The organism is Pseudoponticoccus marisrubri (assembly GCF_001482405.1).
Taxonomy (GTDB): domain Bacteria; phylum Pseudomonadota; class Alphaproteobacteria; order Rhodobacterales; family Rhodobacteraceae; genus Pseudoponticoccus; species Pseudoponticoccus marisrubri.
Genome location: NZ_LPXO01000005.1, coordinates 168,344 through 225,524, shown reverse-complemented (window position 1 = coordinate 225,524; position 57,181 = coordinate 168,344). Strand labels below are relative to the sequence as shown.

The following is a 57,181-nucleotide window of genomic DNA, read 5'->3' as shown; positions in this document are numbered from 1 at the left end:
GTGCGCGACGGCGCGGGCGGGCTGGTGCATCACCAGTTCTTCACCCGGCTGCTCAGCGACCTGACCGGTGTGCAGGCGCGCGGCGGCTGCGCCTGCGCGGGGCCCTACGGTCACCGGCTGCTGGGTCTGGGCCAGGCCGAATCGGAGGCCACGATCGCGGCGTTGGAGAACGGTGAAGAGACCGCAAAACCCGGCTGGGTGCGGCTGAACCTGTCGGCGCTGATGACGGATGCCAAAGCAGATTTGATCATCGAGGCGGTGGACAATCTGGCGCGGATCGCCCCAGACTATGTGGATGACTATCGCGTAGACGCCAGTACCGCCCGGTTCCGCGCCCATCATCTGCCGAAGGATTCGCTCGCCTCATGACCGAAACCCGGATCAGCCCGATTGCCAACCCGTCTTTCCGCACGCTGTTTGCCGGGCAGGTCTTCTCGCTTCTGGCGATCGGCCTGATGACGGTGGCCATGTCGCTGGCCGCCTACCGGATCGGCGGCGCGGAGGCGGCCGGGCAGATCCTGGGGTTCCTGCTGGCGGTCAAGATGGTGGCTTACGTGGCCATCGCCCCGCTGGCCGAGGCGCTGTTTGCCGGCCGCCCGCGCAAGCGGGTGATGATCGGGCTGGATGTCGGGCGCATGCTGCTGCTGCTGCCCATGGCCTATGCCGACCAGACTTGGCAGATCGCGGCGCTGGCGCTGGTCTTCTTCGCGGTCTCCTCCGGTTTCACGCCGCTGTTCCAGTCGGTGATCCCCGATGTTCTGCCCGAAGAACGCGTCTACAGCCGGGCGCTGGTCTGGTCGCGCATCGCCTACACGCTGGAATCCGTGCTGAGCCCGGTGATCGCCGCCATGGTGCTGCAGCTGGTGGCCGCGCAATACCTCTTCTGGGTCGCCGCGCTGGCCTTCACCGGCTCGATCCTCGCGCTGACGATCACGCGCTTTCCGCCGGACGCGCGGGACCGTGGCAAGGGCCCGTTCCTCGCACGCGCGCTCAACGGGCTGCGGATCTATCGCCACACGCCGCGGCTGCGCGGGCTGTTCCTGCTGAACCTCGCCCTCTCGCTCAGCATGGGCTGGGTGCTGGTCAACTCGGTCGTCGTGGCCAGCACGCGGCTGGGCGATGCCGAGCGGCATTTCCCGATCCTGATGGCCTTCTACGGGCTGGGCGCGGCGATCGGCGCGGTGGCGGTGCCCCGCGTGGTCGAGGCGCTGGACGAGCGGCGCGCCATGGTCACCGGCGCGCTGATGCATGCTGCGCTCGGCCTGCTGATCGTGCTGCCGCTGGGCTATGCCGGGCACATGGCGCTCTGGACCGGGTTCGGGCTGGCCGCCTCGCTGGTGCTGACCCCCGGGGGGCTGGTCATCGCGCGCTCGGCCCGGGCGGCGGACCGGCCGGCGGTCTTTGCCGCGCAGTTCTCGCTGTCGCATGCGGGCTGGCTGCTGGCCTATCCGCTGGCGGGCGAGCTGGGCGCGCGCGCCGGGCTGGAGCCCGCGCTGCTGGTCCTGTCGGGCCTGACCGTCGGCACCGCCCTGCTGGCAACGCGGGTCTGGCCCGCCACCGACCCCGTGCGGCGCGAACATGACCACCCCGAGCTGCCGGCCGATCACCCGCATCTGCGCGAGGCGCCGGCCCACGGGCCACGGCACCGCCACGCGCACGCCTTCCATATCGACGATCTCCACCCGGACTGGTCGGGCAGCCGACCGGCCTGACCGAGGCACGGGTGGACAGGACATCTACAGGAAAGACGCATATGACACATGACCCCATCACCCCGATCGACGGCCAGGGCCTGCCCGCGCTGGAGGCCCGGCTGCACGAGGACCTGAAATTCCTCTGCTGGCCCGGCAAGGACTGGGTGCCGCGCCGGGACGGGGTCAGCGACGTGGTCATCATCGGCGGCGGCATGTGCGGCATGGTGGCGTGGATGGCGCTCAAGACCGGTGGCATGCACAACATGCGCGTGCTCGACCGCGCCCCGGCGGGGCGCGAGGGGCCATGGCTGACCTATGCCCGCATGGAGACGCTGCGCTCGCCCAAGGAGCTGACCGGCCCGGCCTATGGCCATGGCGCGCTGAGTTTCCAGGCGTGGTACCGCGCGCAGTTCGGCACCGAGGCCTGGGAGGCGCTGGACAAGATCCCGCGCCCGATGTGGATGGAGTACCTGCAATGGTATCGGACCACGCTGGAGATCCCGATCGAGAACGGCGTCTCGGTCGACCGAGTGGAGCCCGAGGGCGACCTGCTGCGCCTGCACCTGTCGGGCGCCGCGGAAAGCTCGATCCTGTGCCGCAAGCTGGTCTTTGCCACGGGCCGCGACGGCACCGGGCAGCCCAACATCCCCGGCTTCGTCTCCGGGCTGGACCGTCGCTTCTGGGCGCATAGCGCCGACGAGATCGACTTTGCCGCGCTCAAGGACAAGCGCGTCGCGGTAGTGGGCGTCGGCGCCTCGGCCGTGGACAATGCCGCCGAGGCGCTGGAACATGGCGCGGCCGAGGTGCGCCACCTGATCCGCCGCAAGCAGATGCCCACGATCAACAAGATGATGGGGATCGGCAGCTTCGGCTTCACCGCCGGCTATGCCAGCCTGCCCGATGAATGGCGCTGGCGCTTCATGCAGTATTCCTTTGCGACCCAGACGCCGCCGCCGCATGGCTCGACCAACCGTGTCAGCCGGCATCCCAACGCCTATTTCCATTTCGGCAAGGCGGTCGAGAGCACGGTCGAGCGCGACGCCGCGGTCGAGATCGGCTTTGCCGACGGCACCTCCTACGAGGCGGATTTCGTCATCCTTGGCACCGGCTTCACCATCGACCCGCTGTCGCGGACCGAGTTCGGCGAGGCGGCCGGCAACATCCTGCTGTGGGAGGACGTCTATACGCCGCCCGCGGACGAGCCGTCGCGCGACCTGGGCCGCTTCCCCTACCTGAACGATGATTTCACCTTCCGCGAGAAGGTGCCCGGCACGGCGCCGTGGCTGGCCAATGTCTACTGCTTCAACTACGGCGCCTCGGCGAGCCTGGGCAAGGTCAGCGGCGACATTCCCGGCATCTCGGAAGGCGCCGGCTGGCTGGCGCGCGAACTGGCCGCCAAGCTCTATGCCGAGGATGTCGACCTGCACTGGCAGGCGATGCTGAACTACGACAAGCCCGAGCTCGACGGCAGCGAATGGACGCCGAGCGTGCTCGAGACCGAGGACAGGAAGGGGAAAGTGGCCTGATGGCACTGGAGACGACCGCATTGCGCGCCGCCTGGCTGGAGCCCGGCACGCCGACCGCCGCCGCCGTCGAGGGGCGCGCCACCATCTTCGAGATGACGCAGGCCGCCGAAGAGGCCGTGCTGCGCCCGCAGGATGCCGGCCCGTGGAGCCACGCGCTGCGCGCGGCACTGGCTGCCCGGATCGCACGGCTGAACGACGAGACCGCGCTGGCCGAGCGCTATGCCGAGGGCGCGGGCGAGTATGCCGCGCTGGCCGACCCCGCGCAGGACGGCACGGCACACGGCCTGGCCGCCGTGACGGGGTTCATGGACAAGGTCGCGGCCAAGACCCGCGAGGTCGGCGCCGAGGACATTGCCGGGCTGCAGGCCGCCGGCGTGGCCGATGCCGATATCGTCCGGCTGGCCGAGCTGAACGCCTTTCTCGCCTACCAGCTGCGGGTCGTGGCCGGGCTGCGGCTGATGCAGGGGACAGGCGCATGAGCAAGGTCGTCACCAAGTTCACCCGCACCGTGCCGCATTGGCAGCCCCGCGTGACGCCCGTCGACCTGGCCGAGGCCACGCAGGAGCAGCTGGACGCGCTCAAGGTCACGCCGTCGAACACCAAGGTGTCGGACTACGTTCTGACGCTGGCCCATGACGTCGAGAGCCTCAAGGTCCGCTCGCCCCTGTTCAACGCCATCATGTACGACAAGGGCGGGATGAGCCGCGCGGAACGCGAGCTGGGCGCGCTGGGGGCCTCGATGGTCAACCACTGCATCTATTGCGCCGCCGTGCACGCCATGCGCCACGCGCAGCTGGAGAAATCGACCGAGGTCACCGACAACCTGTTCCGCGACGGGGCCAAGGCCGATCTGGGCCCGCGCGACCGGTCGATCTTCGATTTCGCCGTCGCCCTGTCCGAGACGCCCTCGCAGGCCGGGCCGGAACACATGGAGGCGCTGAAGGCCGCCGGGCTGGACGAGGCCGAGATCCTCGACCTGATCCTGTCGGCATCGCTGTTTGGATGGGCAAACCGGCTGATGCATGTGCTCGGAGACCCCGTCAGGCTTGCGGAACCGGCCAAATAGGGGCAGACTTCCTGTATAGCGGATGAAATTCCGTTATTACGATGTAATCAAAGGTTGTGACGACAAGGGAAAGGAACGACGTGGGGAAGACGGTAGGACTGGCAGGCGCGGGCTCGATCGCGTTCGGAACGGCGGCGGTGCTGGCCGAGGCGGGCCATGACCCGATGCTCTGGTCGCCCTCGGGCGCGGGCACGGCCGAGCTGGCGCAGGGCGCGCCGCTCACCGCCACCGGCGCGGTCGAGACAGTGCTGACCCCGCGCATCGCCGACAGCGCACAGGCCCTCGCGCAGGAAAACGAGGTGCTGATCATCGCCCTGCCCGGCTATGGCCACAAGGCGGTGCTGGACGCGCTGGCCCCGCATCTCGAGCCGCGCCATCACGTCATCATCTCGTCGCACGCCTCGCTGGGCGCGGTCTACCTGATGCAGCTTTTGGCGGCACGCGGCGTCAGCGTTCCGATCACCGCCTGGGGCACCACGATCTGCACCGGGCGGCGGCAATCGGGCACCGAGGTCAAGGTCAACACGGTGCGCAGCCGCGTGGACCTGTGCACAGTGCCCGAGGAAAGCTCGGGCACTGCGCTGGTCCTCTGCCAGGAGCTGTTCGGCGACCGCTTCCAGCCGCGCGACGGGCTGCTGGCGATCTCGCTGTCCAACCTCAACCCGCAGAACCACATGGGCATCGCGCTTGGTAACATCACCCGGATGGAACGGGGCGAGACCTGGAGCCAGGGCCAGAACGTGACCCCCACCGTGGGCCGCCTGCTCGAGGCGCTGGACGCCGAGCGGCTGGAGATCGCGCAGGCGCTGGGGCTGGAGGTCAAGACGATCTTCGAGCATTTCCACCTGTCCTTCCACGTGCCCATCGCCTCGATTTCCGAGATGAACCAGCAGATGCACGCGCAGGGCAATGGCGGCACCGGCCCGGCCACCGCCGACAGCCGCTATGTCACCGAGGACGTGCCCTACGGGCTGGTGCTGACCGCGGCGCTTGGCCGGTTGACCGGTCACCCCGCGCCGCTGCACGAGGCCGGCATCCGCATCTTCTCGGCCATGTACGGGCGCGATTTCGAGGCCGAGAACCAGATCCTCGCGGCGCTGGATCTCGACCGCTACAGCCTTGACGATCTCAAGCGCGCCGCCCGCACCGGGCTCTTGCGCCAGCCCGAACGGGCCTGAGCGCCATGACGCGACAATAACCACCAAGAAACCAACCACCAAATCAACAGGGAGACCAACCATGTCCAAACTGATCTACAACCGTCGCCGGTTCCTCGGCACCGCCGCCGCCACGGGTGCGGCGCTGGCCTCGCCGGCCTATCTGCGCCGCGCCATGGCGCAGGGCAGCGGCGAGGTGAACATCTGGACCTACAACGATTTCGTGCCCGAAAGCTTCAAGGAGCAGTTCGAGTCCGAGACCGGCATCAAGGTCAATGTCCGCCTCGTCGACGACCAGGGCAAGCAGTTCAACCTGCTGGCCGCCGAGCAGCCCAACCCCACCGTCGACATCATGACCGTGGCCGGTCACCGCTTCCTGCAGTTCATCGACAGCGAGCTGCTGGCGCCGCTGGACACCGACCGGCTGTCCAACTGGGGCAACATCAACCCGACCTTCTCGGAATCCGACTGGGCCACGATCAACGGCAACAAGTGGGGCGCGCCGATCCTGTCGGGCATGGAGGTGCTGTCCTACAACACCGATTACGTGACCGAGGAAGAGGCCCTGACCTGGGACACGCTGTTCAGCGAGAAGTACAGCGGCCAGACCGCCTACATCATCCAGGACATGATGAGCATCGTCATGCTGATGATGGGCTATGACGGCAACATGGTCGCCTACATGGACGATCCCGAAAAGGCCGCCCAGATCGTCGAAGAGGCCAAGCAGTTCCTGATCGAGCACAAGCCGCTGGTGCGCAAGTACTATGACGGCGGCGCCGAGTTCCAGCAGATGATGGTCAACCAGGACATCGTGCTGGGCCATTCCTGGAACGGCCCCGCCGCGGCGCTGATCAATGACGGCTTCCCGCTGGGCATGACCATCCCGCGCGAGGGCTCCTACGGCTTTGTCTACACCTACAACATCGCCAACAACGCGCCCAACGTGGACAATGCCTATACCTTCCTCGACGCGATCCTCGCCTCGCCCGAGATCGGCGCGTCGATGACCAAGGCATCGGGCTTCATCTCGACCTACAAGGGCGCCGATCAGTACCTGACCGAGCTCGAGAAGAAGTCGACCTCGTTCCCCGAGGAGCAGCTGGCCAACCTGCAATTCTTCCGCGCCGAGGCCAACGACATGAAATACAGCCTCCTCGACCCGGCGGTCGAAGCCATCAAGGCCGCCTGAGACCACACCACTCACGGAACCCGTTCCCGTCCCGCGCCCGTCGCGCGGGGCGGGGACCCTGCCGATCTGAAAGAGACCGCATGACCTATGACGCATCCGCCGAGCGGGAGGGACGGCCCGGGGCCAGACCGGCCGCCGATCCGACCTTCTGGGGCCGGTTGACGGGCTGGGGGCCGTATCATGTCCTGATGCGGATCGCGACCGCCTCGCCCCGCCGCCAGTTCGCGATCCTCGCCGCCTTCCCGATCCTCTGGGTGCTGACCCAGCACCTGGGCCCGATGCTGCAGATGCTTCGCGTGTCGCTGACCGACGCCTACCCGGTCGCCCCCGGGGTCGAGCAGAGCTTCACCCTTGAAAACTATGCCCGGTTCTTCGGCGACAGCATCTTCTGGATGCCGTTCTTCCGGACCCTGACCTTTGCCGCGGTCTTCACCTTCTGCACGCTGGTGATCACCTACCCGGTGGCCTATTTCCTGGCGCGCCATGTCAGCCGCCGCAACCAGATGCTGTTCCTGCTGCTGCTGCTGATCCCGTTCTGGGTGGGCGAAATCGTGCGCACCTATGCGATCATGATCCTGCTGGGCAATACCGGCGCGGTGAACATGGTGCTGCGCTTCTTCGGCCTGATCGACCGGCCGATCCCCTTCATGTATACCAGCTTTTCCATGGGCGTCGGCATCGTCTACCTGACCGCCCTCTACATGCTGCTGCCGCTCTATTCCGCGCTCGAGAAACTGCCCAAGAGCATGAACGAGGCCGCCGCCGACCTGGGCGCCGGTGCCTGGACCCGGTTCCGGCGCATCTCGCTACCCATGACGATCGAGGGGATTTCCTCGGGCTGCACGCTGGTCTTCCTGATCTCGACGGGCTTCTACGCCACGCCGATCCTGCTGGGCGGGCCCTCCACCACCGTCTTTGCCGAAACCATTGCAGGCTTTTTCCACGTGGCCGGGGATGAATGGCCCACCGGCGCGGCCTTTGCCACGATCATGTTCGCCGCCGCCCTGGTCATCACCGCCGCCTTCCAGAGGCTGATGAACGCCCTGCGCAAGGGAGACCGGACATGAACAACCGTCCCGAACTGTTCCGCGGCAACCGGATCTTCCTTGCCTGCATCTACTGGGCCTTCGTGCTCTACGTCTTCGTGCCGCTGATCCTGATGGTCCTGATGGGCTTCAAGGACAGCAAGTTCATCGGCTTCCCGATCCGCTCCTGGACGCTGGACTGGTATACCGGGGTCTTCGCCGATGCCGAGGTGATCTCGACCTTCGGCTATTCCGTGGCCATCGCGGTGCTCTCGACGCTGATCTCGATCTTCGTGGGCACCTGGATCGCGGTGCTGCTGGAGGGGCGCAAGTTCACGGGCCGCGGCGTGACCTTCGGCCTGACCGTACTGCCGGCGCTGGTGCCGGGCATCATCTCGGCCATCGCCTTCCGCATCTATGCCCGCTACCTCGGAATCGAGCCCGGCATGGGCGCGATCATCTGGGCCCACGCGGTGCACAACGTGCCCTTCGTGGTGCTGGTGGTCATGGCACGCCTGTCCACCCTGCCGAAAAGCCAGATCGAGGCCGCCCGCGACCTGGGCGCCGACCCGCTGGTCGCCTTCATGCGGATCACCCTGCCCTATCTCGTGCCGGCCATCCTGGGTGCGTCGATCTTCTGCCTGCTGCTGTCCTTCGACGATTTCGTGCGCTCCTTCTTCCTGGGCGGTTACGATCCCACGCTGCCGGTTCTGATCTTCGCCAAGCTGCGCTCGGGCATGAGCCCGGAAATCAACGCCATTGCCACCGTGGCGCTGGTCCTGACCGCCGCCATCGGCATCTGGGCCGAGCGCTTCACGCGCCGCATGAACAAGGAAAACTGAGCCATGACCGACCAGACACCGCTTGTCCGCATCGAGGGTCTGTCCAAGCATTTCGGAGAGACCGTCGCCCTGCAGGACCTGACGCTGGACATCGCGCAGGGCGAGTTCGTGACCTTCCTCGGCCCCTCGGGTTGCGGCAAGTCCACCACGCTGCGCATCCTGGGCGGGTTCGAACGCCCCACCAAGGGGCGCGTGATCCTCGACGGCGAGGACGTGACCGGCCAGCCGCCCGAACGGCGCAATGTCAACATGGTCTTCCAGGACTACGCGCTGTTCCCGCACATGACCGTGGCGCAGAACATCGCCTTCGGGCTGGAGCTGAAGGGCATGGGCAAGGCGGACATCAAGCGCCGCTCGGACGAGATCATGTCTTTCCTCGAGCTGGACGCCTTCGGGTCGCGCTACCCGCTGCAGCTTTCGGGCGGCCAGCGCCAGCGCGTGGCGCTGGCCCGCGCATTGGCGCCCGATCCGGCGCTGCTGCTGCTGGACGAGCCGCTGGGCGCGCTGGATGCCAAGCTGCGCGGCCAGGTCCAGCAAGAGCTCAAGTCGATCCAGCGCCGCACGCACAAGACCTTCTTCTTCGTCACCCATGACCAGGAAGAGGCGCTGACCATGTCCGACCGGATCGTGGTGATGAACAAGGGCCGGGTCGAGCAGGACGGCACGCCGGAAGAGCTCTATTTCCGCCCCGCCAGCCGCTTCGTGGCCGAGTTCATCGGCGAGACCAACCTGCTGTCGGGCCATGTGCGCGGCACCGAGGGCGACAAGGTCGTCATGGACTGGGAAGGCACCACGCTGAAGGGCAAGGCCCCGGCCCGCGTCCCCGGCGAGGGCCAGCCGATCACCGCCTCGGTCCGGCTGGAAAAGCTGGGCTTCCATGCCGAGCGCCCGCAGACGGCCAATGCCGTGCAGGGGCGCGTCGTCTCCAAGACCTTCCTCGGCTCGCGCATGTCGATGCAGATCGCCGTGGGCGACAAGGGCGACGCGCTGCTCAAGGCCTATGTCGATGCCGAGACCGGCCAGTCCGTGGGCAACGACCCGGTCTGGATCGGCTGGGAGGCCGACAACATGGCGGTGCTGAACGACTGATGTGGACGCGCCCGGACCCGCGCGGTCCGGGCGCATCTCAGCCGCGGGTCAGGCGCGCCACGAGGAACGGTGTCAGGTACATCGGGATCTGGTAGCAGCCGACAAAGACCATGAGCGGCGCGAACACCTCGGGCGGCACGGCGGTCAGGAACAGCGCGAGGTTGCGGTTGCCGGCGGCAATCGCGGTGGTCGCGGCCTCGCCGGCCGGCAGGGCGCGCCGCGTTGCCAGCCACGCGCCGAGGCTCTGGAACAGGTAGAGCCCGACGGCAAACAGGAAGGTCCGCGCCAGCAAACCCGGCGTATGGATCAGCCCGGGGCCGATTTCCGACATCAACCCGATCACCACCAGCGCCATGGCCAGCGCCATCGCCCCGTCCAGCGCGGGCCGCGTCTGCGGCGCGGCCAGCCGCGGCACGGCCCGGCGGAGCAGCGCCGCCAGCCCGCCGGCCAGCAGCACAATGACCAGCAGGCGTCCCACCGCGCCCAGCAGCGCGGCGGGGTCGGGAAAGATCGGCAGCAGCGCAAAGACCGGCGCCGCGGTCAGCGGCAGCAGCGCGGTGCCCAGCGACAATTGCCGCAGCGAGGCGCCCACATCCGCGCCCGACATCGCGGCCAGCCCCGGCGAGCCGGTGATCGGCGAGGCGGCCATCGCCAGCACCGCGGCCACGGCCAGCGGGTGGCCCATCCATCCCAGCGCCCAGAGCAGCCCACCCACGCTCAGCGGCAGCAGGCATTGCAGCGTGACCGCCGCCAGCAGCGTGCGGGGCAGCGCATCGCGGCGCGGCATGGCGGCCAGCGGCCCCTCGCGCAACGCGGCCAAGCAGAGCATCACCGCGATGAAGGGCACGATGGCCGGCGCCATGACGCGGGCCAGCTGCGGCAGCGCGATACCCACCAGCAGCCCGGCCACCAGCAACCAGCGCCCCCATGCGGACAGGGCGGCAAAGAGGCTCAAATCGTGGTGGCCGCCCGCGCGGCGTGATCGTAGCTGCCCGAGATCGCCCGCAGCAGGGCCGCCAGCCGCGACATCTCTTCGGGGCGGAATCCCAGCTCCTGCGCAAGATCGACCAGCAGCGCCTCGCGCACCTCGCGGTAGCGGTCGCAGAGCGCCCGGCCCGCCTCGGTGATGCCCACGACCTTTTCCTTGCCCTTGCGCGCCGTGCGCACCAGCCCGCGTTCGGACAGCTTGCGCAGCGCGTAGGTGATCAGGTGCGTATCCTCGATATGCAGCACCAGCCGGATATCGGCCAGCGTCTTCTCGCGGTCGCGGTGGTTGACCTGGTGCAGGATCAGCACCTCCAGCGGCGCCATGCCCGGCGCGCCGGCCGCGTCCATGCAGCGCGTGATCCAGCGGTGAAAGGCATGGTTGGTCATGGTCAGGGCGTATTCGACCTCGGACAGCTCGGGCAGGCGCGACTGCGCCAGGTGAGACGAGCTGACGATGGGGCCGATTCCGGTCTGGTCGGGGTTGGTCATCGGGACATCATGGTCGAGGGCAGCCACAGCGCGATCCCGGGGAAGACCGACAGGATCGCCGTGGCCAGCACCAGCAGGAGGAAGAAGGGGATGGCATAGCGCGCGACGGCAAAGATGTCGCGCCCGGTGATGGTCTGGATCACGAACAGGTTGAAGCCGACCGGCGGGGTGATCTGGCTCATCTCGACGACGAGGACAAGGAAGATGCCGAACCAGATCGGGTCGATCCCCGCCGCCGTCACCATGGGCAGGAAGATCGACACGGTCAGCACCACGATCGAGATCCCGTCGAGGAACATGCCCATCACGATGAAGAACACGGTCAGCATGGCCAGAAGCTGGTATTGCGACAGGCCCATCTCGCCGATCATGCGGGCCAGTTCGCGCGGGATGCCGGTATAGCCCATTGCCACGGTCAGGAAGGATGCGCCGGCCAGGATGAAGGCGATCATGCAGGTGGTCACCGTGGCCGCGCGCAGGCTGTCGGCCAGCCCCGCCCAGGACAGTGCGCCGGTGGCGCCGGCAAGGATGAGCGCGCCGGTGACGCCGATCACCGCCGCCTCGGTCGGGCTGGCGATGCCAAGATAGATCGAGCCGATCACCGCCACGATAAGCCCCACCACCGGGAGCAGCCGCGACATGGCGCGCAGTGCCTCGCGCCGGTCGGTGGGCGGCTCGGCCTCGGGCATGCGCTCGGCATTCATGAGCGACCAGATCATGATCCAGCCGATGAACAGCGCCGCCAGCAGCGCGCCCGGCAGCACGCCGGCCAGGAAGAGCCGCGCGATCGACTGCTCGGTCGCGGCGCCATAGACGATCAGGATGATCGAGGGCGGGATCAGGAAGCCGAAGGTGCCCGCACCGGCCAGGCTGCCGATGGCCATGCGCTCGTCATAGCCGCGCGCCTTCAGCTCGGGCAGAGACATACGCCCGATCGTGGCCGTGGTGGCCGCCGACGAGCCCGAGACCGCCGCGAACAGCCCGCAGGCCAGCACGTTGACATGCAAGAGCTTGCCGGGCAGCCGCGCGGTGAAGGGCGCCAGCCCCGAGAACATGTCCGAGGACAGGCGCGAGCGGACGAGGATCTCGCCCATCCAGATGAACATGGGCAGCGCGGTCAGGCCCCAGACCGACAGCCCGCCCCAGACCTTGGTGGCAAAGACCAGCTCCGCCGGGGCCGGTGCGGCGAGGATCATCGCCACCAGCCCCACGGCGATCAGGGCGAACCCCACCCAGAGTCCCAGCGCCAGCGCGCCGAACAGGACCACCAGCAGGATCGGTGCAAGCGTCGCGATCTCCATCAGTCCCCCCGCTCGGTGCGTGTCTCGGCCGCGTCGAAGCCGGGCTGACCGCCCGTGGCCAGCGTGACGGCGGAATCGACCAGCGCCACGGTGAACAGCGCCAGCCCCGCGGTCATCACCCCCTGCGGGATGGCCAGCGGGATCGGGATCATCCCGTAGCTGACGGAATCGAAGGCGATGCTGTCGGCCACCTGCAGCCCGCTCGACCAGGTGGCGAAGACGGCAAGGCCGGCGGCGCCAAGGCAGACCAGCGCGCCCAGCCAGCGCGCCACCGCCTCGGGCAGCGAGCGGATCAGCAGCTTGACCCGCACGTGGCTGCCCGCCTGAAGCGTCCCGGCCAGGCCCAGGAAGACCGCGCCGGTGAACAGGAAAGCGCCGAACTCGGCCAGCGACGGGATGGTCAGCCCGGGCGGCGGCAGCTCCAGCAGCCGTGCGACGCGATCGGTCAGCCGGCCGAGGATCTGGGCCAGCACCAGCACCGCGATCAGCGCGAAAGTGATCGCGGCCAGCCACAGCGCGGCCGCGTAGAGACGGTCGAGGAGACGGCGCATCGGCGATCCCTTCCTGCGAGAAAAGCGCGGCGGGGCCCGAAGGCCCCGCGACGGATCACATGTCGGACATCTTGGCCTCGTAGGCGTCGACGACCTGCTGGCCCTCGTCACCGGCCTCGTCCAGCCATTCGGCGGTCATCGTCTCGCCGATCTCGGCCAGCTCGCCCGACAGCGTCTCGGACGGGTCCGAGATGGTCATGCCGTTCTCTTCGAGCGTCGCCATCTTCGCGGCGGTCTCGGCGGCCGACATCTCCCAGCCGCGGGTCTCGGCCTCGGCGGCGGCGCTCATGATCGCCTCGCGCGTGGCCTCGTCCAGCCCGTCAAGCGCGCGGCTGTTCACGATGACCATGTTCTTGGGCAGCCAGGCCTGCGTGTCGGTGTAATGCGAGGTGAAATCCCAGGCCTGGCTCGACACGCCGGTCGAGGGCGAGGTGATCATCGCGTCGACCCGGCCGGTGCTGAAGGCGGTGGGGATGTCGCCTGTCTCGATCTGGGTCGGCACCGCGCCCATCAGCTGGGCCAGCCGCTCGGTCGCGGCGTTGTAGGCGCGGAACGACGCGCCCTCGAGATCCGCGGCGCTCTCGATCGGCTCCTGCGTGTAGATGCTCTGGCCCGGCCACGGCACGGCAAAGAGCAGCGTCAGCCCCTGCGCGGCGAGCTTCTCCTCGACCATGGGGCGCGAGGCCTCCCACAGGGCGCGGCCCTCCTCGTAGCTGGAGGCGAGGAAGGGGATCGAGTCGACGGCAAAGATCGGGTCCTCGTTGGCCAGGCGGCTCATCAGCACCTCGCCCATGGGCGCAAGGCCGCGGCGGACCGAATCCTTGATCTCGGGATGCGCATAGAGCGAGCCCGCGGAATGCACGGTGATCTCGAGATCCGTCGCTTCCTCGATATCGGCGACGAATTCCATGATGTTCTGGGTGTGGAACACGCTGTCGCCATAGGGCGTGGGCATGTCCCAGCTTTGCGCGGCAACCGGCAGCGCTAGGGCCGATGTGGCAAGCGCGGCCGCAAGGCCGCGAAAGGCGGTGAAGGTCATGATCGTCTCCCTGTCATGCGGGCGGCTTATCTGTGCGACCGGACCCGCCACCCTTGGGCCCGGCAGGGTCGAGGTTGACGAGACGCCGACAATTTGTCAACGTTTCGTCGTCAAATGATGGGTGAAGGTGCAGGACATGCAAAACGCGCAGGCAGGCCGCTGGGATTTCTGGATCGACCGCGGCGGAACCTTCACCGACGTGATCGGGCGTGCCCCCGACGGCACGCTCGAGGCGATGAAGCTGCTCTCGGAGAATCCCGGCGCCTATGACGATGCCGCGATCGAGGGGATCCGCCGGTTCCTGGACGTGGCGCCCGGTGCCATCCCGCCCGAGCGGGTGGGCACGGTGCGCATGGGCACGACCGTCGCCACAAACGCGCTGCTCGAACGCAAGGGCGACCGCACCCTGCTGCTGATCACCCGCGGCTTTCGCGACGCGCTGCGCATCGGCTACCAGGCGCGGCCCGACATCTTCGCCAAGGAGATCCTCCTGCCCGAGCTGCTCTATGACCGGGTCGAGGAGGTGGACGAACGCGTCCGAGCCGATGGCACGGTCGAGACGGCGCTGGATCTCGACGGGGCGCGCAAGGCCATGCAGGCGGCGCGCGCCGACGGGATCGAGGCGGTGGCGATCGTGCTGATGCATGCCTGGACCGCGCCCGACCATGAACGCGCCCTGGCCGACGCCGCGCGCGAGGCAGGCTTTGCGCAGGTCTCGGTCAGCCACGAGGTATCGCCACTCATCAAGCTGGTCGGGCGCGGCGACACCACCGTGGTGGATGCCTACCTGACGCCGATCCTGTCGCGCTACGTGGAACGCGTGGCCGGCGCGCTTGGCGCCACCCCGCCCGACCGCGACGGGCCGACGCTGCAATTCATGATGTCCTCGGGCGGGCTGACCGCGGCGGACCGATTCAAGGGGCGCGACGCGATCCTGTCCGGCCCGGCGGGCGGCGTGGTGGGCATGGCGCGCACCGGGCAGATCGCCGGCGAGGACCGGGTGATCGGTTTCGACATGGGCGGCACCTCGACCGACGTGGCGCATTTCGACGGCGAGTTCGAACGCGCCTTCGATACCGAGGTGGCCGGCGTGCGGATGCGCGCGCCCATGCTTCAGGTGCATACCGTGGCGGCCGGGGGCGGCTCGATCCTGCATGCCGATGCCGGGCGCTTCCGCGTCGGCCCCGACAGCGCCGGCGCCGATCCGGGCCCGGCTTGCTATCGCCGGGGCGGCCCGCTGACCGTGACCGACGCCAACGTCATGCTGGGCAAGCTGAACCCCGATTTCTTCCCCGCGATCTTCGGCCCCGAGCAGGACCAGCCGCTGGACCGCGACGCCGTGGCCGAGGCCTTCGGCCAGATCGCCGAGCGCGACGGCAAGACCCCCGAAGAGGTGGCCGAGGGGTTCCTGCGCATCGCGGTCGAGAACATGGCCAACGCGATCAAGAAGATCAGCGTGCAGCGCGGCTATGACGTGACCCGCTACCTGCTCAACGCCTTCGGCGGCGCGGGCGGGCAGCATGCCTGCCTCGTGGCCGATGCGCTGGGGATGACCAAAGTGCTGGTGCACCCGCTTTCGGGGCTGCTCTCGGCCTACGGGATCGGGCTGGCCCGCGTGACCGAGGCGCGCCAGCGCGGCATGGAAACCGACCTGACCGAGGACACCGTGGCCGAGGTCGACACCGCGCTGGACGCGCTGCGCTCCGACGTGGCGGCGGCGCTGGCGGCACAGGGCGTGCCCGATGCGGGCACCGAAATGGTGCCCCGCCTGCACCTGCGCTATGCCGGGACCGATACCGCCCTGCCCGTCCGCTGGCAGGCCGACGTGGCCCGCGCCCGCGCCGATTTCGAGACCGCCCACAAGGCCGAGTTCGGCTTCACCGACCCCGAGGCGCGGCTGGTGATCGAGGCGGTCGAGATCGAGGGCCGCGCCGCCGAGGCCGCCGCCGATCCCGAGGATGCGCGCGAGACCACCGACGGCACGCCCGAGGCCGAGGCCACCGTGCCGCTCTTCTCGGGCGGCACCACCCATGACGCGGCGGTGCTGCGCCGCGAGGCCATCGCGCCGGGCCAGAGCGTCAGCGGTCCCGCCCTGATCATCGAGCCCAACCAGACCATCGTGGTCGAGCCGGGCTGGCAGGCGCAGGTCACCGCGCGGGACCATGTCCTGATGACCCGCGCCGAGGCCGCGAACCGCGCCGGCGCCATCGGGACCGAGGCCGACCCGGTGCTGCTGGAAGTGTTCAACAACCTCTTCATGAACATCGCCGAGCAGATGGGCGTGGCACTGCAGAAGACCTCGCGCTCGGTCAACATCAAGGAACGGCTGGACTTTTCCTGTGCCGTCTTCGATGCCGAGGGCGCGCTGGTCGCCAATGCGCCGCATATGCCGGTGCATCTGGGATCGATGGATCGCAGCGTCGAGACGATCATCCGCCAGAACGCGGGCCGGGTGCAGCCGGGCGATGTGTTCGCGCTTAACGCACCCTACAATGGCGGCACCCACCTGCCCGACATCACCGTGGTCACGCCGGTCTTCGATGCGGCCGAGACCGAGATCCTGTTCTGGGTCGCCTCGCGCGGGCACCATGCCGATGTCGGCGGAGTCGCGCCGGGTTCGATGACCCCGCGCGCCACCCGCGTGGACGAGGAAGGTGTGCTCTTCGACAATGTGCACCTGGTCGCCGACGGCCGCTTCCGCGAGGAGGAGATCCGCCGCGTTCTGACCGACCACCCCTACCCCGCGCGCAACCCCGACCAGAACATCGCCGATCTCAAGGCACAGGTCGCCGCGAATGCCCGCGGCATGGCCGAGCTGCGCGCCATGATCGATCAGTTCGGGCTGGAGGTGGTGCAGGCCTATATGGGTCACGTGCAGGACAATGCCGCCGCCGAGGTGGCGCGCGTGATCGGCCGGCTGTCGGATGGCGAATATGCCTATCCCACCGATACCGGCCAGACCATCCGCGTGAAGATCACCGTCGACCGCGACAAGGGCGAGGCGGTGGTGGATTTCACCGGCACCTCCGAGTCGCAGGAGAACAATTTCAACGCGCCCGAACCGGTGACCCGGGCCGCGGTGCTCTATGTCTTCCGCGTCATGGTCGAGGCGCCGATCCCGATGAATGCGGGCTGCCTGCGCCCGGTCAAGATCGTGATCCCCGACGGCTCGATGCTGGCGCCGCGCTACCCGGCCGCCGTGGTGGCCGGCAATGTCGAGACCAGCCAGCACGTCACCAATGCGCTGTTCGGCGCGCTGGGGGCGATCGCCAACAGCCAGGGTACGATGAACAACCTGACCTTCGGCAATGACACGCATCAATATTACGAGACGCTGTGCTCGGGCAGCCCGGCCGGGCGGCGCAACGATGGCAGCGGCTTTGCCGGGACCTCGGCAGTGCATGTGCACATGACGAATTCGCGCCTGACCGACCCCGAGGTGCTGGAATCGCGCTATCCCGTCCTGCTGGAAAGCTTCTCGGTCGATGCGGGCTCGGGCGGGGCGGGCGCCTATCCGGCCGGTGATGGCACCACGCGGCGCATCCGCTTTCTTGAACCGATGGAGCTGGCGATCCTGTCCTCGCATCGCGAACGCGCGCCGCAGGGGCTGGAGGGCGGCGGGGCGGGCCGCGTCGGGCGGACCGAGATCCATCGCACCGACGGCACGGTCGAGGAGCTGCGCGCCGCCGATCAGGCGCAGGTCGACACGGGCGATGCGGTGGTCGTGGTGACGCCCACGGCGGGCGGCTACGGCAAGCCCTGAGCGGGCGCGCTCAGGCCAGCCCGGCCTCGACCGGCAGGCAGACGCCGGTGATGCCGGCAGCCAGCGGCGAGGCCAGGAAGCAGGCGGCATGGGCCACGTCCGTCTCGGTCGCCAGCCGCCCCAGCGCGGTCTGGCCCTGCAGGGCGGTGATTGCTTGCTCGGCCGGCGTGCCGCCCGCCGCGGCGCGGCTCTCGATCCGGCCACGCAGCGCGTCGGTCAGGATAGGTCCCGGGGCCAGCGCGTTCACGCGCACCCCGTCGCGGCCCATGTCCAGCGCCGCGGCGCGGGCGAGCCCCAGGACGGCGTGCTTCGTCGCGGTATAGAGCGCCTGGTCGGGATGGGCGGTATAGCCATTGATCGAGGCCATCAGCACCGCCGAGCCCTGCGATGCTTTCAGGTAGGGCGCGGCGCATTTCAGGCTCAGCGCCACGCCGCGCACGTTCAGGGCAAAGACCGCGTCCCATTCGCCCATCTCAAGTGCCGCGATCCGGCGCCAGGGCGGGACCCGTCCGGCATTGGCCACCAGGATGTCCAGCCGGCCCAGCCGGTCAAGCGCCGCGGCCAGCTCGGCCTCGGCCCCCGGCGCGGTCAGGTCGAGGGCGATGCCCTGCCAGTCGCCGGGCAGCGCGGCCGCCTCCAGCGCCTCGGGCAGGTCCAGCACGCAGATCGCGGCGCCGGCCTGTGCCAGCGTGTCGGCAATCGCCCGGCCCAGCCCGCGCGTGCCCCCGGTGACCAGGGCCATGCGGCCCGTCAGGTCGATCATCTGCACCCCCCGCGTTGCTATGGCAGCGCACGCCCCGGACAGGGCGCGCGCAACGTGATCATTCGATGACGATCAGCTCCTGGAAGCCCGAGGTCAACGCCTCGCCGCCGCCCGGGCGGGCGACGATGCAATCCTCGACCCGCGCGCTGAAATCCATGTCGCGGAAGATCGACGGCTCGATGGTGAAGACCATGCCCTCGCGCACCTCGGTCGTGTCGCCCTTGGTCAGGAAGGGCGGCTCGTGCACGTCCCAGCCGATGCCATGGCCCAGCCGGTGGCGGAAATCCTTGCCATAGCCGGCCTCTTCCAGCACGTCGCGGGCGGCCTTGTCGACCTGCTCGCAGGTGACCTCGCCCGCCTTCAGCGCGGCGATGCCCGCGGCCTGGCTTTCCATGACCAGCTTGTGCACCAGACGCTGCTCCTCGGTCGGTGCGCCGAAGGCGATGGTGCGGCCGAAGTCATAGCACATGCCGTCCAGCACCGCGCCGAAGTCGAAATTGACCGAGACCGGCTTGTCGAGCTTGCGCGGCCAGGTGCCCAGCTTGTCACCGAAGCGCAGCGCGTGATCGGGCCCGGAATTGTAGAGCGAGGTGGTGAAGGACGGACCCAGCGAGCCATGGGCGCGCATCTGGTAGTCGATTTCCGAGCTGATCTCGAGCTCGGTCATGCCGAACTTGAGGTTCTTCACCGTGGCGGCAAAGGCCTTTTCGGTGATCTCGCCGGCACGGCGCAGCAGGTCGATCTCGTCCTGGTCCTTGATGACACGAATGGGGCGCAACAGCTTGGTGCCATTGGCGAAACGCACGCCGGGCAGCAGCTTCTGCAGCTCCATCAGCGCCTCGGCCTCGCCATCCTCGGAAACGGCCACCGTGGCGCCCTCGCCGATGCCCAGGTCCTTGAGGATGCCGCTCACCATCTCGACCGGGTCATCCCAGTCGCCCAGCACGCGGGTGTCCACGCCCTCGATCGCGCCGGCGCTGCCGAACTCGGCGGTCATGCGCGGCAGGGTCAGGACCGGCTGGCGGCCCGGGGCGATCCACATGCCTTCCAGCCAGTGACCGGGATGCAGGTTGCGGCCATAGTTGGGGATGTCGCGGTGGATGCCGGTGAGATAGTCCAGATCGGTGCCGATCGGGAAGAATACCAGGTCTGCCTGTCCGTCGATGCTGTTGCAAAACCGGGTCATCCGGTCCGAGTAGCTGGCCAAGGGGGCTCTCCTTCTTTGGTCATCGTTTCGGCGTGGTGGCAGGCGGCCTGCCGACCATCACCCATGTCACGCAAGCCGGGCCGTTCGGTCCGGCAGAGCTCGGTCGCCATGGGGCAGCGCGGGTGGAAGGCGCAGCCCGAAGGCGGGTCGAGCGGTGAGGGAATGTCGCCCTTGATCGGCGCATAGACGGCGCGGCGGCGGTCCAGCCGCGGCACGCCGGCGATCAGGGCGCGGGTATAGGGATGGGCGGGCGTGTCGAAGATCCGGTCCACGGGGCCCATCTCGACCACGCGGCCAAGATACATCACCATCACCCGGTCCGAGATATGCTCGACCACGCCAAGGTCATGGCTGATGAAGAGGTAGGTCAGGCCCAGCTCGTCGCGCAGGTCCATGAACAGGTTCACGATCTGCGCCTGGATCGAGACATCGAGCGCGCTGACCGCTTCGTCGCAGACCAGGATCTCGGGCTTGACGGCCAGCGCCCGTGCGATGCTGACACGCTGGCGCTGCCCGCCCGAGAAGGCATGCGGAAACCGGTCGGCATAACCGGGGTCGATGCCGCAGCGCTCCATCAGGTCCGAGACATAGGCCTCGACCTCGCCCGGGGCGGCCAGCCGGTGCACGCGCGGCGCCTCTCCGATCAGGCTTTTCACCCGCTTGCGCGGGTTCAGCGAGGAAAACGGATCCTGGAAGATCATCTGCATGGGCAGCGCAGCGCCCGGCATCTCGGGGCGGTGGATCGTGCCGGTCGTGGGCTCCAGCAGCCCCGCCACCATGCGCCCCAGCGTGGACTTGCCGCAGCCGCTCTCGCCCACCACGCCCAGCACCTCGCCCGCGTGCAGGTCGAAACTGACATCGGCCACCGCCTGCACCACCGCCGGCGGCGGGGCCAGCCCGATGCGGCGCAGGCCGCGCGTCACCAGATCCCCGGACGAGCCGAAGCTGCGCCCCAGATCGCGGACCGAAAGGACGGGATCGCTCATGCCGGCACCTCCTGCCCCAGCGGGTGGATGCAGCGGACCGCGCGCGCTTCGTTGACAGGTGTCAACGGCGGCATGGTTCCGCAGGCGGCGGTTGCGCGGGCGCAGCGCGGGGCAAAGGCGCAGCCCGGCGGCAGGTCGGTCAGTGCCGGCATGCGCCCGGGGATCTGCTGCAACCGACCGCCACGTTGCCCCGGCACCGGCACCGAGGCGATCAGCCCGGCCGTGTAGGGATGGGCCGGCGCATCGAGGATGTCGTCCACCGGCCCTTCCTCGACGATGCGGCCGGCATACATGACCGCGATCCGGTCGGCGAGCCCGGCCACCACGGCCAGGTCATGGCTGATCCAGATCAGCGCCGTGCCCCGGTCGCGGCAGAGCCCCTGCACCAGCGCGAGGATCTGGCCCTGGATCGTGACATCGAGCGCGGTGGTCGGTTCGTCCGCGATCACGAGGTCGGGCTGGTGCAGCAGGGCGATGGCGATGGCCACGCGCTGGCGCATCCCGCCGGACAGCTGGTGCGGATAGGTGCGCAGCCGCGCCTCGGGGGCGGGAATGCCCACCTCGTCCAGCGCGGCGATGGCGCGGGTGCGGATCTCGGCATCCGAGAGCCGTTCGTGCGCCAGCAGCGCGTCGCGGATCTGGGTGCCGATGCGCAGCACCGGGTTCAGCGTCATCATCGGGTCCTGGAAGATCATCGCGATCTTGCGGCCCCGCAGGCGGCGCATCTCGGGCTCGGAGAGCGGCAGGATGTCCTGCCCGTGCAGCCGCACCTCGCCGGCCGTGACCCGCCCCGGCGGGCTGATCAGGCGGTTGATCGAGAAGCCGGTCAGCGACTTGCCCGACCCGCTTTCACCGACGAGGCCCAGGATCTCGCCGCGCGCGACGCTCAGGGACAGGTCGCGCAGGGCGTGGATCGTGGCGCCGGGCGTGACAAAGCTGGTCTGCAGCCCGCAAAGTTCCAGTACGGGGGTCATCGTCAAAGCCTCGGGTTCAGCACGTCGCGCAGCCGGTCGCCCAGCAGGTTGACGCTGATGATGATGGCCAGCAGCACCAGCCCCGGCAGGACCGAGATCCAGTAGCGGCCGGATTGCAGGTAATCGAAGCCGTTGGCGATCAGGAGCCCCAGCGAGGGCCGGGTCGGCGGCAGGCCGAGCCCGAGGAAGGACAGCGTCGCCTCGAGCGAGATCGCCATGGCCATCTGCATGGTGGCGACCACCAGCATGGTGGGCAGGCAGTTGGGCAGGATGTGGCCCAGCAGGATGCGGATACCGCCCAGCCGCAGCCCGCGCGCCGCCTCGACATAGTCGCGCGCGCCCTCGACCAGCGCCACACCGCGCACCGTGCGGGCGAAATAGGCCCATTGAACGACGACCAGCGCAAAGATGATCTTGTCGACCCCGCGGCCAAGGATCACCAGCAGGATCAGCGCCACGAGGATGGTGGGAAAGCTCAGTTGCAGGTCCACGATGCGCATCAGCACCGTGTCGACCCAGCCGCGGCGATAGGCGGCGATCAGCCCCACGACGGTGCCGAAGGCCAGCGCCAGCAGCCCCGACGCCAGCCCCACCACCAGCGAGATGCGGATGCCGTAGAGCATGGCCGAGAGCATGTCGCGCCCCTGCCCGTCGGTGCCCAGCCAGTAGGTCATGCCGGTGAAGCTTTCCGAGCCCGGCGCCATCAGGCTGTCGAGGATGTCGACCTGGCGCAGGTCATAGGGGTTCTGCGGCGCGATCCAGGGCGCGCCGAACCCCGCGATGCAGAAGCCGGTGAAGACCACCAGTGCGATCACCGCACCGGGATCGGACAGGAAGCGGCGCGTCAGGTCGCGGGCCGAGCCGGCGGCGGGGGCGGTTGCGGTGCTCATGCGCGGCCTCCGCCAAGACGGATGCGCGGGTCGAGCAGCGAATAGAGGATGTCGACCAGCAGGTTCAGCGTCACGAACATGAAGACGACGCAGATCAGGTAGGCCACGATCAAGGGCCGGTCGAGCACGGCGATGGCGTCGATCAGCATCTTGCCCACCCCCGGCCAGGAAAAGATCGACTCGACCACCACGGCAAAGGCGATGACCCCGCCGAATTCCATGCCCAGAACGGTGACGATCGGGATGAGGATGTTCTTGAGCGCATGGGCCCCCAGGACGCGGCGTTCGGGCACGCCATTGGCGCGGGCGAACTTGATGTAATCGGTGAACATGACCTCGCGCATGCCGGCCCGGGCCAGCCGGATGACCATGGCCATCATGATCAGCGACAGGGTGAAGGCCGGCATGGCCAGGTGGTGCAGCCCGTCCAGCGTCAGCAGGCTGGTCTCGACAAAGCCGAGATCGACCGTGTCGCCCCGCCCCACCGAGGGCATCCAGCCCAGCTGCACCGAGAAGGTCAGGATCATGATGATCCCGATCCAGAAGACCGGCAGCGAGAAGGCCACCATGGAAAAGCTCATGACCAGCTTGGCGCCCCATCCATCGGGGCGCAGCCCGGCATAGATGCCCATGGGCAGGCCGACGACCAGCGCCAGCACCAGCGCCGCGAAGGCCAGCTCCAGCGTCGCGGGCAGCCGTTCGAAGATCAGGTGCAGGGCGGGCACGCCATGGGTGAAGCTCTTGCCCATGTCGCCCTGCGCCAGGTTGCCGACAAAGGTCAGGTACTGACGCCAGATCGGCTGGTCCAGGCCAAGGTCGGCGATGATCGCCGACAGGCAGGCCTGGTCGCATTCGGACGAGGCGAAGATGTAGACCGGGTTGCCGATCACGTTGACGCCGAAGAAGACGAGCAACGTCATCACGGTCAGGACGAGCAGGGCCTGAAGCACGCGTCGGATGATGTATTCGGCCATTCTCTTCGCCTCGCCGCTGGGGTCACTCGACCCGGTGGATCTCGGTCGCGAGCGTGCGCTCGTTGGTGCGCGGCTCGTGTTCGAGACCGGACCGCATGGCCCAGTTGTTCACCTGGAAGTGCAGCGGGATGTAGGCATAGTCCTCCATGCCGATCCGGATCGCCTCCTGCAGGATCTGCAGCCGCTCCTCGGGGTCGATGGTGCGCTTGGCCAGCACCGACCGCGCGTCGATCTCGGGGTTCGAGTAGCGCCCGAAATTGCCGTTCCCGCCACCGGTCGCGGCGTTGTAGGTCTCCAGCGTGCCCGAGACGGTATAGGTCGCCTCGCCCGCCACGGTGCCCCAGCCGGTCATCGACATCGAGAACTCGGGCACGTCGAAGCCCGGCATCGACAGCTCGTCGCCGCGGATCAGCCGCGAGAAGAAGATGTTGCGCGGCATGGCGTCGACCTCGGTGGTGATGCCCACGCGGCTCCACATCTGTGCCACCGCCTCGAGGATGCGGGCATCGTTGATGTAGCGGTCATTGGGGCCGTGCAGCGTGATGCGGAACCCGTCGCCATAGCCGGCCTGCTCCAGCAGCGCCTGCGCCTGTTCGGGATCGTAGGGATCGGCTTCCAGCTCTTCGACGTAACCGAAGAAGCCCGGCGGCACGATGTTCTTGGCGGGAAGCGACGCACCGCCCATGATCCGGTCGCGGATCGCCTCGCGGTGGATCGCCAGGCTCAGCGCCTTGCGCACGCGCCAGTCGCGCAGCGGGTTCGGCACCATGACGTTGCCGTCATTGTCGGTGATGAAGGGCTCGACATGCTTGTAGCCGGGCATCAGGTAGATCAGCCGGTCCGACGGGATCGTCGAGACGGTGAAATCGGGATCCTCGCGCAGCTGCGGCAGGTCCACGGTGGGCGGGTAGTCGATGATGTCGACGTCGCCGTTCAGCAGCGCGGCCAGCCGCGAGGCATCCTGCGTGACCGGGCGGAACACGACCTGGTCCCACTCGACCTCGCCGCCCCACCAGTTGTCGTTCTTGACCAGCGTGACGCTGTCGCCGGGGTTGAACGTGTCATACTTGAACGGGCCGGTGCCGATCGTGGCGGTGCCATTGTTGAAATCGACCGATTCCGTGGCGCCGGTCGCGGCATGCTCGGCCACGATGGGCAGCATGGCCAGGTCCTCGGCCACGGTCGGATAGGGCCCGTCGGTGGTGATGTGCACCGTCAGGTCGTCGATCTTGGTCCACTGCTTGGAGCCCTTGTCCAGCTGGAAGGCCGGCGAGGCGGGCGCGCCCGAGATCCCGGCCTTGAGCCGGTCGAAGGTGAAGATCACGTCATCGGCGGTGAAGGCTTCGCCGTCATGCCACTGCACGCCCTCGCGCAGCTTGAATTCCCAGGTGGTGTCGTCGAGCGGCTGCCAGGACACAGCCAGGCCCGGGATCGGCTGCGAGGCGCTGTCCAGCGCGACCAGCTTCTCGAAGATATGCTCGTGCACCTGCACATCGGCGGACAGCTGGGTCCAGTGCGGGTCGAGCGAGCTGGCCTCGGAGCGCACGCCGATGGTCAGCACCTCCTGCGCCCAGACGGGCGCAGCCGTCATCATTGCGGCGCACAGCGCGCCGGTCATCCACTGTCTCATGGATCATCTCCTTGTCGGGTGGCGACGCCGCGGACGCGGCGCCTCTTGGCCGGAACGGTTAAACCCGTTCACTGTTGTAAAACTTTTTTAACGCGCTTTTCTTGATTCGGTCCAGAAAATTTCACAGGGCGAACATTCGTTCACATACCGCCGATGCAGCTGTAGCGCGTCTCGAGATAGTCCTCGAGGCCCTGCCAGCCGCCCTCCTTGCCGGTGCCCGATTGCTTGAGCCCGCCAAAGGGGATCTCGGGCGTGACGATCAGCACCTCGTTGATGCCGATCAGCCCGTATTCCAGCCCGTCCTGCAGCCGGAAGGCGCGGCCCAGATCGCGGGTGTAGGCATAGGCGGCCAGCCCGTAGATCGTGTCATTGGCCATGGCCAGCACCTCGTCCTCGGTCTCGAAGCGGTAGACCGGGGCGACGGGGCCGAAAATCTCTTCCTGCGTGACACGCATCTCGGGCGTGGCGCCGGCGATCACCGTGGGCGCGTAGAACAGCCCGCCGCGGTCATGCGGGGCGCCGCCGGCCAGCACGCGGCCGCCCTTGTCGACGGCGTCCTGCACCAGCTCCGAGATCTTCTCGAGCGCCGGGGCATCGACCATCGGGCCCTGCTCGGCGCCCTCGTCCAGCCCGGGCGCAACCTTGAGCGCGCGGGCCCGCTCGGCCAGCCGTTCGACGAAGGCGTCGTAAATGCCCGCCTGCACGTAGACCCGGTTGGAACAGATGCAGGTCTGCCCGGCATTGCGGAACTTGGCGATCATGGCGCCCTCGACCGCGCGGTCTAGATCGGCATCGTCGAAGACGATGAAGGGCGCGTTGCCGCCCAGCTCCATGCTGACCTTCTTGACCGTGTCGGCCGCGCCGCGCAGCAGTTGCCGCCCGATCTCGGTCGAGCCGGTGAAGGTGACCTTGCGCACCTTGTCATTGGCCATGATCTCGCCGCCGATCTCGCGGGCCGAGCCGGTGAGGATATTGACCACGCCCGGCGGAAAGCCCGCTCGTTCGGCCAGCACGCCCCAGGCGATGCCGCTATAGGGCGTGGCGGTGGCCGGCTTGACCACCACCGGGCAGCCCGCGGCCAGCGCGGGGCCCAGCTTGCGGGCCAGCATCGACGAGGGGAAGTTCCACGGCGTGATGGCCGCGACCACGCCCACCGGGTGCTTGGTGGTCATCAGGCGCCGGTTCGGCCAAGGCGAGGGGATCACTTCGCCCCGGGCGCGCCTTGCCTCTTCGGCGAACCACTGGACATAGGCGGCCGAGGACAGCACCTCGGCGCGGGCCTCGGCCAGCGGCTTGCCCTGTTCCCGCGTCAGGATGCGGGCCAGCTCGTCGGCATGTTCGGTGATCTCGGCGGCCAGTGCCCGCAGCAGTGCGGCGCGCTCGGTCACCGTCTTGGCAGCATAGGCCGGGAAGGCGGCATGCGCGGCCTCGATGGCGCGGCGCGTCTCGGCGGCACCCGAGGCGGGCACCTGCCCGATCACCTCGCCGCTGGCCGGGTCCGTGACGTCGATCACCCCGCCATCATCCGCGCCGATCCAGTCCCCGGCCACCAGGTTGGCCTGCCGCAGCAAATCCGACATCTGTCCCGTCCTTGTCGCAATAATCGTACTTTTGTTCGTATAGCGCACGATTCGCGCGTATGGCAACAGAAGTTCGTGATGCGAACGGAAATCAGAGGGAAAACGGCGCCAGATCGACCTCCGGTGCCTGCCCGAGCGCCAATGCCGCGATGGCGCGCGACACGGCCGGCCCGGCGGTAAAGCCCATCCACGGGAAGAGGTTCAGGAAGAAACCGGGGACCTGGGGCACCTCGCCCAGCACCGGGCGCCAGTCCGGCGTGCCGTTCACCATGGCCGCCCAGCTGCGCACGATCTGCACCTCGCCCAGCCCGGGCACGAGGCGCTGCGCCAGCGCGAGGTTGCGCAGGACCGAGCGGTGATCGACGACCGGCCCGCCGCGCATCCGCGCGGGCCAGCCGCCCCCGATCAGGAAGCCGCCCTCGATCGCCTGTTTCAGCGTCAGCTTCTCGGAGGTGAAATAGAGCAGCCAGGGCAGCAGCGGCGGGCGCTTTTCCGTCACGCAGACCTGGATCGCATGCGCCTCGATCGGAACATGCACGCCGACCAGCTGCGCGACCTCGGCCGCATGGGCCCCGGCGGCATTCACCACGCGCGCGACATGCACCGTCTCGCCGCCCGCGGTGACCGCAAACCCGCCCGGCTCACGCGCGATGGCCGTCACGGGGGCGTTGCGGCGCAGCGCGGCCCCCGCGGCGCGGGCGCGTTTCAGGAACAGCGGCGCGATGCGGAACGGATCGGCCTTGCCCTCGATCGGGCAGAAGGCGCCGCCCGGGAAGCCCGCCGTCAGGAAAGGTGCGCGTTCGGCCAGGTCATCGGCATCCCACAGGTCGATCTGCAGCCCCTGCGCCTGCTCGATGGCGGATTTCTCGCGCAGCATCTCCATCTCGTGCTCCGAGCCCGCCACCATCAACCCGCCCTTGGCGACAAAGCCCAGATCGCCGCCCAGCTCGTCTTCGAGCCCTGCCCAGAGCCCGATCGATTCGATGAAGAGCGGCAGCACCTCGGAATAATGCCGCGCCCAGTCGGCGCCGAGATGGCGGAACGGGTCGAACGGGATCTGCGCGTGGATCGAGCCGGCATTCGAGCCCGACGCCCCCAGATTGACGTCGCGCCGCTCCAGCAGGATCACGCGCGCCCCGGCGCGCGCCGCGTAATAGGCCGTCGCCGTGCCGGCCAGCCCGCCCCCGATGATCGCAAGATCGTAGCGCATGAATGCAAAAACCCCGTTGAACCGCCATTTGCGTTCGATATACTAACTTTTGTCCGCATAATGAACATACTGAATTCACCGACACGGAGGTTTCCCATGGCACTCGAGGTCGCCGCCAGCACCTTTCCCTTCCTCTACTCGCATGGCGGGCTCGACTCGCTGCGCCACATGCAGGGGCTGGGCTATACCAAGTTCGAGCTGATGATCTTCCCGCCGCATTGCTGGCCCGCGGATCTGAGCCCCTCGGACGTCAAGGAGTACAAGGCGTGGCTGGATGGCGAGGGCACGCAGATCACCTCGTTCTGCTACCCGCTCATCGACAACAACCCCAACGCCCCCGACCGGCTGATGCGGCAATACACGATCGACCGCTACCGCGAGGCGGTGGCCCTGTCGGCCGCGCTGAACTGCCCCTACGTGGTGATGATCCCCGGCGTCTATGGCGGTCTGATCGACCCGCCCAAGGCCTGGCTGGACGACTGGTTCGTCGAAAGCGCGCAGGCCGTGGTCGAGTATGCCAAGGGCGCGGGCATCCGCATCCTGCTGGAAAACGTGCCCTTCACGCACCGCCCCTCGACGCAGGACATGATCGATCTGTGCGAGAAGATCGGCGATATCGGGGTGAATTTCGACGTCTGCAACGCGGCCTACATCAAGGAGGACGTGGGCGACGCGATCCGCCTGCTGGGCGACCGGCTGGAGAACGTGCACATCTCGGACACGCCGGCCGATGTCTTCAAGCATGAATGCCTGGGCACCGGCATCGTCGACCCCGCGCCGGTGATGAAGGCGCTGCAGGATATCGGCTATGACAAGATGACCGTGCTGGAAATCATCGCCGATGCCAACGATCCCGCCAACGACCCCGATGGCGACTACCGAAAATCCCACGCCATCCTGGCCGAGCACGGCTGGGCGGCGCTGTAACCCGGAGACCGACATGAAAGAGTTCCGCGGAAGCTATTCCGTCAACGTCACCCCCTTCACCGAGGATGGCGGCGATATCGACCTTGCGGCCAACCGCCGCTTCATCGACTGGCAGATCTCGCAGGGCGTGCCGGGGATCATCATCCTGGGCACCTCGGGCGAGTTCCTGACCGTCACCGATGACGAGCGCCGCCGCTACATCGAGGACACGGTCGCCCATGTGGACGGCCGCATCGACGTACTGGTGGGCGCGGCCAACGCGCATTCGCCCACCGCGGCGCGCTATGCGCGCGAGGCACAAGAGGCCGGCGCACAGGGGCTGATGATCATCCCGCCCTATTACTACACCCCCACCGAGGACGAGATCGTCGGGTATTACGACACGATCACCCGGACCTGCGACCTGCCCATCATGCTCTACAACAACCCCGTCACGTCCAACGTGGACATGTCGGCCAAGCTGGTGGCGCGGCTCACGCGCGAGTTCGACACGGTGCGCTACATCAAGGAAGCCTCGATGGACGTGGCCCGCGTCTACGACATCATCGAGGAGACCGAGGGCGTGATGAACGTCTTCGCCGGCGAGCGGATCGTGGAAAGCTTCCTGCTGGGGGCGGTGGGCTACGTGAACCCGTTCGGCAACTACATCCCGCGCGCCTCCACCCGGATCTGGGACCTGCTGGTCGCCGGCCGGATCGAGGACGCCAAGCGCATCCAGCGCCACATCACGGTGATCGAGCATGTCATCGCCGAGGGTCACCCGACCTACGGGCACCAGTGCTATTCCAAGGCGCTGGCCGCCAAGGCGGGCTACCCGGTGGGCGACGTGCGCCCGCCGCTGACCACCTTCGCCTCGCTGGGCGCAGAGGACCTCGCCAAGGCCGAGCGGCTCAAGGGCATCATGGACGAGCTGGACCGCCTGATGGACGAGCTGGAAAGCAAGGCGGCATGAGCGAGCTTCCCCTCTTCACGCCCTTCACCCTGCGCGGCACGACCTTTCCCAACCGCATCATGCTGGCACCCATGTGCCAGTACCAGGCGGTGGACGGCGTGCCCAATGACTGGCACCGCGCCCATCACGGGCGCTATGCCACCTCGGGCGTCGGCTCGGCCGTGGTCGAGGCCACGGGCATCAGCCCCGAGGGCCGGATCAGCCCCGGCTGCACCGGCATCTACAATGATGCGCAGGTCGCCGCCTGGCGCGAGATCACCGCGCTCTATCGCGCGCAGGGCATCCCGATCTTCGTGCAGATCAACCATGCCGGGGCCAAGGCCTCGACGATGCGGCCCTGGGATGGCGGCGGCCCGCTGGACCCCGCCAGTGCCGAGCCGCCCTGGCAGACCGTGGCGCCCTCAGCCGTGCCCGCGCGCGACGGCTGGCACACGCCCAAGCCGCTGGAGACCGACGAGATCGCCGGCATCGTGCAGGATTTCGCCCGCGCGGCGGAACGCGCCATGGAGGCCGGCTTCGACGGGGTCGAGATCCACGGCGCGCATGGCTACCTGCTGCACGAGTTCATGTCGCCCTATTCCAACCGGCGCGACGATGCCTATGGCGGCCCGGTCGAGAACCGGATGCGCCTGCCGGTCGAGGTCGCCCGCGCGGTGCGCGCGGTGCTGCCCGAGGACAGCCCCCTGCTCTACCGCGCCTCCTGCGTGGATGGCGAGGGCGGCGGGCTGACGCTGGACGACACGGTGGCGCTGGCGCATGCGCTGCAGGCCGAGGGGGTCGACATGATCGACGCCTCGGGCGGCGGCATCCCCGCCGGCATGCGGCTGGCCCAGCAGAAGCCCGAACCCGGCTTCCAGGTCCCCTATGCCGAGCGCATCAAGCGCGAGACGGGGCTGGCCACCGCCGCGGTGGGCATGATCACCGAGCCCGCGATGGCCAATGACATCGTGGCCGAGGGCAAGGCCGACCTGGTGGCGCTGGCCCGGGGCATGCTGCGCGATCCGGCCTGGCCCTACCACGCCGCCCAGGCGCTGGGGCATCCCGAGCCGGCCTCGATCCTGCCCAAGCTCTACGCATTCTACCTCAAGCTGGCCTCCTGAACGGGGCCGGCCCTTTCGGCGGCGCGCCTGCATGGTGCGCCGTCCTTCTTTCCGACACATGGCAGGAGCCAAGATGATCCGGTTCTTCTACAACATGGCGCCCAACCCGATGAAGGTGGCGCTGTTCCTCGAGGAAGCCGGGCTCGACTACGAGCCCGTCCCCATCGACACCCGCAAGGCCGAACAGCATACCGACACGTTCAAGGCGCTGAACCCCAATGCCAAGCTGCCGGTGCTGACCGATGGCGAGACGGTGGTCTTCGACAGCAATGCCATCCTTCTCTATCTCGGCGAGAAGACGGGGCAGTTCATGGGCGCGCCCGACCAGCGCGGCCAGTTGCTGTCCTGGATGATGTTCGTGGCCTCCGGGCTGGGCCCGTTCTCGGGACAGGCGGTACATTTCCGCAATTTCGCGCCGGAAAAGCCGCCCTATGCGGTCAAGCGCTACGATTACGAGGCGCGCCGTCACTGGCAAGTGGTCGAGGACCGGCTGGCGCAGGGCCCGTGGATGATGGGGGAAGATTATTCCATCGTCGACATGGCCGTCTGGGGCTGGGGCTCGCGGCTGACCTACATGCTGGGCGATGACAATATCATGGAGAAATACCCGAATCTCGACCGGCTGATGAAGGCCATCGACGCCCGTCCCGCCGCTGATCGGGCGCAGGCGCTGAAGGATCATCACCAGTTCAAGGCCGAGTTCGACGAGGTCGCCATGCGCTCGCTCTACCCGCAGATCTTCGCGCCCGACCCGGTCTGACCCGGGCGCGCTTGCCCCGGATGCGCAGCCCATGCTACGCCCCGGGTCAGGCGGGACATTCTGCCGCAGCCCAGGGCGAGGAGAGCGATGGTCGCTGAACGAACCGATCCGGTGGTCCTGCAGGATCACAAGGCCTTCCTTGCCCGGGCGCATGACTTCCAGGCCGATATCGAGACCTTTGCCGACAGCGAGCTGGTCGGCACCATCCTCGAGACGGTGATGATGGCGACCGGCATGCGCTTTGCCGCCGTGGCCCGCGTGACCGCGGATCGCTGGGTCGCCTGCCGCACCGTGGACGAGGTCGAGTTCGGCCTGCAGGCCGGGGACGAAATCGAGATCCGCTCGACCTTCTGCCAGTCGGTGCGGGACACGGCCGAGAAGGTCCTGTTCAACGATTCCACCACCGACGAGATCTATGCCCACCATCCCATCGCGGTGAAATTCGGCATTGCCAGCTATGCCTCGATCCCGATCTACCGCAGCGATGGCAGCTTCTTCGGCACGCTCTGCGCCATTGACCGCGAACCGCGCGACATCAAGCACCCGCGCGCCGTCAAGATGCTCGAAATGTTCGCGGACATCATCGGCCAGAGCCTCGAGGCCGCCGAGCGCCTTGAGGCGCAGGAGCACAATCTCGAACACGAACGCCGCATGACACAGGTGCAGGAGGAGTTCGTCGCCGTGCTGGGCCATGACCTGCGCAACCCCGTGGCCGCCTTCGGCGCCGGTCTGCGCCAGCTGGAGCGCGAGCCGCAATCCGACCGGGCGCGCACCCTGCTGCCGCTGATGAAATCCTCGCTCTACCGGATGAACGAGCTGATCGACAACGTCATGCTGCATGCCCGCTCGCGGCTGGGCGCCGGCATCCGCATCGACCCCGTGTCCGACGCGCCGCTGGCCCGGGCGATCACACAGGTGGTCGACGAGATCCAGGTTGTCACGCCCGAGCGGCAGATCACGCTGGAACTGGCACTCGACCGCCCGGTCCGCTGCGACCCGGCGCGCATCGCACAGGCCGTGTCGAACCTTGTCTCGAACGCGGTGCGGCACGGCTCCGAGGGCCATCCGATCGTGGTGCACGGCCATGCCGCCGGCGATCACGTCGCGATCACCGTGGCCAATCACGGCGCGCCGATCCCCGACGAAAGCCGTGCCGAGCTGTTCACCCCGTTCCGTCGCGGCGCGGATGCCGAGGGGATGAGCCTCGGGCTGGGGCTGGGCCTTCATATCGCGGCCTCGATCGCGCAGGCCCATGGTGGCGATATCGGCGTGACCTGCCGGGACGGCATCACCGCCTTCGAGATCCGCCTGCCGCTCGCCCCGGCCTGACGGGCCTCAGCGGATGTAGCTGGCCCCGTTCACGTCCAGCGTGGCACCCGACAGGTGGCGGCAGCGCCCCGACAGGCAGAAGGCGGTCAGCGACGCGATGTCCGAGGGCGGCACGAACTCTCCCATGGCCAGCCGGTTCTCGACCACGTGACGGCCGCCCTGGCTCTCGGCGAAATCGCGGCTCATCTTGGTGTCCACCACGCCCGGCGCGATGATGTAGGTGCGGATGCCGTCCCGCGCATAGCCCGTGGCCACGGTCTGCAACGCCGCCTTGAAGGCCGCCTTGGACGCGGCATAGCCGATGGTCTGCGGGTTGGTCACACCCTTCTGCGCCGCCCAGCTGGAGATGCCGACGATCTCGCCACCGCCGCGCGCGCGGAAATGGCGCACCGCCTCGCGCAGCAGCACCGAGGCCGAGAAGACATTCACCTGGAAGGTCTCGGCCCAGACACGGTCCCACTCCTCGGGCGCGTCGTCGATGCCGCCCGCGAAATGCATGACCGCGGCATTGTTGACGATCCCGTCGAGGCCTCCGGTGCGGGCCACCGCCTCGGCGAACATCGCCTCGGCGCCGCCGGGCTGAGCCAGGTCGCCCTGCAGCAGGATCGCGCGCTCTTCGGGCACGCCCTCCAGCGCCGCCGCGGCGCCGTCGCGGTCGCGGCCGTAATGCGCCACGACCCGCGCGCCCTGCGCGGCCAGCTCGCGGGCGATCTCCTGCCCGATCCCCTTCGACGCCCCGGTCACCAGCACCGTCCTGCCCTGCAGCATCCGCCCTCTCCTTCCGGGCGCCCTTGACGCCCTGACATGTTTCGCACAAATGTTCACATATCGAACACGACGGAGTCGGGCAACATGAATGACGCGCAATCGGTCCTGATCCTCGGCGCCGGGCCCATCGGCAGCGGCTTTGCGGCGGCCTTCCTCGCGGCGGGCTTCGCGGTGACGCTCTGCGACCCGGCCGAGGGCGCGCGCGCCGCCGCGCCCGGGCTGGTCGACCGGCATGGTCAGGCCATGGCGCTGGCCGGGATGGCCGTGCCGCAGGGCCCTGCCACCGTGATCGCCGCCCTGCCCGAGCAGATCGACGCCGCCCTGGTGATCGAGGCCGGCCCCGAACGGCTGGAGGCCAAGCAGGCACTGTTCCGCGACCTGCTGTCCCGCAGCGACACGGCGCTGATCGCCACCGCCTCCTCGGCGATCCCGGTCTCGCGCATCTTGCCCGACCCGGCCGAGCAAGCGCGCTGCCTCGTGGCGCATCCGGCCAACCCGCCCAGTCTGCTGCGCGTGCTGGAACTGGTCCCCGCCCCGGGCACCTCGGCCCACAGCATGGACCGGGCCGAGGCGCTGTTCCGGCAGGGCGGCTTCGACCCCGCGCGGCTGGGCCACGAGGTGCCGGCCTTCGTCTTCAACCGCCTGCAATCGGCGCTCCTGCGCGAGGCCTACCGGCTGGTGGACGAGGGCGTGATCGGGGTCGATGCGCTCGACCGTCTGGTGCGCGACGGGCTGGGCCCCCGCTGGGCGCTGTCCGGCCCGTTCGAGACCGCCGACCTGAACACCGCCGGCGGGGTGCGCGGCCATGCCGAGCGTCTGGGCCCGGCCTATGCCGCCATCGGCCGCGACCGGGGCGAGCACGCCCCCGACTGGCCGCCCGCGCTGGTCGACCGGGTCGAAGCCGAGCGCCGCGCCGTCCTGCCCGAAGACGCCCTGCCCGCCCGCCGCGCGTGGCGCGAACAGGCGCTGGCGCGGCTGCTGGACGCGCGGCGCGACATCCTGCAAGGGACCGACGCATGAGCCTGCGATTCACCTTCGACGGGGAAGAGATCACATGCCCCGAGACCGCCTCGGTCGCCGCCGCGCTGACCGCCGCCGGGCACCGTGCCTTCCGCCAGACCGACCGCGACGCGCGGCGCGGGATCTTCTGCGGCATGGGCGTCTGCCAGGACTGCCTCGTCACCGTGGACGGCCGGCCCAACCAGCGCGCCTGCATGACCCCGGCCGCCGAGGGGATGCGGGTCGAGACTCAGGCCGCACGCCCGCCGCTGACCCCGCCCGCCACGCGGAGCCTGACGCCGCAGCGCCTGACCCCCTCGGTGCTGGTCGTGGGCGGCGGCGCGGGCGGCCTGTCCGCCGCCATCGCCGCGCGCGAATGCGGGGCCGACGTGGTGCTGCTGGACGAGCGCAAGGTGCCCGGCGGGCAGTATTACAAGCAGCCCGCCGATGCGGGCACGGCCCCCATGGATGCCCAGCAGGCGGAGGGGCGCGCGCTGGTGCGTGCCGCGCTCGAGGCCGGCGTCACCATCCTCGGCCAGACCGAGGTCTGGGGCGCCTTCGACGGCCCCGAGATCATGGCCACCGCGCCCGACGCGGTCTATGCCATCCGCCCGCGGGCGCTGATCGTGGCCACCGGCGCCTATGAGCGCCCCGCGATGATCCCCGGCTGGACCCTGCCGGGGGTGATGACCGTGGGCGCGGCGCAGACGCTCTGGCGCAGCTATGCCACCCTGCCGGGCAAGCGCGTGGCGCTGTTCGGCAACGGCCCGCTGGTGGCGCAGGTGGCGCTGGAACTGGCGCAGGGCGGCGCCGAGATCGTACGCCTGGCCGAGGCCGCCCCCGCCCCGTGGCGACAGCCCGGCGCCGCGCTCGACATGCTGCGGCGCGACCGGGCGCTAGCGGTCAAGGGGCTGCGGATGCTGGCCGGGCTGCGCGCGCGCGGGATCACCCCGCGCCACGGCGCCCTGCCCCGCGCCATCACCGAGACACCCGACGGGCTGGAGGTCACCTATACCGTCGGCGGCACCGAGCACCGCGTCACCGCGGATGCGGTCTGCCTGAATTTCGGCTTCCAGCCCTCGAACGAGATCCTGCGCCTGCTGGGCTGCGCGATGAGATACGACACGCGTTTCGACCAGCTGCGCGTTACCCGGTCGGACAGCTGCGAGACCTCGGTCCCGGGCGTCTATGCGATCGGCGATTGCTGCGGGCTGGGTGGCGCACCCGCTGCCGTGACCGAGGGACGGATCGCCGGGCGGGTCGCCGCCGGCAGCGCGCCGCGGGCCGAGGATCACCGGCAGCTGGCCCGGCACCGCGCCTTCCAGGATGCGCTCTGGCGGGTCTACGCGGCCGAGCTGCCCCACCCCGAGGAGGCCCCCGCCCAGACCCATGTCTGCCGCTGCGAAGAGGTCACCAAGGCCCAGCTGGATCAGGCGCTGGCGAATGATCCCACCGATATCGGCGCGCTGAAACGCGCCACCCGGATCGGCATGGGCCGCTGCCAGGGCCGCTACTGCGCCCCGGCCGTGGCGGGCATCATGGCGCGCCGGCAGGGCCGCCCGCTGGAGGACCTGTCCTATTTCGCGCCGCGCGTGCCGATCAAGCCGGTGGACATCGCCGCCATCACCGCCGCCGAGGCGCTGCTGGACGACACCGAATGACCGACCTGCTGATCATCGGCGGCGGCATCACCGGGCAGGTCGCGGCCCTGACCGCGGCCGAGGCCGGCGCCCGCGTGACCATCGTCGATGCCGAGCGCAATGCCGGGTCCCATGCCAATGCGGGCAGCCTGCACGTGCAGATGCAGAGCCGCTTCCTGCGCCTCAACCCGCACCTGGCCGAGAACCTCGAAAGCTCGCTGCCGCTCTACCTGTCGGCCGTGACGGAATGGGAGGCGCTGGATGCGCGCCTTGGCGGGGTGGAGCTGACCCGCGAAGGCGGGCTGATGCTGGCCGAAAGCGCGGCGCAGCTGGACTTCCTGCACGAGAAGGCCGCGCGCGAGGCCCGCAAGGGGCTGGATGTCGAGATCCTGGACCGGGACGCGCTGCACCGGATCGCGCCGTGGCTCTCGCCCCGCATCCAAGGCGCCGAGCTCTGCCGGAACGAGGGCAAGCTCAACCCGCTGGTCGCCAACCGCAAGATGCGTGCCCTTCTCGACGGGCTGGGCGTGCGCTTTGTCCATGACCGGATCACCCGGATCGAGGATGGCGCGCAGCCCGTGGCCGAGGGGGGCGAACGCTACCGGGCCGACCGGATCCTCGTGGCCGCGGCCTGGGGCGCCGCGGCGCTGGCCGGCCCGCTGGGCCTGCGGATCGAGACCCCGCCCGAGCCGCTGCACATGAACATCACCGAGGCCGGCGACTACCGCATCCACCATCTCGTGCAACATGCCGAGCGGCCGATCACGCTCAAGCAGTTCCGCTCGGGGCAGGTGGTGATCGGCGGCGGGTGGGAGGCCAGTCTCGCCGACCGCGACGGCCACGCGCCGCGCATCCGCAAGCCGAGCCTGCTGGGCAACGTGGCGCTGGCGGCACAGATCGCGCCGGGGATCGGCGGGCTGCGCGTGCTGCGCACCTGGGCGGGCTACAACACGCCGGTGGACGGCAAGGCCACGATCGGCCCGGCGGGGCCCGACAGCCGGGTCTTCCTCGCCCTGCCGGGGGATGCGGGCTATACGCTGGGGCCCGTCACCGGGCGCAGCGCCGCGGCGATGGCCATCGGCTCCACGCCACCGATCGACCCCGCCCCCTTCGACCCGGCGCGCTGGCGCGCGTGAGCGCGGCCCCCGGCCCTCAATGGGCCAGCGATTTCTGGATGTCGTCGGCGGTCTCGCGCAGCTTGGGCAGGTAGGTCTCGATCATCGTCTCGCGCGTGGCCCGGATCGAGGGCACGGCGATGTTGATCGAGCCCGCCAGCACGCCCGAGCGGAACTTGAGCGGGATCGCGATGGAGAGCAGCCCCTCTTCCAGCTCCTGGTCGACCAGCGCCCAGCCCTGGTCGCGCACCTGTTCGAGGATCCCGCGCAGCTCGGCCTTGTTGGTCACGCTGTGCTGGGTGCGCGGCATCAGGCGGGCATTGGCGATGATCCCGTCCCAGTTCTCTTCCGGCTGCAGCGCCAGCAGCACGCGGCCATTGGCGGTGTAGAAGGCCGATTGCCGGCTGCCCACCGTGATGCCCACGCTGATGATGTTGTGCGCCTGCACACCGGCCACGTAGACCACTTCCAGCCCGTCGAGGATCGCCGCCGTGCAGCTTTCCCCGGTCTGCTCCGACAGCCGCTCCATGAAGGGGCGGGCGCGGTCCCAGATGCCAATCTTGGACAGCACCGAAAAGCCAAGGTCCAGCACCTTGGGGGTCAGGTCGAACAGCTTGCCGTCGGTGACGACATAGCCCTCCTTGACCAGCGTCAGCAGGAAGCGGCGCGCTGTGGCGCGGCTCATCCCCGTCTCGACCGCGACCTCGGAGAGGGTCATCTTCTTCGAGGTGCGGCTGAAGCTCGACAGGATCTCGAGGCCCCGCGACAGCGAGCTGACGAAATCACGGCTGGACAGCTTGTCCTGCTCGTCGCCGGCTTCGGCGGTCACGGTGCCCAGCCGCGTGTCGCTGGTGGCCTGGACAGGGGTGGTCTTTGCAGGTTTCGCCATCTGACATCCCATTCCTTGTGCGCGATCCGAACTATCACCGCCAATGCGGCAGCGGAACCCGGCATCTCCCCCGGCCCGCCCAAAAAACACTTGCGATTCGAGATTCGGCTCGCCAATAATACGAACATATGTTCGATATGCGAACATTGCCAACAGGGGAGTGTCACATGACCACCAATAAAGGAATGAACGCGGGCCTGCCGCGTCGCTCGGTTCTGACCGGAATGGCCGCGGCCGGTGCCGCCGCCCTCATGCCGCGCCGCATCCAGGCCCAGGAGCAGATCACCCTGCGCTGGTGGTCGCCGCAATCCTCGCCGGAGCAGCTGGCCGCCTACCGCACCCAGATCGCCAATTTCGAAGCCCTGCACGAGAACGTCAAAGTCGTGTTCGAGCGCACATCGGACGAAGGCTATGCCCCTCAACTCGCGGCCGCTTTCGCCAGCGGCGACGTGCCGAACATCGTCACGCACCTGCCCAGCTTCGCGGTGTCCAACTACTGGCGCAACGGGCTGCTGGAGCCGTTCAACGATGTGATCGAGATGATCGGCCCAGAGAAATTCTATGACGGCGTCAACCGCATCTACGAGATCGATCAGGGCCAGTATGCCGGCACCTCGATCGGCAACTCGGCCGCCAACATGATCTGGCTGCGCCGCGACCTGATGGAAAAGGCCGGCATCGACAAGAACCCGCGTACGTGGGACGAACTTCTGTCCGCCTGCGAGGCGATGCAGGGCGGCGGCATCTACGGCGCGCCCCTGCCCTATGGCCGCAATTCCATGACCACGCTGATCTTCATCGGCGTCATCCACCAGGCCGGCGGCATGGTTTTCAGCCCCGATCTCGACGTGGCCATCGACAGCCCCGAGACGCGCGACGCGCTGGAATTCTACAAGGCGATGCGCCAGTACTGCCCGCCGGGCGCCACCAATTACAGCTGGGGCGACAGCCTGACGGCCTTCGTCTCGGGCGCCTGCGCCACCGGCATCTATACCGGCCGCGTGCTGATCAACGTCGCCAACCAGAACCCCGGCATCGCCGAGCACGTGACCTGCGATCTCTACCCGACCAAGTCGGCCGATATCGCGCCCTGGACCTTCAACGACTTCCCCTCGGTCTTCATCCCGAAACAGGCCGGCAACATGGAGGCGACCAAGCAGTTCGCGGCCTTCCTCTATGACCCCGAGGGCTACATCCAGCAGCTGCACGCCGCCCCTGGGCACGTGCTGCCGGTGCTCAAGACCATCTCGAACGATCCCGCCTACCAGGACAACGAGATCATCGAGACCTACAGCGAAGAGGTCGAGCTGATGTCCTCGGCCGCGGCCAACGGCTTCAACCTCGGCTGGGAAAGCACCGAGCACCAGCCCAACACCAAGGCCGGCGAAGTGGTCAATTCCGGCGTCATCGCCGAGATGGTGCAGCGCGTCGTGCTGAACGACGAGAACGTGGATGCCGTGCTGGGCGAGACCGCCACGCGCATCGAAGAGATCATGGCCGGCTGATCTCCCCGATCCAGCCATGATGACCCTGCCCGGCGGCTGTCCTCCTTGCCGCCGGGCGCCTCCTGACCAGGACGTTCCATGACCGCCATCGCAACCGATCCCCCCCGCAGCGCGGTGTCCTCGCCGCTGGAACGGGCCTATGCCCGTCTCGGCGTGCTGCTCATCGCGCCGACCATCCTCGTCTTCACGCTGGTCATCGTCTACCCGCTGCTGGCGGCGATCTACCTGTCGGTCTTCTCGATCTACACGCCCACGCTGCAGGGCGGCTTTGTCGGGGCCGACAACTATGTCGAGCTGCTGACCGGCAAGGCGTTCTGGAATTCGCTGCGCGTCACGCTGATCTGGACCGTGGGCACGCTGACCCTGCAGATCGTAGCGGGCGTCGGGCTGGCGCTGCTGCTGCACCAGAACATCTGGTTCCGCTCGCTCGCGCGCAGCCTTGTCCTGTTTCCCTATTTCCTGTCCACCGTCGTCGCAGTGCTGGTCTGGAAATGGCTGTTCAACGATCTCTACGGCGCGCTCAACCACGGGCTGATGCAGCTGGGGATCATCGACATGCCGCTGGACTGGCTGGGCTCGATGCCCAACGCGATGATCGGCGTGATCCTCGTGGGGGCGTGGAAATACTTCCCCTTCGTCGTCATCGCCGTGCTGGCCCGCCTGCAGACCATCCCCGAGAACCTCTACGAGGCGGCGCGGATCGACGGCGCGGGCCCCATCGCGCGGTTCTGGGACATCACCCTGCCGCAGCTGCGCTCGGTCCTGACGGTCATCATCCTGCTGCGCGCCATCTGGGACTTCAAGGAATTCGACCTGCTCTACCTGCTGACCGGCGGCGGGCCGGTGACCTCGACCCAGACGCTGTCGCTGCTGGTCTACCAAGAGGCCTTCGGCCTCAACCAGATGGGCCAGGCCGCAGCCTATTCCGTGGGCATGATGCTGGTGATGCTGGTCTTCATGGTGCTCTACATCCGCCAGACGAAGGAGAAGGCATGAAACTCCTGCGCCCCGTCCTTCTGAACGTCTTCACATGGTCGCTGGTCTTCCTGATCGCCTTCCCGCTGGTCTGGATGATCGTCACCTCGCTGAAGCCGCAATCCGAGCTGTTCCGCATCCCGCCGACCTGGATCCCGGAATCCGTCACCTTCGAGCATTACTGGCGGCTGCTGTCGGAAACCCCGTTCCTGCGCTACTTCCGCAACTCGGTGGTGCTGGCCACGACGACGACGCTGTTCGTCGTGGCGCTGGGGACGCTGGGGGCCTACAGTCTTGTGCGCTTCACCTATCGCGGCCGCGAGACGCTGGCCCTGCTGGTGCTGTTCACCTACCTGCTGCCCTCGGTGGTGCTGATCATCCCGCTCTACCTGATGATGGTCACGCTGGGGCTGTCCAACACGCTGTTCAGCCTGATCCTCGCGCATACGACCTTTGCCCTGCCCTACGCGCTATGGCTGCTGCGCAGCTTCATGGAGGGCATCCCAGAGGACCTCGAGAACGCCGCGCTGGTCGATGGTGCGACCCGCATCGGCGCCTTTCGCGACGTGATCTTCCCGCAGCTTCTGCCGGGCATCATCTCGACCGCGCTGTTCACCTTCATCCTGTCCTGGAACGAGTATCTCTACGCGCTGGTGCTGGTGAATTCCGACGCGGTCGCACCGCTGACCACCGGCGTGATGTCCATGCTCATCTCGGCGTTCAACATCGAATGGTCCCTGCTCATGGCGGCCTCGGTGATGATGAGCCTGCCGCTCATCGTGGTGTTCGCCTTCCTGCAAAGCTACCTGACCAGCGGCTTCGGCGCCGGCGGGGTCAAGGGCTGACGACCAAAGGAGCCTGACTTGGCCAACGTGATCTTCAAGGACGTCCACAAGAGCTTCGGCAGTTTCGTCGCGCTCGAAAAGCTGGACCTCGACATCCGCGACGGCGAGTTCGTCGCCCTGCTGGGCCCCTCGGGCTGCGGCAAGTCCACCACGCTGCGCATGCTGGCGGGGCTGGACTTTCCCACCAGCGGCGAGATCAGCATCGGGGGCCGGGTGGTCAACGACCTCGCCCCCGGCAAGCGCGACATCGCCATGGTGTTCCAGTCCTACGCGCTCTATCCCCACATGACCGTGGGCGAGAATATCGGCTACCCGCTGAAGAAACGCGGCATCAAGGGCGCCGCACGGGCCGAGGCCGTGCAGAAGGCGGCCGACCTGCTGCAGCTGGGCGCGCTCTTGGACCGCAAGCCCAAGCAGCTGTCGGGCGGCCAGCAGCAACGTGTCGCGCTGGGGCGCGCGCTGGTGCGCGAGCCGCAGGTCTTCCTGCTGGACGAGCCGCTGTCCAATCTCGACGCCAAGCTGCGCAGCTACATGCGCGCCGAGCTGATCGAGCTGCACCGCCGGCTGGGCAAGACCATGGTCTATGTCACCCATGACCAGCTGGAGGCGATGACCATGGCCAGCCGCATCGCTGTGATGCATGGCGGCCATGTCCAGCAGTTCGACACGCCCGACGCGATCTACAACCGCCCGGCCAACCGCTTCGTCGCGGGCTTCATCGGCACGCCGCCCATGAACCAGGTCGAGGGAACGGTCGAGGGCGGCGATTTCGTGATCGCCGGCCACCGCGTGCCGATCGACCGCACCGCCTATTCGGCCGATCTGCATGATGGGCCGGCCGTGCTGGGCGTGCGGCCCGAGGCGATCAGCATCGGCAGCGGCGAGGGGCTGCCCGCCACCGTGCGGCTGGCCGAGAATACCGGGCACGAGACCATCGTCACGCTGGAGCTGCCCGACAAGCGGCGCATCTCGGCCCGGGTCGAGGCCGCGCGCCGGCTCGACGTGGGCCAGCCGGTGGCGCTGCGTCTCGATCCCGCGGCGATCCACCTTTTCGAGGCGACCGAGAACGGTGCCCGCCTCAATCTCGATGACACGCCCGCCTCGGTGATTCCGATGCGGTCCACATGAACTTCACGACACAAGGAGGCCGGGCATGAGCGGCACGCGCGATCTGGACAGGCGCTATGTCTTCCACCCCTTCAGCATGGCACAGACCCACGAGCAGGGTGGCGCACAGATGATGGCCCGCAGCGCCGAGGGCTGCTGGATCACCGATGATGACGGTCGGCGCTACCTCGACGCCATGGCCGGGCTGTGGTGCGTCAACGTGGGCTACGGGCGCGAGCGCATCGCCGATGCGCTGGCCGACCAGGCCCGGCAGCTGAGCTATTTCCACGGCTTCAGCTCGATGGCCACCGAACCCGCCGCGATCCTCGCCCAGCGGGTGATCGACAAGGCGCCGGACGGCTTTTCCAAGGTGTTCTTCGGCGCCTCGGGCTCGGATGCCAATGACACGCAGGCCAAGCTGGTCTGGTATTACAACAACGTGCGCGGCAAGCCCGAGAAGAAGAAGATCATCGCCCGCGACCGCGGCTATCACGGCGTCTCGGTGATGACCGGCGGGCTGACCGGGCTGCCGGGGCTGCATGCGGGCTTCGACCTGCCGCTGCCGATGATCCGCCACGTCTCGGCGCCGCACAACATCTGGACCCGCCATGCCGGCGAGGATGACGCCGCCTTCTCGGCCCGGCTCGCGCAGGAGCTCGAGGACCTGATCCTCGCCGAGGGCCCCGAGACCGTGGGCGCCTTCATCGCCGAGCCGGTGATGGGCGCGGGCGGCGTGATCGTCCCGCCCGAGGGGTATTTCCCGGCCATCCGGCAGGTGCTCGACCGTTACGACGTGCTGCTGATCGCCGACGAGGTGATCTGCGGCTTCGGCCGGCTGGGCCACTGGTTCGGCTCCCCGGCCACCGGCATGACACCGGACCTGATCTCGGTCGCCAAGGGCATCACATCGGGCTATGCGCCGCTGTCGGGCGTGCTGGTGGGCGACAAGGTCTGGCAGGTGATCTCGGGCGCGGGTGCGGCGAAATACGGCGTGTTTGGCCACGGCTATACCTACACCGCCCACCCGGTGATGGCCGCCGCCGCGCTGGCCAATCTCGACATCGTCGAGGAAGAGGGGCTCGTCGCGCGCGCCGCCGAGATGGGCGCCTATCTGAACACCGCGCTGGCGCGGGCCTTCGACGACCTGCCCATCGTGGCCGAGACGCGCGGCAAGGGCCTGATGGCGGCGGTCGAGTTCGCGCGGCCCACCGCCGAGGGCTGGCAGCGTTTCGACGCCGCGCAGACGGTGGGGCCGCGCATCGTGCGCGCGGCGCTTGAGGATGGGGTGATCGTGCGGGCGCTGCCCAATGGCGACGCGGTCAGCTTCTCGCCGCCCTTCACCGTGACCCCCGAAGAGATCGACCTGGCGGTCTCGACGGTGCGCAAGGCGGCCGGGGCCGTCTGCGACGCGCTGCGCGCCGATGACGCGCTCGCGCCCCTGTAAATTGACGAGGACAGACCCGTGGACAGAAACACCATCACATGGTCCGGCTGCATGCCCGCGATCACCACGCCCTTCACCGCGCAGAACGCGGTCGATCATGACGCGCTGGCCGCGAATATCCGCCGGCTGATGGCGCAGGGCGCCACCGGCGTCGTCGCCGCGGGCTGCACGGGCGAGTTCTGGGCCCTGCGCCCCGAGGAACGCGCCGAGATCTACGCCACCGCCCGCAAGGCCGTGGGCCCCGACGGCACTGCCATCGTCGGTGCCGCGGGCATCACCCCGCGCGACGTGATCGCCGCGATGAAGGATGCCGCGCAGGCGGGCGCCGATGCCGCGCTGGTCATGCCGCCCTTCTTCGCGCATCTCTCGCGCCCCGAGATCATCGCCCATTTCACCGCCGTCAGCGAGGCCGCGCCGCTGCCGGTGATGCTCTACAACATCCCCGGCAATGCCGGGAACGCGCTGACGCCCGACATCGTGGACGAGCTGGCCGATCTCGACAATGTGGTGGCGATCAAGGAAAGCTCGGGCGACTGGCTGAACTTCCACGGCACGCTGACCCGCGCGGGCGACCGCATCCGCGTGTTCTGCGGCCCCTCCTCGACCATCGGCATGCCGGCCATGCTGGCAGGCTGCGACGGGCTGGTGGACTGCTTCCCCAATGTCTGGGACGCGCTGCTGGACATCTGGCCCATGGTGCAGCAGGGCCGCATGGACGAGGCCTGGGCGATCCAGTCCTGCGCGCAGGAGCTCACCCAGCTCTTCATCACCGGGGGCCGCACGCTCTATCCCGCGACCAAGGCGGCGATGGACCACCTGGGCTTCCCCGGGGGCGGCGCCCCCCGCCCGCCGCTGCAACCGCTGCAGGGCGAGGCGCTGGCCGGCCTGCAGCGCGGGCTCGACCGGCTGCTGAACCAGCCCGTGCCGCGCCCGGTGGCGCAGCACCACGCCGAAACCGGCGCCTGAGCGGCGCCACGCAAAGACCGACCACAGGAAGGAACATCAATGGAACTGGGTCTCAAGGGCCGCCGCGCCATCGTCTCTGCCGCCAGCAAGGGGCTGGGCCGCGCCTGCGCCTTCTCGCTGGCCGCCGAGGGCGTGGATCTCGTGATGAACGCGCGCAGCGCCGATGCGCTGGAGGCCACCGCCGAGGAGATCCGCGCCGCGCATGGCGTGAACGTCACCACCGTCGCCGCCGATTTCACCGATGCCGAGGGCCGGGCAGAGATCCTGTCCAAGGCCGGCGAGACGGATATCCTCGTCACCAACCCGGGCATCCGGCAGATCCCCGGCGAATACGAGGACTGGACCCGCGCCGACTGGGACGAGTGGTTCAACGCGCATTTCTTCTCGTCGCTGGAAATGATCACCGGTGTGCTGCCGGGGATGCGCGCACGCAAGTTCGGCCGCATCGTCAACATCTCGGTCAGCTTCATCAAGTTCCCGCAGCCGCATTTCGCGCACAGCCATTCCGCGCGGCTGGCGCTGTCGGGGGCCATCGCCTCGCTGGTCAAGGAAACCGTGCGCGACAACGTGACGATCAACACGGTCTGCCCGGGCTTCTTCGACACCGACGCCCTGCACACCAACCTGCACAACCACGCAAGGCGCGGCAACACCACCTACGAGGCCATCGTCGAGAACCGCATCCAGAGCGTGCCCGCCGGGCGCTTTGCCGACCCAAGGGAATGCGGCGATCTGGTCACCTTCCTGTGCTCGGACCAGGCGGGTTTCATCGTGGGGCAGAACATCATCAACGATGGCGGCGTCTACCAGGGCCTGTTCTGATGGACCGGATCGTGATGATCTCGGGCGGGGCGCGGGGCCTTGGCGCCGCGCTCACCGCCCGCTGCCTTGCCGACGGGCACCGCGTCTCGGTCGGACTGCGCCGGCCCGAGGCGCTGGCCGAGGCCTTTCCCGATGCCGATCCCGATCAGCTTCAGGCGTATCGGTTCGATGCCGACGCGCCCGAGACCGCGCAGGCCTGGGTCGACGCGACCGTGGCGCAGATGGGCGCGCCCGATGCGCTGGTGAACAATGCCGGGATCCTCAAGATGGTGGATTTCACCCGCGGCACCGACGAGGATCTCGACGATCTCTGGCGTGTCAACGTCAAGGCGCCCTTCCGCCTGATCCGCGCCGCCCTGCCCCATCTCAAGGCCTCGGGGCGCGGCCGCGTGGTGTCGATCGCCTCGACGGATGCCAAGCGCTACCGCGATCCCAGCGCCTCGCTGGGCTACGTGATGACCAAGGGCGCGCTGCTGTCCATGACGCAGGCCGTCCGCTTCCAGGGCTGGGACGAGGGGCTGCGCGGCACCGCGATCTGCCCCGGCGCCATCGACACCGAGATGATCGCCGACATCCCCGGCGTCACGCCCAAGGACAAGCGCCTGCGCCCCGAGGACGTGGCCGAGATCGTCTCGCTGGTGCTGTCCCTGCCCAACCAGGCCAGCCTGCCCGAGATCGTGGTCAACACCCGGCTCGAGGCCTTCATCTGACCGGACAGGCGCGTCGTCAGGGCGCGCCTGTCTCCAGCATTTCGCTCCAGATGCGCCCCACCCATCCCGGAAACCCGGTCAGCCCGTCGAAGGCCGCGTCCTTCGAAATCACGGGACAGGCGATCTCGATCGCCGTGGCCGCGATCATCCGGTCGAACGGGTCCTTGTGCGCCCAGTCCATGCCGCCCGACAACATGGCCATCTCGGCCGTGTAGGGCGCGACAAGCCCGCCTTGCGCCCGCAGAAGCTGCGGCAGCCGGTCGACGATCCCTCCTACTTCGGGCCACTTGCCGGATCGGTGCTTGGCGGTGATCTCGTGAAAGCTGCAGGGGGGTACATAGACCGTACGGGCACTCTCGATCACGTCACGCGCGGGGCGCGACAGCTCCGACGGTTTGAACAGGCTCCAGACCCAGGTGTGGGTGTCGAGCAGGACAGTGCTCAGCTCCACAAGGCGCTCTCGTCATCCGGCATCGGTTCGAGGAAATCGGGAAGGTCCGTCACTGCGCCGTCGGCGATACCGATGCGGAAGGCCGGCTGCGGCTGCGCCGAGACCAGCCGCACGATCGGCTTGCCGCCGCGCGCGATCACTACCTCTTCGCCACGCTCGGCGGCGGCGATCAGCTCCGACAATTTCGCCTTGGCTTCGGCAATGTTCATCTGCATGGCACGACGTCCGATCCGAGGGCCCGGGTTGGTCCAAGCCTTGGACCAAGGTATGCCGCACCAAGCGAGTTTGCAAGAGCGTCTGCACGCGCTGAGCGGCGGGCAGAGGGGTAGCCCCCTGCCCGCCCGCAACTCACTCCGCCGCCATCGACTTCAGGTGCTTGCGCGCGTAGGCGCGCCAGGTGGTGGCCCAGACGCCGGGTTCGTCGAGCGCGCTGGTCAGCTGGTGGATCGGCGCGTTGTGCGGCGCGGTCTTGACGATCTCGGGATCGGAATAGGCCTCGCCGATCACGTGTTCCAGCACGTCGATCCAGTAGTCGATATCCTCCTTCGACCAAAGCTCGCCCGCCTCCGGCGTGAAGGGCTCGGCCACCAGGAAGGGCTCGTGGCTCAGCCACAGCGCGTCGATCCCGAAATCGGTCATCCGCATCGAGATGTCGAAGATCGAACAGCCTGTGTCCTGCGCCACCTGCTCGACCGAATGGCGCGTCATCTCCATGCGCGGCACGTCGATCCCGGGGTTGGAGCGGCTGACGCCCTTCACCTCGCCCAGGCGCTTGTCCATGTAATTGTTGGCCAGCACCGAGATGTCGGCCGCCTCGCGCAGCCCCTCGGCCCCCATGGCCCGCGCCCAGGCATAGGCCTTGAGCACCTGCGGCGCGTTGCCCATGAATTCGCGCACGCGCCCGATGCTCTGGGGCCGGTCGGTGTCCAGCGCATAGCCGTCCCCCTGCTTGACCACGACCGGGCCGGGCAGGAAGGGCACCAGGTGCTCGGCGCAGCCATAGGCGCCGACCGCCGGGCCGCCGCCACCCTTGGGCGCGCCGAAGGTCTTGTGCAGCATGTACATGCAGGCGTCGAAGCCCAGCTCGCGCGCGCGCAGCCGCGTCATCACCCCGTTGAAATTGGCATGGTCGTAGAAACACAGGCCACCGGCCTCGTGCACGATCCGCACCCATTCCTTGATGTCGGGATTGTAGATTCCCATGTCGTCGGGATTGTTCACCATCAGCGCCGCGGTGCGCGGGCCGACCACGGATTTCAGCTGTTCCAGCGAGGGATAGCCGTTCTCCTCGAGGCTCAGCGTGATCACCTCGAACCCGGCCGTGTTGGCGGTGGCGGGCGAACAGGGGTGCGTCTGGATCGTGGTGATGATCTGGTCGCGCTGCTGCAGCTCGCCCCGGCTGGCATGATAGGCGCGCGTCACGCAGGCATGGGTATAGGCCGCATCCGCGCCCCCGCCCGCCTGGAAGACGAACTGGTCCATGCCGCTGACTTCGCAGAGGAAATCGCTGAATTTGTCGTACATCTCCAGCACGCCCTGCAGCGTCTCGGCCTCCTGCAGCGGATGCAGCCCCTTGAGATGGTCGAGGCTGGCGCGCTCGCCGATCCGCGGGTTGTATTTCATCGTGCAGGTGCCGAAGAGCGAGATTCCCATCATGCCCAGCGTCATCTGGCTGAGATGCAGGTAGTGGCGCAGCGCGTCATGCTCGGTGATCTCGGGCAGCGCGGGCGCGGTCTTGCGCGCCGCCTTGCCCGGCAGATCCGGCGCCGGCGCGTCCTCGAAGACCACGCCGCGACGGCCGCTGCCGGTCATCTCCATCACCACCGGCTCGGACCATTTCGCGGCCCGGTAGCCGTTGGAGCGTTTCAGGTAATCCTTGATGGGGGCGGTCATGCCACGGCCTCCTTCACTGCTGCGACCAGCCGGTCGATATCGTCCTCGGTATGCGCTTCGGTCACGCAGAACAGCGCCGCGTGGCCCTCGATCCCCGGCTCTCCGGTCAGGTCCTTGCCGCCCAGCAGGCCGGCCGCGCGCAGACTTGCATTGACCTGCGCCACCGGCCTGTTGAAGGTCGCGACGAACTCCTTGAAGACCGGGCGCGACAGGTCGACCGACACGCCCTCCAGCCCGTCCAGCGCCTGCGCCGCGGCGCGCGACCGCGCCATGATCAGCCGGCCGATCTCGGCAAAGCCCTCGGGGCCCATCGCCGACATGTAGGCGGCATTGGCCAGCGCCCACAGGTAGACCGAGTTGCCGGTCCAGTCCTTGCCCTCGTCGCGCATCCCGTAGGAGGACTGGTGGAACAGCGCGAGGCCGAAGCCGTGCTCGCCCTTCACCCGGGTTTCCGAGATCGAGACGTTCAGCGTGTTGTATTCCCGCGCATAGCGCTCGTCATCGGGGCTGGCGATGAAGCCGCCCACGCCGCCGCCGGCATACATGTGCACGCCCAAGGGCTGGGTCGGGCCCACGGCCAGTGTCGCGCCATAGGCACCCGGCGCCTCCAACAGGCCCAGCGACAGCGGGTCGACCCCCACGATCGCCTCGGCGCCCGCCTCGCGCGCGATGGCACAGAGCGCGCCCGGATCGGGGTCGATCACGCCCAGGTAGCCCGGTGTCTCGAAATACAGCGCCGCGGCGCCATCTACCTTGGCGCGCAGGTCGTCGCGATCCATCGCGCCATCGGCGCCCACCTTGACCGGCACGATCTCGATATGGCGGGCCATCTCGACGGGTTCGCAATAGGTCTCCAGCACCATGCGGCGCTCGGGGTCCATAATCTCGGGGATGATGACCTTGCGCCGCCCCGTCATGCGCGAGGCCATGCGCACCGCATGCCCGATGGCACAGCCCCACGAGTAGACCGGCAGGCCCACGAAATCCATCTCGACCAGCGCACCGATCTGGCTGGTGAACTCGAACCAGGCCTGGTTGCGACCATGGTCCGAGGCGGGCGAGCCGAAGACCGAGGTCTGCCACTCGTAGCGGCCGACCACCTCGTCGCAGATCGCCGGCACGTAATGCGGCCAGGCCCCTGCCCCGCGGAAACAGGCCCCGGTCGGGAAGACCGTGTTCTTGCCCAGCATGTCGTCGAGATGCCGCGACAGCGCCACTTCCGAGGCCAGCTGCGGCGGCAGCTCCAGCGGGCGTTCCATCAGGTGATCCTCGGGGATCTGCGCGAACAGCGCCTCGACCGAGTTCACCCCCAGCGCGGCCAGCATCTCCTCCTTGGCCGACCCGCCGGAATTCGCCATCCATGGATGCGCTTTCATGTACCTCTCCTGTTGTTGTTACGCGACCACGCGCATCACCTGCCTGCGGCCCGGACCGGTGATCACCGGCCAGTACCCCGCAAGCGTGCCGTCCAGCGCGACATCGCCCGTGTCGATGGTCAGTTCCTGCGGGTTGAGCCCCGCCAGTTTCTCCGCCCCGCAGATCACGTCGATCGGCGGCATGCCGGCGGCGCGCAGCACCGCGGGCGAGATCTGCTGATTGCCGCGGCCCAGCACGAAGCCCTGCCCGCCCACGACCGTCAGCACGATGCGCACCCGCCGCCCGGCGACCCGCGCCATCAGCGCGCGCTCGTCCAGGTCGGTGCCGGTCACCAGCCCGCCCTCGGCCACGTCCACCCCCAGAAGCGAGCCGCCGCCCAGCCGGTCCTTCAGCGCCTTCATCGTGGCGCCGGGCCCCAGCACGTAAAGCGTGTCCTCGCGCATCCCTGCCACATAGGCGGCCAGCGCGGCGTCCATCTCGCCCACCGGGTCGGTGTTGCCCGCCTTGGGGTTCTGCCGCGCGCCAGCGAGGTCCAGAGGCGTGCGCGCCACGGTATAGAGCCGCGCCGACAGCCGCCCGGCCCGCCGCGCCGCCTCGTCGAGATCGAGGATCTCGACCATCTCGGTCCGCTGCCGCGTGTCCGACAGGAAAGCCGCCGTCATGCGGCCGGCCCGTTCGGGGCTGCGCGCAAAGACGCCGGAATGCATCTTCACGCCCGAGGGGATGCCCAGGATCGGGATGCCCGTGTCATTGGCCGCGCAGATGTCGCGCGCCGTGCCGTCGCCGCCGGCAAAGAGGATCAGATCCACCTGCCCCGCCATGGCGCGCACGCAGGCCTTGGTATCCTCGGCCGTGCCCTGCAGCACGTCGGGTCCGACAGGTGTCACCGTGCCCGTATCGGGCAGGACCGGCCCGGCCAGCACCTCGGCGTCGCAACTCTCGCGGAAGGCGGACAACGCCCGGGCAGCCCGCATCGGCGCCTGCGAGACACGCCCTTCGGCCGCGGCCCGCGCGCCGATATCGGCCTCGTCGCTGCCCTTGCGCGCCATGGCACCGCCCAGCCCGGCGACCGGATTGATGATCAGCCCCAGCCGTGCCACCTGCCCTTGATCCCGCTCATTCGTACTTTTGTTCGCATGATGAAACCTTGCCGATTCCCCATGGAACACGCAAGCAAAATTCCCCATCCTGCACTCAGGCATTTTGCCCCGGCGAACCGGCAAGCTCTTGCGGATCTCAGAACCACCTACACAGAGACACGTCGTTGCCGTCCCGCGGGCGACGGGTCCCGTCCCGAGAAACGTTCGCCGAGATGATGTTTCAGCCGGCGGCTTTTCCGACCGAGCCCCGAAGCGAGGCGTTGGCCGAGTTCAGGCAAGCCCAACGGACGTGCCATTGCGACACGCCTCGTTTTGACGCAGAGGCTTTGCGCCCAAGGAAAACAATACCACGTGGCAGCAGCCCGCGATCAGGACCGGGACGGGTTCGCGTTATTCCGGGGCTCAGACGACGCCGCCATCGACCACGATGCATTGGCCGGTCACCATGCGGGCGGCGTCCGAGGCCAGCCACATGGCGCAATCGGCGATGTCCGACGGGCGGATCAGGTCGGGGATGCATTGCAGGGCGTGGGATTCGGCCACCCAGTCCTCGCTCACCTGTCCGGCCACCCGGTCGGTGACAACGCGGCCCGGCGCGATCGCGTTGGCGCGGATGCCTCTCGGGCCGAGATCCCGCGCCAGTCCGCGCGTCAGGCCGACGATCCCCGCCTTGGCGGTGTGATAGGCGGTCAGGTTTCCCGCCAGCTTCATCCATGCGGTGGAGGAGAGGTTCACGATGGCCCCGCCCCCGGCCGCGGCCATGCCCGGGGCGACGAGGCCCGACAGGATCGCGTGGTGGTCGAGATTGACCGACAGCATCCAGCGCCACTGCGCCTCGGTCTGGTCATCGAAGGGGATGCGCCGGTCTACGCCCGCGTTGTTGACCAGAACGGTGACCGGCCCTTGCGCCTCGATGGCGGCCCCGGCCATGGCGCGGATCGCCTCGCTGTCGGCCAGATCGCAGACCTGCGTCTCGATCCGGTCGGAGGCGGCCGCCGTCCCGGCCAGGCCCTCGGCGTTCAGGTCCACGGCGCTGACACGGGCGCCGGCGGCCGCGAAGCCCAACGCGGTGGCGCGCCCGATGCCCGAAGCGGCCCCCGTGACCATCACGTGCCGGTTGCTGAAATCGAAAGCGGGGCTCATAACGCGACCTCGCGCACGGGCTGGCCGGCCACATCCACGTCAATGGCGAAGAGCGCGCCCGACAGCGGTGCTTCCTCCAGCACGCTGGCCGGCAGGCGGATCGAGGCGGAGGTGATGAAAAGCCGCTTCAGGTCCGCCCCGCCGAAACAGCAGCTGGTGGGCCGCGGCACGGGCAGGTCGATCTCGCGCTTCAGGGAACCGTCCGGCGCGTAGCAGGCCACGCGCCAGCCGTCCCAGATCGCCACCCAGAGATTGCCCTCGCTGTCGACGCAGAGCCCGTCGGGCTTGCCATCGGCGGGGTCGAAGGTCAGAAAGCTGCGCCGGTTCGACAAGGCGCCGGTTGCGCCGTCGAAATCATAGGCAAAGACGATGCCGAGCGCGGTGTCGGTGAAGTAGAAGACGCGCCCGTCCGGGCTCCAGTCCAGCCCGTTCGAGACCTGGAACCCGCCATCCACCGCCTTGGCGTCGGTCACGCTGTCGAACCGGTAGAGCGAGCCCGAGGGCATCGAGGCATCGAGGCTCATCGACCCGGTCCAGACGCGGCCCGCAGGGTCGGTCTTGGCATCGTTGAACCGGTTCGAGGGCATATGCGCCTCGGGGTCGAAGATGGTCTGCAGCTTGCCAGTCACCGGGTCATAGCGCTCCAGCCCGTTCTGTGTGACGGCCACCATGGCATTGCCAGCGGCGGGCAGGACGGCGCTGACCAGGTAAGGCGCCTGGATCATCTGATCCTCGCCGCGCTTCGGGTCGTAGCAGTGGAAGGCCGGTGCGGCGACATCGACCCAGTGCAACAGCCCCTCGCGGGCGTCCCAGACCGGGCCTTCGCCGACGATGGCCCCGGCGGCCGAGAGGCATTCCAGCCCCTCCTCGACATGCGCCGTACGGCGCGGGTTGGGCGTGATGCTCACGGGGGCGCTCCCGATATTGCCCATGACCCGGCGCGCCGCTTCCATCAGGTCGCGTCCGATCACGTGGCGGCGTTCGTAAGGCAGGCGGCTGGCCAGGGCGGTGACGACGATCGCCCCGTGCCCCATGCCGGGCGGCCCGTTGACCGGCACCGCGATGACCACGACCCCGTCGAGGCTGCGCGAATGGGCCAGCGAATAGCCCCGCGCCCGGCTGATGGCGAAATCCGCCAGAAGCGAGGATTGCTCATCCGCCGACAGCCCCCCGATCATGCCGTTGACCCGGTGGGGCGGCATGGCCGACAGGATCGCATGGCCCGAGGCGCTGGCCAGCGCGGGCAGTTCGCGGCCGATCTCGACCCCGATGGCCAGCGGGTTCGAGGGGCGGCGCACGTCGACATAGATGATCCGGTCGCCTTCCAGCACCGCGAGGCTGACGGTCTCGTTCAGCTCGCCCGACAGGCGCAGGACCTCGCTTTCGGCAGCGCTGCGCAGGTCGAAACTGGCCATCGACTTGCTGGCCAGTTCGATCAGCCGGTGCCCCAGCGCATAGGTCTTGAGCCGCGGGTCGTGACGCACGTAGCCGAACTCGGTCAGCGCGCCCAGCAGGCGGTAGAAGGTCGCCTTGGGCAGACCGGTCGCGGACAGAAGCTCGGTCGAGGTGGCCGGGCGCCCGATCTCGTCGAGGATCTCGAGGATCTGCAGGCCCTTGACCAGCGTCCCCGCGCCCGGGAAGCGTTCAGCGATTTTCTCGAACCTGTCCAATGCTCAGCCCGCGACCTCGTTGGTATCGGGGTCGAATACATGAATCTTGTCGACCGGGAAAGAAAGGTTGAGCGTCTCGCCATCCCGGTAGCGCCGGTCGTCGATCACGCGGATCAGCATGGACTGGGCATCACGCTCCTCGTCATTGGCCAGCGCGGTGCGGTCCAGTTCCAGCATGTTCTGACCGGGCGTGTGGAAATGCAGGATCTTCTCGGTCCCAAGGTTCTCGACCAGGGTCAGGCCGACCGACGGTCCGCTCTCGGCCACACGCAGATGCTCGGGGCGGATGCCGAAGATCATGTCGCGCCCCGCCATGGCGGCGCATTTCGCCGGCAGCGCGATCTTGGTCTCGCCGAACCGGGTGACCGGACCGTCGGCGCCGGTCGCCACCGTGCCGTGGAAGAAGTTCATGCCGGGCGAGCCGATGAAGCCGGCGACGAAGATGTTGTTCGGCGTGTGGAACAGGTCCTCGGCGCTGCCCACCTGCTGGATCTCGCCGCCCTTCATGACGACGATCTTGTCGGCCATGGTCAGCGCCTCGGTCTGGTCGTGGGTGACATAGATCGTGGTCACCCCCAGCCGCTTCTGCAGCTTGACGATCTCGGAGCGGGTCTGCACGCGCAGCTTGGCATCGAGATTGGACAGCGGCTCGTCCATCAGGAAGGCCTTGGGCTCGCGCACGATGGCCCGGCCAAGCGCCACGCGCTGGCGCTGGCCGCCCGACAGGGCGCGCGGCTTGCGGTCGAGGTATGGGGTCAGTTCCAGCACGCGCGCCGCCTCTTCGACGCGGGTGTTGATGTCGCGCGCGGCCATGCCCTGCATCTTCAGGCCGAAGCCGATATTCTTGCGCACCGACATGTGCGGGTAGAGCGCGTAGTTCTGGAAGACCATCGCGATGTCGCGCTTGCCGGGGCCCAGCTCGGTCACGTCGCGCCCGCCGATGCTGATGGTGCCGCCGGTGGTGGCCTCGAGCCCGGCCAGCATCTTCAGCGCGGTGGACTTGCCACAGCCCGAGGGGCCGACGAAGACGCAGAACTCGCCATCGGCGATGTCCAGGTTGAAGTCACGGATCGCCTCGACCGCGCCATAGCTTTTCTTGATCTGATCGAATTGGACGGTTGCCATGTATCTGCTCCGTTACTTCTCGGACCCGGCAGCCAGGCCACCGACGAGGAAACGTTCAAGGAAGAGGTAGACGATGATGATCGGGATGGAGGCCATGATGGAGCCCGCCATGATGACGTTCCACTCGGTCACGAACTCGCCCTTGAGCGAGGCGATGCCCATCTGCAGCGTCCAGCTTTCATCCGTCGTGGTCAGGAAGGTGCGCCCGAACAGGAAATCCGACCAGCTGACCACGAAGGCATAGAGCGCCGTCGCCGCCAGCCCCGGCGCCGCCACCGGCAGCACGATGCGCCAGATCGTGCCCAACGGCGAGCAGCCATCCACCAGCGCGGCCTGTTCCAGCTCGGGCGGCATGGTGTCGAAATACCCTTTCAGCATCCAGGTGCAGAAGGGCACGATCAGCGTCGCCTGCGCGATCACCACCGACCAGAGCGAGCCCACCAGACCGGTGGAGCGGAAGATCGCAAACAGCGGGATGATCAGCAGCGTGGCCGGCAGCATCTTGGAGGTCAGGATGAACAGCCCCAGGCCCTGCCCGCCGCGCAGCCGGAAGCGCGACAGCGCATAGGCGGCAAGGATCGAGACCGCCAGCGAGATCGTCATCGTGGCAAAGGCGATCAGGATCGTGTTCGAGAACCACAGCATGAACGGGTGTTTCGCCAGCAGGTCGGCAAAGACGTTCCACTGCGGATCGGTGGGCCAGAACTGCGGCGGATAGGCGCGCAGGTTGGACGAGGGCTGCAGCGCCGTCACCACCATCCAGTAGATCGGGAAGAGCAGCAGCGCGCAGGTCACGATGACCGTGGCATAGAGCGCGAAAGTGCCCAGCGGGTGTCTTTTTTGCATCGTTGTCCCCTCAGTGCACCGATTTCGCCATGCGCCCGACCAGCGCCCGGCTGATGACCGCGCAGAGCACCATGGTCAGAACGCCCACCGCGGCCCCCTGCCCCATGCGGAAGAACTCGAAGCTCTGCTCGTAGGTCAGGATCGACAGGGTCGTCGTCGCGCCCAGCGGCCCGCCCTGCGTCAGCACGTGGATGATGGCGAAGTCGCGGAACACCCAGAGCGTGGTCATCACCAGCGTCACGCCGACCACGGGCAGCATGTTGGGCAGGGTGATGTACCAGAAGCGCTGCCAGACCCCGGCGCCGTCCACCTTGGCGGCCTGGTACTGTTCCTCGGGGATGGATTGCAGGCCGGCCAGCAGCATGATCGACATCAGCGGGTAGCCCTTCCAGATCATCACGAAACAGACCGCGGCGAAGGCGGCATTGGGGTCGGAACCGAAGGCGATGGGCTCGCTCACCATGCCCGATCTCATCAGCAGCCAGTTGACCAGCCCGAAGGAGCTGTCGAGCATCCAGGCCCAGATCACCGTGGCAACCACCTCGGGCACCGCCCAGGGCAGCGCCACGAAGAGCCGCGCGGCGGCCCGGCCGCGGAATTTCTGGTTCACCAGCATCGCGGTGGCAAAGCCGATGATGACCGACAGGCCGCCCACCACGGCCACAAGCTTGAAGGTGACCCAGAGCGCGTGCCATGTCTCGCCCGAGCCGAAGAGCCATTGGTAGTTCTCCAGCGTCCAGGGCTCGGCCCCGTCGCCGATCCGCGCGATGCGCACGTCCTGCATCGAG

At 68.4% G+C, this 57,181-nt stretch carries 53 protein-coding genes (2 of these 53 cut by a window edge); 27 read left to right on the top strand and 26 right to left on the bottom strand.

Annotation, left to right across the window (positions count from 1 at the left end; all coding sequences use genetic code 11):
- The 10 genes from AVJ23_RS10735 to AVJ23_RS10690 form a co-directional block, all read left to right on the top strand.
- On the top strand, window positions 1-369 hold the 3' end of the coding sequence (locus AVJ23_RS10735) for an aminotransferase class V-fold PLP-dependent enzyme (RefSeq protein WP_058862188.1). 1,092 nt of this gene lie to the left of the window's left edge; 369 of the gene's 1,461 nt are visible here — the last part of the coding sequence; its start codon lies off the left edge, out of view; it ends in the stop codon at window positions 367-369.
- A complete protein-coding gene (locus AVJ23_RS10730) occupies window positions 366-1,712 on the top strand; it encodes an MFS transporter (protein WP_058862187.1) in 1,347 nt (448 codons plus the stop codon). The genes AVJ23_RS10735 and AVJ23_RS10730 overlap by 4 nt, the downstream gene beginning before the upstream one ends.
- 41 nt (window positions 1,713-1,753) lie before the next feature.
- On the top strand, window positions 1,754-3,220 hold the full coding sequence (locus AVJ23_RS10725) for an NAD(P)-binding domain-containing protein (protein WP_058862186.1): 1,467 nt from the start codon (window positions 1,754-1,756) through the stop codon (window positions 3,218-3,220).
- Window positions 3,220-3,699 carry a hypothetical protein gene (locus tag AVJ23_RS10720; RefSeq protein WP_058862185.1) on the top strand — a complete coding sequence of 160 codons (480 nt, stop codon included), beginning with the start codon at window positions 3,220-3,222 and terminating at the stop codon, window positions 3,697-3,699. Before AVJ23_RS10725 ends, AVJ23_RS10720 begins: the two co-directional genes overlap by 1 nt.
- Window positions 3,696-4,286, top strand: coding sequence for a peroxidase-related enzyme (locus AVJ23_RS10715; protein ID WP_058862184.1), 591 nt, complete (start codon window positions 3,696-3,698; stop codon window positions 4,284-4,286). The genes AVJ23_RS10720 and AVJ23_RS10715 overlap by 4 nt, the downstream gene beginning before the upstream one ends.
- Before the next feature lie 80 nt (window positions 4,287-4,366).
- A complete protein-coding gene (locus AVJ23_RS10710; RefSeq protein ID WP_099045494.1) occupies window positions 4,367-5,464 on the top strand; it encodes an NAD/NADP octopine/nopaline dehydrogenase family protein in 1,098 nt (365 codons plus the stop codon).
- A 61-nt stretch (window positions 5,465-5,525) separates the two neighbouring features.
- On the top strand, window positions 5,526-6,635 hold the full coding sequence (locus AVJ23_RS10705) for an ABC transporter substrate-binding protein (protein WP_058862182.1): 1,110 nt from the start codon (window positions 5,526-5,528) through the stop codon (window positions 6,633-6,635).
- An 80-nt stretch (window positions 6,636-6,715) separates the two neighbouring features.
- Complete coding sequence (locus AVJ23_RS10700; protein WP_058862181.1) at window positions 6,716-7,702, top strand: ABC transporter permease; 987 nt, start codon at window positions 6,716-6,718, stop codon at window positions 7,700-7,702.
- Window positions 7,703-7,716: 14 nt separating this feature from the next.
- Entirely contained in the window at window positions 7,717-8,502 is a 786-nt protein-coding gene (locus AVJ23_RS10695) for an ABC transporter permease (RefSeq protein ID WP_058862260.1), read from the top strand.
- A gap of 3 nt (window positions 8,503-8,505) precedes the next feature.
- The gene (locus AVJ23_RS10690; RefSeq protein WP_058862180.1) at window positions 8,506-9,591 is read left to right on the top strand and encodes an ABC transporter ATP-binding protein; all 1,086 of its coding nucleotides are present in this window, start codon (window positions 8,506-8,508) and stop codon (window positions 9,589-9,591) included.
- Window positions 9,592-9,628: 37 nt separating this feature from the next.
- Here the strand turns inward: AVJ23_RS10690 and AVJ23_RS10685 are convergent, their stop codons facing one another.
- From AVJ23_RS10685 to AVJ23_RS10665, 5 genes are read right to left on the bottom strand one after another with little or no spacing between them, the layout of a single operon-like run.
- Complete coding sequence (locus AVJ23_RS10685; protein WP_157772661.1) at window positions 9,629-10,546, bottom strand: hypothetical protein; 918 nt, start codon at window positions 10,544-10,546, stop codon at window positions 9,629-9,631.
- Complete coding sequence (locus AVJ23_RS10680; protein ID WP_240484602.1) at window positions 10,543-11,094, bottom strand: winged helix DNA-binding protein; 552 nt, start codon at window positions 11,092-11,094, stop codon at window positions 10,543-10,545. Before AVJ23_RS10680 ends, AVJ23_RS10685 begins: the two co-directional genes overlap by 4 nt.
- Entirely contained in the window at window positions 11,064-12,368 is a 1,305-nt protein-coding gene (locus tag AVJ23_RS10675; RefSeq protein WP_058862177.1) for a TRAP transporter large permease, read from the bottom strand. The genes AVJ23_RS10680 and AVJ23_RS10675 overlap by 31 nt, the downstream gene beginning before the upstream one ends.
- Window positions 12,368-12,919: a TRAP transporter small permease gene (locus AVJ23_RS10670; RefSeq protein ID WP_058862176.1), complete on the bottom strand. Its 552-nt coding sequence runs from the start codon at window positions 12,917-12,919 to the stop codon at window positions 12,368-12,370. Before AVJ23_RS10670 ends, AVJ23_RS10675 begins: the two co-directional genes overlap by 1 nt.
- Before the next feature lie 55 nt (window positions 12,920-12,974).
- Complete coding sequence (locus tag AVJ23_RS10665; protein ID WP_058862175.1) at window positions 12,975-13,958, bottom strand: TRAP transporter substrate-binding protein; 984 nt, start codon at window positions 13,956-13,958, stop codon at window positions 12,975-12,977.
- A 136-nt stretch (window positions 13,959-14,094) separates the two neighbouring features.
- On the opposite strand from AVJ23_RS10665, the gene AVJ23_RS10660 reads away from it, so the two are divergent.
- Entirely contained in the window at window positions 14,095-17,721 is a 3,627-nt protein-coding gene (locus tag AVJ23_RS10660; RefSeq protein ID WP_058862259.1) for a hydantoinase B/oxoprolinase family protein, read from the top strand.
- Window positions 17,722-17,731: 10 nt separating this feature from the next.
- Here the strand turns inward: AVJ23_RS10660 and AVJ23_RS10655 are convergent, their stop codons facing one another.
- The 9 genes from AVJ23_RS10655 to AVJ23_RS10615 form a co-directional block, all read right to left on the bottom strand.
- Window positions 17,732-18,484: an SDR family NAD(P)-dependent oxidoreductase gene (locus AVJ23_RS10655; protein WP_058862174.1), complete on the bottom strand. Its 753-nt coding sequence runs from the start codon at window positions 18,482-18,484 to the stop codon at window positions 17,732-17,734.
- Between the two features lie 58 nt (window positions 18,485-18,542).
- On the bottom strand, window positions 18,543-19,691 hold the full coding sequence (locus tag AVJ23_RS10650) for a M24 family metallopeptidase (RefSeq protein ID WP_058862173.1): 1,149 nt from the start codon (window positions 19,689-19,691) through the stop codon (window positions 18,543-18,545).
- Window positions 19,667-20,677, bottom strand: coding sequence for an ABC transporter ATP-binding protein (locus tag AVJ23_RS10645; RefSeq protein ID WP_058862172.1), 1,011 nt, complete (start codon window positions 20,675-20,677; stop codon window positions 19,667-19,669). Before AVJ23_RS10645 ends, AVJ23_RS10650 begins: the two co-directional genes overlap by 25 nt.
- Entirely contained in the window at window positions 20,674-21,651 is a 978-nt protein-coding gene (locus AVJ23_RS10640) for an ABC transporter ATP-binding protein (RefSeq protein ID WP_084794475.1), read from the bottom strand. The genes AVJ23_RS10645 and AVJ23_RS10640 overlap by 4 nt, the downstream gene beginning before the upstream one ends.
- 2 nt (window positions 21,652-21,653) lie before the next feature.
- Window positions 21,654-22,541, bottom strand: a complete 888-nt coding sequence (locus AVJ23_RS10635) for an ABC transporter permease (protein ID WP_058862170.1) — start codon at window positions 22,539-22,541, stop codon at window positions 21,654-21,656.
- A complete protein-coding gene (locus AVJ23_RS10630; protein ID WP_058862169.1) occupies window positions 22,538-23,515 on the bottom strand; it encodes an ABC transporter permease in 978 nt (325 codons plus the stop codon). Before AVJ23_RS10630 ends, AVJ23_RS10635 begins: the two co-directional genes overlap by 4 nt.
- A gap of 22 nt (window positions 23,516-23,537) precedes the next feature.
- Complete coding sequence (locus AVJ23_RS10625) at window positions 23,538-25,145, bottom strand: ABC transporter substrate-binding protein (RefSeq protein WP_084794473.1); 1,608 nt, start codon at window positions 25,143-25,145, stop codon at window positions 23,538-23,540.
- A 140-nt stretch (window positions 25,146-25,285) separates the two neighbouring features.
- Window positions 25,286-26,725, bottom strand: a complete 1,440-nt coding sequence (locus tag AVJ23_RS10620; protein WP_058862167.1) for an NAD-dependent succinate-semialdehyde dehydrogenase — start codon at window positions 26,723-26,725, stop codon at window positions 25,286-25,288.
- Between the two features lie 91 nt (window positions 26,726-26,816).
- A complete protein-coding gene (locus tag AVJ23_RS10615; RefSeq protein ID WP_058862166.1) occupies window positions 26,817-27,935 on the bottom strand; it encodes an NAD(P)/FAD-dependent oxidoreductase in 1,119 nt (372 codons plus the stop codon).
- A gap of 96 nt (window positions 27,936-28,031) precedes the next feature.
- Here AVJ23_RS10615 and AVJ23_RS10610 point away from each other — a divergent pair, with 96 nt between their 5' ends.
- From AVJ23_RS10610 to AVJ23_RS10590, 5 genes are all read left to right on the top strand, one after another.
- Window positions 28,032-28,862 carry a sugar phosphate isomerase/epimerase family protein gene (locus tag AVJ23_RS10610; protein WP_058862165.1) on the top strand — a complete coding sequence of 277 codons (831 nt, stop codon included), beginning with the start codon at window positions 28,032-28,034 and terminating at the stop codon, window positions 28,860-28,862.
- Between the two features lie 13 nt (window positions 28,863-28,875).
- On the top strand, window positions 28,876-29,814 hold the full coding sequence (locus tag AVJ23_RS10605; protein WP_058862164.1) for a dihydrodipicolinate synthase family protein: 939 nt from the start codon (window positions 28,876-28,878) through the stop codon (window positions 29,812-29,814).
- The gene (locus AVJ23_RS10600) at window positions 29,811-30,914 is read left to right on the top strand and encodes an NADH:flavin oxidoreductase/NADH oxidase (RefSeq protein WP_058862163.1); all 1,104 of its coding nucleotides are present in this window, start codon (window positions 29,811-29,813) and stop codon (window positions 30,912-30,914) included. Before AVJ23_RS10605 ends, AVJ23_RS10600 begins: the two co-directional genes overlap by 4 nt.
- 73 nt (window positions 30,915-30,987) lie before the next feature.
- Entirely contained in the window at window positions 30,988-31,674 is a 687-nt protein-coding gene (locus AVJ23_RS10595; protein WP_058862162.1) for a glutathione S-transferase family protein, read from the top strand.
- Between the two features lie 87 nt (window positions 31,675-31,761).
- Window positions 31,762-33,003: a GAF domain-containing sensor histidine kinase gene (locus tag AVJ23_RS10590; RefSeq protein ID WP_058862161.1), complete on the top strand. Its 1,242-nt coding sequence runs from the start codon at window positions 31,762-31,764 to the stop codon at window positions 33,001-33,003.
- 6 nt (window positions 33,004-33,009) lie between these two features.
- On the opposite strand, the gene AVJ23_RS10585 is transcribed toward AVJ23_RS10590, so the two are convergent.
- Window positions 33,010-33,771, bottom strand: coding sequence for an SDR family NAD(P)-dependent oxidoreductase (locus AVJ23_RS10585; protein ID WP_058862160.1), 762 nt, complete (start codon window positions 33,769-33,771; stop codon window positions 33,010-33,012).
- 84 nt (window positions 33,772-33,855) lie between these two features.
- Between AVJ23_RS10585 and AVJ23_RS10580 the strand changes: the two genes are divergently transcribed.
- From AVJ23_RS10580 to AVJ23_RS10570, 3 genes are read left to right on the top strand one after another with little or no spacing between them, the layout of a single operon-like run.
- Complete coding sequence (locus tag AVJ23_RS10580) at window positions 33,856-34,791, top strand: 3-hydroxyacyl-CoA dehydrogenase NAD-binding domain-containing protein (protein ID WP_058862159.1); 936 nt, start codon at window positions 33,856-33,858, stop codon at window positions 34,789-34,791.
- A complete protein-coding gene (locus AVJ23_RS10575; RefSeq protein WP_058862158.1) occupies window positions 34,788-36,431 on the top strand; it encodes a 2Fe-2S iron-sulfur cluster-binding protein in 1,644 nt (547 codons plus the stop codon). The genes AVJ23_RS10580 and AVJ23_RS10575 overlap by 4 nt, the downstream gene beginning before the upstream one ends.
- Window positions 36,428-37,546 carry an NAD(P)/FAD-dependent oxidoreductase gene (locus AVJ23_RS10570; protein ID WP_058862157.1) on the top strand — a complete coding sequence of 373 codons (1,119 nt, stop codon included), beginning with the start codon at window positions 36,428-36,430 and terminating at the stop codon, window positions 37,544-37,546. The genes AVJ23_RS10575 and AVJ23_RS10570 overlap by 4 nt, the downstream gene beginning before the upstream one ends.
- A gap of 16 nt (window positions 37,547-37,562) precedes the next feature.
- On the opposite strand, the gene AVJ23_RS10565 is transcribed toward AVJ23_RS10570, so the two are convergent.
- Complete coding sequence (locus AVJ23_RS10565; RefSeq protein WP_058862156.1) at window positions 37,563-38,414, bottom strand: IclR family transcriptional regulator domain-containing protein; 852 nt, start codon at window positions 38,412-38,414, stop codon at window positions 37,563-37,565.
- Window positions 38,415-38,581: 167 nt separating this feature from the next.
- Here AVJ23_RS10565 and AVJ23_RS10560 point away from each other — a divergent pair, with 167 nt between their 5' ends.
- The 8 genes from AVJ23_RS10560 (at window position 38,582) to AVJ23_RS10525 (ending at window position 46,788) form a co-directional block, all read left to right on the top strand.
- Window positions 38,582-39,919 carry an ABC transporter substrate-binding protein gene (locus tag AVJ23_RS10560; protein ID WP_157772660.1) on the top strand — a complete coding sequence of 446 codons (1,338 nt, stop codon included), beginning with the start codon at window positions 38,582-38,584 and terminating at the stop codon, window positions 39,917-39,919.
- Between the two features lie 78 nt (window positions 39,920-39,997).
- Window positions 39,998-40,915, top strand: a complete 918-nt coding sequence (locus AVJ23_RS10555; RefSeq protein ID WP_058862154.1) for a carbohydrate ABC transporter permease — start codon at window positions 39,998-40,000, stop codon at window positions 40,913-40,915.
- Window positions 40,912-41,739 (top strand): carbohydrate ABC transporter permease, encoded by an 828-nt coding sequence (locus tag AVJ23_RS10550; protein ID WP_058862153.1) that lies wholly within the window; start codon window positions 40,912-40,914, stop codon window positions 41,737-41,739. The genes AVJ23_RS10555 and AVJ23_RS10550 overlap by 4 nt, the downstream gene beginning before the upstream one ends.
- A gap of 27 nt (window positions 41,740-41,766) precedes the next feature.
- The gene (locus AVJ23_RS10545) at window positions 41,767-42,867 is read left to right on the top strand and encodes an ABC transporter ATP-binding protein (RefSeq protein ID WP_367576927.1); all 1,101 of its coding nucleotides are present in this window, start codon (window positions 41,767-41,769) and stop codon (window positions 42,865-42,867) included.
- Between the two features lie 25 nt (window positions 42,868-42,892).
- Entirely contained in the window at window positions 42,893-44,290 is a 1,398-nt protein-coding gene (locus AVJ23_RS10540; protein WP_058862151.1) for an aminotransferase, read from the top strand.
- Window positions 44,291-44,308: 18 nt separating this feature from the next.
- Window positions 44,309-45,256: a dihydrodipicolinate synthase family protein gene (locus tag AVJ23_RS10535; RefSeq protein WP_157772659.1), complete on the top strand. Its 948-nt coding sequence runs from the start codon at window positions 44,309-44,311 to the stop codon at window positions 45,254-45,256.
- A gap of 39 nt (window positions 45,257-45,295) precedes the next feature.
- Window positions 45,296-46,078, top strand: coding sequence for an SDR family oxidoreductase (locus tag AVJ23_RS10530; RefSeq protein ID WP_058862149.1), 783 nt, complete (start codon window positions 45,296-45,298; stop codon window positions 46,076-46,078).
- Window positions 46,078-46,788, top strand: coding sequence for an SDR family oxidoreductase (locus tag AVJ23_RS10525; RefSeq protein WP_058862148.1), 711 nt, complete (start codon window positions 46,078-46,080; stop codon window positions 46,786-46,788). Before AVJ23_RS10530 ends, AVJ23_RS10525 begins: the two co-directional genes overlap by 1 nt.
- A gap of 16 nt (window positions 46,789-46,804) precedes the next feature.
- Here the strand turns inward: AVJ23_RS10525 and AVJ23_RS10520 are convergent, their stop codons facing one another.
- The 10 genes from AVJ23_RS10520 to AVJ23_RS10475 form a co-directional block, all read right to left on the bottom strand.
- Window positions 46,805-47,239: a type II toxin-antitoxin system VapC family toxin gene (locus AVJ23_RS10520; RefSeq protein ID WP_058862147.1), complete on the bottom strand. Its 435-nt coding sequence runs from the start codon at window positions 47,237-47,239 to the stop codon at window positions 46,805-46,807.
- Window positions 47,230-47,454, bottom strand: a complete 225-nt coding sequence (locus AVJ23_RS10515) for a type II toxin-antitoxin system Phd/YefM family antitoxin (protein ID WP_058862146.1) — start codon at window positions 47,452-47,454, stop codon at window positions 47,230-47,232. Before AVJ23_RS10515 ends, AVJ23_RS10520 begins: the two co-directional genes overlap by 10 nt.
- A gap of 133 nt (window positions 47,455-47,587) precedes the next feature.
- Window positions 47,588-49,132: an aminomethyl-transferring glycine dehydrogenase subunit GcvPB gene (gene gcvPB, locus AVJ23_RS10510; protein ID WP_058862145.1), complete on the bottom strand. Its 1,545-nt coding sequence runs from the start codon at window positions 49,130-49,132 to the stop codon at window positions 47,588-47,590.
- Window positions 49,129-50,508, bottom strand: a complete 1,380-nt coding sequence (gene gcvPA, locus AVJ23_RS10505; RefSeq protein ID WP_058862144.1) for an aminomethyl-transferring glycine dehydrogenase subunit GcvPA — start codon at window positions 50,506-50,508, stop codon at window positions 49,129-49,131. Before gcvPA ends, gcvPB begins: the two co-directional genes overlap by 4 nt.
- 18 nt (window positions 50,509-50,526) lie before the next feature.
- Complete coding sequence (locus tag AVJ23_RS10500) at window positions 50,527-51,609, bottom strand: ATP-NAD kinase family protein (protein ID WP_058862143.1); 1,083 nt, start codon at window positions 51,607-51,609, stop codon at window positions 50,527-50,529.
- 402 nt (window positions 51,610-52,011) lie between these two features.
- Window positions 52,012-52,752: an SDR family NAD(P)-dependent oxidoreductase gene (locus AVJ23_RS10495; RefSeq protein ID WP_058862142.1), complete on the bottom strand. Its 741-nt coding sequence runs from the start codon at window positions 52,750-52,752 to the stop codon at window positions 52,012-52,014.
- Complete coding sequence (locus AVJ23_RS10490) at window positions 52,749-54,422, bottom strand: SMP-30/gluconolactonase/LRE family protein (protein WP_058862141.1); 1,674 nt, start codon at window positions 54,420-54,422, stop codon at window positions 52,749-52,751. Before AVJ23_RS10490 ends, AVJ23_RS10495 begins: the two co-directional genes overlap by 4 nt.
- A gap of 3 nt (window positions 54,423-54,425) precedes the next feature.
- Window positions 54,426-55,547 carry an ABC transporter ATP-binding protein gene (locus AVJ23_RS10485; RefSeq protein WP_058862140.1) on the bottom strand — a complete coding sequence of 374 codons (1,122 nt, stop codon included), beginning with the start codon at window positions 55,545-55,547 and terminating at the stop codon, window positions 54,426-54,428.
- A 12-nt stretch (window positions 55,548-55,559) separates the two neighbouring features.
- Complete coding sequence (locus AVJ23_RS10480; RefSeq protein ID WP_058862139.1) at window positions 55,560-56,393, bottom strand: carbohydrate ABC transporter permease; 834 nt, start codon at window positions 56,391-56,393, stop codon at window positions 55,560-55,562.
- 10 nt (window positions 56,394-56,403) lie between these two features.
- Window positions 56,404-57,181: the 3' portion of a carbohydrate ABC transporter permease gene (locus AVJ23_RS10475; protein ID WP_058862138.1), read on the bottom strand. The gene runs 170 nt beyond the window's last position; the window shows 778 of its 948 coding nt (coding positions 171-948); its start codon lies off the right edge, out of view — the gene reads right to left on this strand; its stop codon occupies window positions 56,404-56,406.

Coding starts and splice junctions, on each gene's coding strand:
- AVJ23_RS10730 (WP_058862187.1), top strand. CDS start 366: ATGACCGAAACCCGGATCAGCCCGATTGCCAACCCGTCTTTCCGCACG.
- AVJ23_RS10725 (WP_058862186.1), top strand. CDS start 1,754: ATGACACATGACCCCATCACCCCGATCGACGGCCAGGGCCTGCCCGCG.
- AVJ23_RS10720 (WP_058862185.1), top strand. CDS start 3,220: ATGGCACTGGAGACGACCGCATTGCGCGCCGCCTGGCTGGAGCCCGGC.
- AVJ23_RS10715 (WP_058862184.1), top strand. CDS start 3,696: ATGAGCAAGGTCGTCACCAAGTTCACCCGCACCGTGCCGCATTGGCAG.
- AVJ23_RS10705 (WP_058862182.1), top strand. CDS start 5,526: ATGTCCAAACTGATCTACAACCGTCGCCGGTTCCTCGGCACCGCCGCC.
- AVJ23_RS10700 (WP_058862181.1), top strand. CDS start 6,716: ATGACCTATGACGCATCCGCCGAGCGGGAGGGACGGCCCGGGGCCAGA.
- AVJ23_RS10690 (WP_058862180.1), top strand. CDS start 8,506: ATGACCGACCAGACACCGCTTGTCCGCATCGAGGGTCTGTCCAAGCAT.
- AVJ23_RS10675 (WP_058862177.1), bottom strand. CDS start 12,368: ATGGAGATCGCGACGCTTGCACCGATCCTGCTGGTGGTCCTGTTCGGC.
- AVJ23_RS10670 (WP_058862176.1), bottom strand. CDS start 12,919: ATGCGCCGTCTCCTCGACCGTCTCTACGCGGCCGCGCTGTGGCTGGCC.
- AVJ23_RS10665 (WP_058862175.1), bottom strand. CDS start 13,958: ATGACCTTCACCGCCTTTCGCGGCCTTGCGGCCGCGCTTGCCACATCG.
- AVJ23_RS10660 (WP_058862259.1), top strand. CDS start 14,095: ATGCAAAACGCGCAGGCAGGCCGCTGGGATTTCTGGATCGACCGCGGC.
- AVJ23_RS10655 (WP_058862174.1), bottom strand. CDS start 18,484: ATGATCGACCTGACGGGCCGCATGGCCCTGGTCACCGGGGGCACGCGC.
- AVJ23_RS10645 (WP_058862172.1), bottom strand. CDS start 20,677: ATGAGCGATCCCGTCCTTTCGGTCCGCGATCTGGGGCGCAGCTTCGGC.
- AVJ23_RS10640 (WP_084794475.1), bottom strand. CDS start 21,651: ATGACCCCCGTACTGGAACTTTGCGGGCTGCAGACCAGCTTTGTCACG.
- AVJ23_RS10635 (WP_058862170.1), bottom strand. CDS start 22,541: ATGAGCACCGCAACCGCCCCCGCCGCCGGCTCGGCCCGCGACCTGACG.
- AVJ23_RS10630 (WP_058862169.1), bottom strand. CDS start 23,515: ATGGCCGAATACATCATCCGACGCGTGCTTCAGGCCCTGCTCGTCCTG.
- AVJ23_RS10625 (WP_084794473.1), bottom strand. CDS start 25,145: ATGAGACAGTGGATGACCGGCGCGCTGTGCGCCGCAATGATGACGGCT.
- AVJ23_RS10620 (WP_058862167.1), bottom strand. CDS start 26,725: ATGTCGGATTTGCTGCGGCAGGCCAACCTGGTGGCCGGGGACTGGATC.
- AVJ23_RS10615 (WP_058862166.1), bottom strand. CDS start 27,935: ATGCGCTACGATCTTGCGATCATCGGGGGCGGGCTGGCCGGCACGGCG.
- AVJ23_RS10610 (WP_058862165.1), top strand. CDS start 28,032: ATGGCACTCGAGGTCGCCGCCAGCACCTTTCCCTTCCTCTACTCGCAT.
- AVJ23_RS10605 (WP_058862164.1), top strand. CDS start 28,876: ATGAAAGAGTTCCGCGGAAGCTATTCCGTCAACGTCACCCCCTTCACC.
- AVJ23_RS10600 (WP_058862163.1), top strand. CDS start 29,811: ATGAGCGAGCTTCCCCTCTTCACGCCCTTCACCCTGCGCGGCACGACC.
- AVJ23_RS10595 (WP_058862162.1), top strand. CDS start 30,988: ATGATCCGGTTCTTCTACAACATGGCGCCCAACCCGATGAAGGTGGCG.
- AVJ23_RS10590 (WP_058862161.1), top strand. CDS start 31,762: ATGGTCGCTGAACGAACCGATCCGGTGGTCCTGCAGGATCACAAGGCC.
- AVJ23_RS10585 (WP_058862160.1), bottom strand. CDS start 33,771: ATGCTGCAGGGCAGGACGGTGCTGGTGACCGGGGCGTCGAAGGGGATC.
- AVJ23_RS10580 (WP_058862159.1), top strand. CDS start 33,856: ATGAATGACGCGCAATCGGTCCTGATCCTCGGCGCCGGGCCCATCGGC.
- AVJ23_RS10575 (WP_058862158.1), top strand. CDS start 34,788: ATGAGCCTGCGATTCACCTTCGACGGGGAAGAGATCACATGCCCCGAG.
- AVJ23_RS10570 (WP_058862157.1), top strand. CDS start 36,428: ATGACCGACCTGCTGATCATCGGCGGCGGCATCACCGGGCAGGTCGCG.
- AVJ23_RS10565 (WP_058862156.1), bottom strand. CDS start 38,414: ATGGCGAAACCTGCAAAGACCACCCCTGTCCAGGCCACCAGCGACACG.
- AVJ23_RS10560 (WP_157772660.1), top strand. CDS start 38,582: ATGACCACCAATAAAGGAATGAACGCGGGCCTGCCGCGTCGCTCGGTT.
- AVJ23_RS10555 (WP_058862154.1), top strand. CDS start 39,998: ATGACCGCCATCGCAACCGATCCCCCCCGCAGCGCGGTGTCCTCGCCG.
- AVJ23_RS10550 (WP_058862153.1), top strand. CDS start 40,912: ATGAAACTCCTGCGCCCCGTCCTTCTGAACGTCTTCACATGGTCGCTG.
- AVJ23_RS10540 (WP_058862151.1), top strand. CDS start 42,893: ATGAGCGGCACGCGCGATCTGGACAGGCGCTATGTCTTCCACCCCTTC.
- AVJ23_RS10530 (WP_058862149.1), top strand. CDS start 45,296: ATGGAACTGGGTCTCAAGGGCCGCCGCGCCATCGTCTCTGCCGCCAGC.
- AVJ23_RS10525 (WP_058862148.1), top strand. CDS start 46,078: ATGGACCGGATCGTGATGATCTCGGGCGGGGCGCGGGGCCTTGGCGCC.
- AVJ23_RS10515 (WP_058862146.1), bottom strand. CDS start 47,454: ATGCAGATGAACATTGCCGAAGCCAAGGCGAAATTGTCGGAGCTGATC.
- gcvPB (WP_058862145.1), bottom strand. CDS start 49,132: ATGACCGCCCCCATCAAGGATTACCTGAAACGCTCCAACGGCTACCGG.
- gcvPA (WP_058862144.1), bottom strand. CDS start 50,508: ATGAAAGCGCATCCATGGATGGCGAATTCCGGCGGGTCGGCCAAGGAG.
- AVJ23_RS10495 (WP_058862142.1), bottom strand. CDS start 52,752: ATGAGCCCCGCTTTCGATTTCAGCAACCGGCACGTGATGGTCACGGGG.
- AVJ23_RS10485 (WP_058862140.1), bottom strand. CDS start 55,547: ATGGCAACCGTCCAATTCGATCAGATCAAGAAAAGCTATGGCGCGGTC.
- AVJ23_RS10480 (WP_058862139.1), bottom strand. CDS start 56,393: ATGCAAAAAAGACACCCGCTGGGCACTTTCGCGCTCTATGCCACGGTC.